Below are 56,009 nucleotides of genomic sequence, written 5' to 3'. Positions count from 1 at the left end.
CCCCGCCCGGCTGCAGACGCTGCGCAGCGCAGGTGTCGAGCCTGTGGTGATCGTCTCCGGCGTCGACGAGAGCGTCCTCGACGGCCTCGCGCCGACCGAGCTCGCCCTGGGGCTCGCCGAGCTCAAGCGCGACGCGGTCGCCGGTCGCCCGGACGTCCCCGAGGGCGCCCTCGTGCTCGGCTGCGACAGCGTCCTCGAGCTCGACGGCAAGGCACTCGGCAAGCCGCACGATCCGGAGGAGGCGACCCAGCGCTGGCGGGAGATGCGGGGGCGCAGCGGCGTACTCGTCTCCGGGCACGCGCTGGTCGACACCGCGACCGGCCGGCAGGTCTCGCAGACCGCGGCCACGACGGTGCACTTCGCCGACGTCAGCGACGAGGAGATCGCGGCGTACGTCGCGACCGGTGAGCCCCTTCACGTCGCCGGCGCGTTCACGATCGACGGGCTCGGTGGTGCGTTCGTGACCGGGATCGAGGGCGACCACCACAACGTGGTCGGCCTGAGCCTGCCGCTGCTACGCGACCTGCTCAGCCGGCTCGGTCATGCGTGGCCTGATCTGTGGAACCGGTGACCCGCTCGCGACGGTCCGGGGCCACCGCGAAGGTCCGACCGTCGGCGGCGCTGAGCGCGGCCGCCTCCTCCTCGACGCTGCCGTAGACCTGCGTGTAGCGGATCGGGCGGCCGAAGACGAACCTCCGGAACAGGAAGAACCGGGCGATCTGACCCAGCAGCACCCCGACCACGTTGGCCGAGAGGTTGTCGGCGATCGCGCTGTCCCAGCCGAACACGCTGCGGGTCAGGTAGAGACACGCCACCGGCAGCAGCATCGTCACCGCGTTGATCACGACGTAGGCCGTGAAGCCGCCGTCGGGATGGTCCGAGACCCGGTGACGGAAGGTCCAGCGACGGCTCAGGTCGTAGCTGATCAGCATGCCGACCGTGTTGGCGATGATGTAGGCCGGGATCGGCTGCCCGTTCATCGGACCGGCGCCCATGAAGAAGCCGTGGACCAGTCCGTTGAACAGCACGAAGGCGACTGCCGTCGCGATTCCGCCGACCATCATGAAGCGGACCACCTCACCGAAGAGGCGGGTGCGACGCAGCCGTCCCAGCAGCTGTCCCCCGAACACCATGGAGCCACAGTAAACGGTCATTGGTGAGATGGCTCTTGATTACTTGCCGCGGGTTGTTCAGCGCGCAGTAAGATCCGCACTCACTCGACGGGCAGGCCGAGGCCTCTTGCGATCAGCATCCGCTGCACCTCGGAGGTGCCTTCGCCGATCTCCAGGATCTTCGCGTCGCGGTAGAAGCGGGCGACCGGGTACTCCTCCATGAACCCGTAGCCGCCGAAGATCTGGGTGGCGATGCGGGTCGCGGTGACGGCCGACTCGGTGGCGTACAGCTTGGCCGCGGCGGCCGCCTGCTTGAACTCCTTCATGGTCACGGCGCCGGAGTCGAGGCCGGACTTCATCGCGGCGGCCTCGTACGTCAGCAGGCGCGAGGCCCGCAGCATGACCTCGAGGTCCGCGATCTGGAAGGCGACGCCCTGCTTGCGGCCGATCGGGCCGCCGAAGGTCTGCCGCTCCCCCGCGTACTCCAGCGCCATGTCGAGGCAGGCCTGGATGCAGCCCACCGCGAGCGCGGCGATCGCGACGCGGCCGTCGTCGAGGGTGGCGAGGAACTGGGCGAAGCCGCGGCCACGCTCGCCGAGGAGGTGGTCGGCCGGCACCCGGGCGCCGTCGAAGGAGAGCGGGTGCGTGTCGGAGGCGTGCCAGCCGAGCTTGTCGTACGCCTTCTCGGCGGTGAAGCCGGGTGTGCCCGAGGGGATCATGATGGTGCTGATCTCGGGCTTGCCGTTCTCGCGGGTGCCGGTGCGCGCGGTGACGGTGACGACCGAGGTGATCGAGGAGCCGGAGTTGGTGATGAACTGCTTGGCGCCGTCGACGACCCACTCGTCGCCGTCCAGCACGGCCTTGGTCGCGGTCGCGCCGGCGTCGGAGCCGGCCCCCGGCTCGGTCAGTCCGAACCCGGCCAGCTTCTTGCCCGCCACGAGGTCGGGCAGCCACCGCTCCTTCTGCTCGTCGGTGCCGTAGGTGAGGATCGGGTTGATCCCGAGACCGACCGCGGCCTCGAGCGTGATCCCGATCGACTGGTCGACGCGGCCGAGCTCCTCGATCGCGACGCAGAGCGCGACGAGGTCGCCGTCGCCCCCGCCGTACGCCTCGGGGGCGGTCAGGCCGAACAGGCCGAGCTCACCCATCTTGTGGACCACGTCGACGGGGAAGTGGTGGTCGCGGTCCCACTGCGAGGCATGGGGCGCGATCTCCTTCTGGGCGAAGTCACGGACGACAGCACGCAACTCTTCGTGCTCGGGCTGGAGAAAAGCGGTCACGCGCTCCAGGTTAGCGCTTATTAACCTGGAGCGCGAGACCCGCGTCACATCTGAGCCAGATCCGGGTCAGATCAGGGTCAGATCAGGGTCAGCGGAACGTGCCCGTGGAGACCGTTCCGGCGATCCGCCGCTGGAAGATCAGGTAGACGACCAGCACCGGGAGCACGGTCATCACCACGCCGGCGAAGAGCGCCCCGAAGTCGACGTTGTAGCCCGCCTGCGACGAGAACGACGCCATCCCCTGGGTGAGCACCCAGTTCTCCCGCTGGGTGTTCAGCGCCACCGGGAGCAGGAACTGGTTCCACAGCCCGAGGAAGTTGAAGATCGCCACGCCGGCCATCCCGGGCGCCGCCATAGGCAGCATGATCTGGAAGAACGTGCGCCACTCCCCCGCACCGTCCATCATCGCGGCCTCGTAGACGTCGTCGGGCAACGTCTTGAAGAAGGCGTAGAGGAAGAAGACGGTGAACGGCAGCGCATAGGCCACGTACGTCAGGATCAGTCCCGGCAGCGTGTTGAGCAGCCCGAAGCCCTGGAGCACGAAGAACAGCGGCACGATGACCAGGAAGACCGGGAAGGTCAGTCCGCCGAGCATCGAGTAGTAGATGAAGTTGCGCCCGAAGAACTCGAACCGCGCCAGCACGTAGGCGCACATCGCCCCGAGCAGCATCACCAGCACCAGCGCGGTGCCGACGACGATGACCGTGTTGAAGAAGTACGTCCCGATGCCGGCCTTCGTCCAGGCGCTGGTGTAGTTCTCGAAGCTCCACTCGGCGGGCAGCGAGAACGGCGAGGACAGGATCTCCTTGGACGTCTTGAACGAGGAGAGCACCACCCAGCAGAACGGCACGATGACGATCACCGACCACAGGATCAGCATCGTGTGCGAGGTACCGGCGACCAGCGCGTCGCCGGGCGTACGCCGCTGGCGATCGGCGCGGGCAGCGACCGGCTTGTCCAGAGTGACGGTGCTCATCGGCGTACGTCTCCCTTCTTGTCCCGCCCGCCAGCGAAGTGGAAGACGGCGAAGACCAGGGCGGCGAAGAGCAGCGTGACCAGGGCGAGGACGACGCCCATGGAGGTGGCGTAGCCGAACTGGCTCTTCTTGAAGGCGGTGTTCATCAGGTGCTGGCTCATCGTCAGCGTGCTGTTGGCAGGACCGCCGCCGGGGGCGAGCGCGGCCATGAAGACGTAGGCATCGAGGGTCAGGATGCCCAGGTAGATGTAGGCCGTCTGCACGTTGTCGCGGATCGAGGGCAGCGTGATCGAGATGGCGGTGCGGAAGCGGCCGGCGCCGTCGATGCGGGCGGCCTCGTAGATCTCCGCGGGGACGCCCTTGATGGCGGCCACGAAGAGCACCGTGTAGAACCCGATGTTGGCCCAGATCATCACGAACATCGAGGCGGGCATCGCCGCCCGCACCTCACCGAGCCAGGCGTAGTCCTTGAACCCGTCGAGGCCGATGCCGGTGAGCATGCCGTTGAGCAGGCCGGCGGCCGGGTCGTAGACCTGCGCCCAGAGCAGACCGATGACGACGGCCGGGACGGCGTAGGGGAAGAACGAGACGACCCGGTAGAAGCCGGATCCGTTCAGGCCACGGACCTGACCGGTGCTGGGACCGGCGGTGGTCACCACCACCGCGATCGCCAGCGCGGCCACGAGCGTCACCAGGGGCACCACGATCGTGAGAAGTACGTTGTTGCGCAGTGCTTTGAGGAACGTCTCGTCGTCGAGCAGCTTGGCGTAGTTGTCCAGGCCGACGAAGTTCATGACCGGGGAGAAGCCGGTCCAGTCGGTCAGCGAGTAGAAGAGGGCCTGCCCGATCGGGACCACGACGAAGATGACGAAGACCGCGACCGGGAGGCCGAGGAAGACCGTCATGAACAGTGCCCGGTCGAGGGTGAGCTTGCGTCGGCGCCGGCCGGGGGCGGCCCCCCAAGGATTCTCCTCGGAGAGGCCGCCCGCCGTCACCGCCATCGTGGTGGATGGGTCCGGCATGGTGTCAGGAAACCTTGAGCTTCTCGATCGAGGAGTCGTCCGCGACCTTGTCGAAGATGCCCTGGACGGCCTTGGTCAGGCCCTTGACGTCCAGGTCACCGGAGAGGAAGGAGTTCCACACGACCAGCTCGTCGGCGTTGGTGCCGTAGTAGTCGTAGAACTGGAAGTTGAAGGTGTTCTCGCCGGCGGCGTCGAGCATCGCGCTCTGCGACTTCAGCGCCGCGGAGCCGAAGCCGTCGGCCGGGATGGTGTCCTTGACGATGGTCGGCGCGAGCTTCGTCTTGGCGAAGTTGGTCGCGGCCTCCTTCGACAGCATGGCGCGGAGGATCTCCTTGCCGCCGGCGGGGTTCTTCGCCTTGCTCGGGACGATGAAGGCCTCACCAGCCGCGGCCCGAACGGCCTCGTACGGCAGCGCCGGGCTGTCGCTGAGCACGAACTCCGGGATGCCGGTCATCTCGAAGCCGGACTTGGTGGCGTCCTTCATCTCGTTCTCGATCCAGCCACCGCTCGGGTAGAGGAGCGCCTGCTGGTCGTTGGACCACTTGGCCTGCGCGGCGGTGAACTGGGTGCCGGCGCCGCCCGGGATGAACATGTCCTGGCTGACCATCTCGCCGAGCTTGCCGAGGATGTCCTGGATGACCTTGTGGGACCAGATGCCCTTCTCGAGGTTCTCGAGACCGAGGCGCACCTCGTCGCCGCCCTCCTTGGCCGCCGAGTCGATGACCAGGGTGCGGTAGTAGGTCGCCGCCTCCTTGCCCCAGGTCCACAGGTACTTCTTCTTGGCCTTGGCCTTGGCACCGAGGTCGAGCGCCTCGTCCCACGTCTTCGGCGGGGTCCAGCCGTTCTCCTCGAAGAGCGAGGCGGAGTACCACACGCCGTAGAGGGTCATGACGTAGTTGATCGCGACGAAGCGGTCGCTGTAGGTGCCGGGCACCTTCACGTTGGGGTAGAGGGTGTCCTCGATCTTGACGCCCTCGTAGCTGTCGGCCTCGAAGACGTCGTCGAGCTCCTCGAGCTGGGCGGCGATCGAGCTGAAGCCGATCAGGTCCGCACCCGAGTTGTCGATCAGGTCCGGGGGCGTGCCACCGACGAAGCGCGGCTGCAGCTCCGTGGCGATCTTCGTCGTGGCGCTGACCTTGATGTTGGCGTCCGCGAACTCCTTGCCGACGATGCCGGCGGCGAACTCGACATAGTCGTAGCCGTAGCCACCGTCGAAGATGACCGCGTCGACGGTGCCGTCCTTGGCCATGCCGAACGGGTTGGAGGCGGACTTGGTGCCACCACCGGAGTTGTCGGTGTCGCTACCAGGTGCGCCACACGCGGCGAGCGCTCCGGAGAACGACACGAGCGCCGCGCCGGCGAGGGTGCCGCGCAGAAGGGTCCGGCGGTCGAGCCGGTGAAGCTGCTGGGACATCGTGCTGCCTTCTTTCGGGTGGGTTCCTCTTTGCTTCTTCTTACGGGGGTTCAAGCCATGCTTCCGATGCGCTCGCCGTAGCGAGCCTTCAACGCATCGTTGTGCTCATCGCCACCCGGGATATTGGCGGAGAGATAGAGGGGCGGGGTCTCGCCCGCCTCCTGGATCCTGGCGGCGGTGCCGAGGGTCAGGAGCTGGGCGATGTAGGCCGCGGTGATGGAGGAGACGGCGCCGGCGAGGACGCCGCCGTCGCCGACGGGGACCGTCGCGTCGCCGAAGGGGGCCAGGTTGTCGATCACCACGTCGGCGATCTCGGCCAGGCGCTTGCCGCTGGGGTGCTTGGGGGTGACCGCGTTGGTGTGCTCGAGGCTGGTCACCGCGATCACCGTGTGGCCCTTCTCCTTCGCGCGCAGCGCGATGCCGACGATCGAGCCGTTGACCCCGGAGTTGGACGCGATCAGGAAGACGTCCTCGGGGTGGAACTCGTGGAGCTCCCAGAGCTCGTCGGCGATGTTGGTGTCACGCTCGAGCAGACCGCCCTTGAGATCGCTCGCCGGCCGGTCGCCCTTGAGGACGGTGTCGCGCAGAGCGATGGCGTGGCTGGGGATCAGACCACCGGCCCGTCCGGCGATCTCCATCGCGAACGCCTGCGAGTGGCCGGTGCCGAAGGCCTGCAGCACACCGCCGTTGCGGATGCTGGTGACCATCGCCTCGACAGCCTCGTCGAACCCACCGGACTGGGCGATCGACTGCAGCTCGGACAGCCGTGTGCGAACCTGCTCGTCGAAGGCTCCGAACACGTCTCTGGTCAATTAGTCCACCCACCTAGCAAACTCGCGCCGCGACTGTATGCCGAGGCCTGCGCTCGAAAACTATTTGGAGAGAGTACGCCTGGCAATGGTTTTCTGTTACGAAACGGTGTCAATGAATAACAACTACTTGGGACTCGACGCTGGAGGCACCAGCACTCGCGCCGTCGTGGTCTCCTCAGACGGACGCTGCACAGGCATCGGGAAGGCCGGCAGCGGCAACCCGACCTCCGCCGGCGTCGACGCCGCGACGGCGGCGATCAGGGACGCGGTCACCCAGGCCGTGACCTCCGCGAAGGCCGGCCCGGTCGCCGGCGCCGCCCTAGCGGTCGCGGGTGCCGGCGACCCGGGCCACCGGGCCGCGATCGTGTCCGCCCTCTCCGGGCTGGTGGCGACCGAGCCGGTCTTCGAGTTCGACGTGCTGGCTGCGTACTTCTCGGGGACAGCGGCTCCCGACGGCTATGTGCTGCTCTCCGGCACAGGGGCGTCGGCGGTGCGGGTCGAGGACGGCCGGCTCGCGGGCATCTCGGACGGCCTGGGCTGGCTGCTCGGCGACGTCGGCTCGGGCTTCTGGCTGGGCCGGGAGGTCGTACGTGCCGGACTGGCGCCGCTCGACGGGCGGGGCGCGTCCACGGCGTTGACCGGCCTGCTGCTGGACCGCCTCGGGATCGCCGTCGACGAACGTCGACAGGGCGGCCGGACCGCGACGCTGGTCGCGGCGACAGCTGCGCTCTACGCGATGCCGCCGCTGCGACTGGCCGACTTCGCGGCGCTCGTCTTCACTGCGGCGGGTGCCGGGGACCAGGTCGCCGCGGCCATCCTCGACGAGGCCGCGGCCGGGCTGGCGGAGACGCTGGCGGCAGTGCGTACGCCTGAGATCGAGGGGCCGTTGGTCGCCGCCGGGAGCGTCCTGGCCCGGCAACCCGACTTCGCCGCCAGGGTCGCTCCCGGGGCCGTCGTCGCCACCGACGGGCTGGCCGGGGCAGCGGTGCTGGCACTGCGTCACGGGGGTGTGCTCGTCAACGATGCGACCTACGCACGGGTAACCTCGTCGCTCGACCAGCTGACCAGAGTGTGACAATCGTTACTACGGCTGCCTGAAGCCAGGCCGGAAGGCCTCCCCTAGCATGTCCTTGCATTCACGATGGAGGAGTTCTCGTTGAGCAAGCCACTGACAAAGGTCCTGATCGCCAACCGCGGTGAGATCGCCGTCCGAGTGATCCGCGCGTGCAAGGACGCCGGCATCGGCTCCGTAGCGATCTACGCGGACCCCGACCGTGACGCGCTCTTCGTGCGCCTGGCCGATGAGTCCTACTCACTCGGCGGAGCCACGCCGGCGGAGTCCTACCTGTCCATCGAGAAGATCATCGATGTGGCGCGCCAGTCCGGTGCTGACTCGGTCCACCCGGGCTACGGCTTCCTCGCGGAGAACGCCGACTTCGCCCAGGCCGTGATCGACGCCGGCCTGACCTGGATCGGTCCCTCGCCCGAGGCGATCGACGCGCTCGGCGACAAGGCGAAGGCCAAGCAGATCGCGCTGAAGGCGGGCGCCCCGCTGGCCCCGGGCCTCAAGGACCCGGTCAAGGACGCCTCCGAGATCGTCTCCTTCGCCGAGGAGTACGGCCTCCCGGTCGCCATCAAGGCGGTCTTCGGTGGTGGTGGTCGCGGCCTCAAGGTCGCCCGCACCCTCGAGGAGATCCCCGAGCTCTACGAGTCGGCCGTGCGCGAGGCCGTCGGTGCCTTCGGTCGTGGCGAGTGCCTGGTCGAGAAGTTCCTCGACAAGCCGCGCCACGTCGAGACCCAGTGTCTGGCCGACAAGCACGGCAACGTGGTCGTCGTCTCCACCCGCGACTGCTCGCTGCAGCGTCGCCACCAGAAGCTGGTCGAGGAGGCCCCCGCGCCGTTCCTGACCGACGAGCAGAACAAGCGCCTCTACGAGTCCTCCAAGGCGATCCTGCGCGAGGCCGGCTACGTCGGCGCGGGCACCTGTGAGTTCCTCGTCGCCGCCGACGGCACCATCTCCTTCCTCGAGGTCAACACCCGCCTCCAGGTCGAGCACTGCGTCTCCGAGGAGGTCACCGGCATCGACCTCGTCCGCGAGATGTTCCGCATCGCCGCAGGTGAGGAGCTGGGTTACGACGACCCCGAGGTCCGCGGCCACTCCATCGAGTTCCGCATCAACGCCGAGGACGGCGGCAACAACTTCATGCCCGCCCCCGGCACCCTGACCGAGTGGGCGCCGCCTGCCGGGCCTGGTGTCCGGTTGGACGGTGGCTACGAGAAGGGCGAGACCATCCCCGGCTCGTTCGACTCGCTGATCGCCAAGCTGATCGTCTCCGGCCGCGACCGCACCCAGGCACTCGAGCGCTCGCGTCGTGCGCTCGACGAGTTCAAGGTCGACGGAATGCCGACCGTCATCCCGTTCCATCAGGCCGTCGTCACCGACCCTGCCTACACCGCCGAGAACGGCTCCTTCGACGTCTACACGACCTGGATCGAGACCGACTTCGACAACCAGATCCAGCCGTACGCCGGCGCTGCCGGTGAGGCTGAGGAAGCCGGCGAGCGCCAGACCGTCGTGGTCGAGGTCGGCGGCAAGCGCCTCTCGGTCTCGCTGCCCGCCGGGCTCGGTGGCCTCGCTGCCGGCGGTGGCACCAGCGCCGCGAAGAAGCCGAAGCGCTCGGCCAAGAAGGCCGGCGCCGCCGCATCCGGCGACTCCGTCGCCTCGCCGATGCAGGGCACCATCGTCAAGATCGCCGTCGAGGAGGGCCAAGAGGTCGCCGAGGGCGACGTCGTCGTGGTCATCGAGGCCATGAAGATGGAACAGCCCCTCAAGGCCCACAAGGCCGGCGTCATCACCGGCCTGAGCGCCACCGTGGGCGAGACCGTCACCAACGGCGCGGTCATCGCCGAGATCAAGTAGTCGGCTCGACCGACGGCGGCCGTTCACCGAGTCACCTCGGTGAACGGCCGCTGTCGTCGTGGGGCTACAACCCGAGCTCGTCCGCCAGCACGGCCAGATGGAGCTCGAAGAGACCGGCCGGGTCGCCGAAGCGGTCGGGGCCGAACTGGCCGAACACCTCGAAGCTGACGCGGCCGAAGAGGCTGGTCCAGACGAGTACGCCGCGGGTGAGCGCGGCATCGGGCAGGTCGAGGCCGAGCTGGTCGCGGATGCCCTGGAGCCCCACCGCGAGCTCGGGCGAGATCTCGTCGTCTCCCTCCGGCACGGTCAGCCGGCCGGCGGCGAGCGCGCCGGCACACACCCGCAGCATCGCGGTCGGCACGCGGGTGCCGGGCACGCTGGTGCGCTCGTCGGGCGCGGCGTAGCCGGGGACGGGCGACCCGAACAGCAGGGCGTACGTCGCCGGCTCGGCGAGCGCCCAGGTCCTGACCGCGCGGCCGAGCGCCAGGAACTGGGCGCGGTGGTCGTCCTCGGGGGCGGCGGCGACGGCCGCGTCGACGGCGTCGCCGAGCTCGTCGTAGCCGGAGACGAGGAGCAGGGTCAGCAGCTCGTCGCGGTTCTTCACGTAGCGGTAGACGGCCGAGGAGACCACCCCGAGGTCGCGGGCGACCGCGCGCAGCGAGAGCGCGGCGGCGCCGTGGACCGCCAGGTGCTCGCGGCCGATCCGGACGATCTCGTCCATGGTCTGCGCCCGCGCCCGCTCGCGTGGGGTCCCGTCTCGTGAGGTGGCTGTCATGGCGCCATCGTGTCCCGATCCAGAGAGCGCTGTCAACAAAAGTGAGCAGTGCTCTTGCTTTTGTCGCCGACTCGCGCCAGACTCATTCCGAGAGCACTGCTCTCGGAGTCTCGACAGGTGGTTCCTGAGCCTGTCGAAGGGCTCGACCACCGAAACCAAGGACACAGTCATGAACAGCACCTACCTCGTCATCGGCGCCGGCCCCGTCGGCGCGACCATCGCCCAGCAGCTCGCCGCGCGCGGCGACCGCGTACGCCTCCTCACCCGCTCCGGCAGCGGCCCGGTGCACGAGAGCATCGAGCGCCTCCGCGGCGATGCGACCGACGCCGAGACCGTCACGCAGGCGGCCACCGGCACCCGCGCCGTCTTCCACTGCATGCACGGCAGCGCCTACGCCGCCGAGACCTGGCGCGCCGAGCTCCCGCGGGCCGAGAAGGTCGTGCTCGAGGCCGCCGGTCGGGCCGGCGCCGTGGTCGTCTTCCCGGAGAGCCTCTACGCCTACGGCCACGTCACCGCGCCGATGACCGAGCAGACCCCGCGGAACGCCGACTTCGGCAAGCCCGCGGTGCGCGTCGAGCTGCTCCGCGCCCGCGACGCCTCCCCGACACCGACCGTCAGCGTCGCAGCCTCGGACTTCTACGGCCCGCTGGTGCGTACCGCCCACGCGGGCGAGCGGATGGTGCCGACGGTGCTCGCCGGCCGCACCATGAGGGTGCTGGGCGACCCGGACGCGCCGCACTCGTGGACGTACGTCCCCGACCTCGGCGCCGCGATGATCAGGGCGGCCGACGAGGAGAGCCTGTGGGACTCCTTCCTGCACGCTCCGACCGCGCCGGCGATCTCCCAGCGTGCCCTCGTCCGGCTCTACGCCGAGGTCGCCGGGGTCGAGGCGCCGCCGGTCGGCCGGATCCCCACCTGGGCGCTGAAGGCGATCGGGACGGTGCACGGCGGCACCCGGGAGCTGGCCGAGATGGTCTACCAGTTCGACAAGCCGTTCGTGCTCGACTCCTCGGCCAGCGAGTCCCGGCTCGGCCTGTCCCCCACCCCGCTCGAGACGGGGGCCAAGGCGACGGTGGACTGGTGGCGTACGCAGGCCTGAGCAGGCCAGAACCGGAACTGGGGCTAGCGCGCGCTCCAGCCGCCGTCGATGGCCCACGAGGCGCCGGAGACCATCGAGGCGTCAGGGCCGGTGAGCCAGCCGACCAGCGAGCCGACCTCGTCCGGCTCGACCAGCCGCTTCACGGCGGCGTCCTGCAGCAGCACCTTCTCCAGGACCTCGTCCTCGGGGATGTCGTGCACCCTGGCCTGGTCGGCGATCTGCTTCTCCACCAGCGGCGTACGCACGTAGCCGGGGTTGATGCAGACGCTGGTCACGCCGTGCGGGCCGCCCTCGAGGGCGGTGACCTTCGAGAGTCCCTCCAGACCGTGCTTGGCCGAGACGTAGGCGCTCTTGAAGGGGGAGGCGACCAGGCCGTGCACGGAGGAGATGTTGACGATGCGACCCCAACCGTTGGCGTACATGTGCGGCAACGCGGCCCTGACCAGCAGGAACGGCGCGACGAGCATGATCGAGTGGATCCTGCGGAAGTCGTCGGGGTCGAACTTCTCGATCGGACTCACCCGCTGGATGCCGGCGTTGTTGACCAGGACGTCGACCTCGAGGCTGAGGTCGTCGAGCTCGTGGGTCGCGGTCAGGTCGACCACCCACGCCTCGCCGCCGATCTCCTCGGCGAGGGCGTGGGCGTCGTCGCCGGCCACGTCGGCGACGACGACCCGCGCGCCGCGGGCGGCGAGCTCGCGGGCCACCGCCGCACCGATCCCCGACGCGCCGCCGGTGACCAGGGCCCGCCGGCCCTGGAGCGTACGACCGGAATCGACGGCGCCCGAGACAGCCGTAGCCGAGTTCACGCCGGGCTCACCTCGCGTGCGGCCTCACGGTCGGCGTCGGCCCGGTCCAGCGCACGCAGCGAGGTGCCCTTCGTCTCCTTGAGGGTGAGCACGACGAGCGCGGTGATGATGCCCGCCACGGCGAGGTAGATCGCGGTGTTGGTCCAGGTGCCGGTGTCCTTGAGCCAGGCGATGGCCAGCAACGGCGCGAGCGAGCCGGCGAAGATCGAGGTCACCTGGTAGGAGATCGAGATGCCGGAGTAGCGCATCCGGGTCGGGAACATCTCGGCCATGATCGCGGGCTGGGTGGAGTACATCAGCGCGTGGATCGCCAGGCCGGCGATCAGCGCCGCCACGATCGCGATGTTGCTCTTGGTGTCGAGCATCGGGAACGCCCAGAAGCCCCAGGTCGCGCCGAGCACCGCACCGACCAGGTAGACCGGCTTGCGGCCCACCCCGTCGGCGAGCCGGCCGACGGCGAGGATGAAGAAGAAGTGGCAGGCGTGCGCGATCGCGATCAGACCGAGGAGCGCGCCCTGGTCCATCTTCTGGTCCTCGACCAGGTAGACGATCGAGAACGACACCACCAGGTAGTACATGATGTTCTCCGCGAACCGCAGGCCCATGCCCTTCAGCACTCCGAGCGGGTAGCGACGCAGCACCTCGAAGACGCCGTAGCCGGCGGCAGCGGCCTCGCCCTGCTCGGCCTTCGCCTCCTCGAAGATCGGCGAGTCGGTGACCGAGCGGCGGATGAAGTAGCCGACGAGGACCACGACGGCCGAGAGCCAGAAGGCGACGCGCCAGCCCCAGGCCAGGAACGCGGCGTCGGAGAGCGTGATCGTCATCAGCGTGAGCACCAGCGTGGCGAGCAGGTTGCCCACCGGCACCGCGGCCTGCGGCCAGGCGGCCCAGGTCGCCCGCTTGTCGTCCGGGGCGTGCTCGGCGACCAGCAGGACGGCCCCGCCCCACTCACCACCCAGCGCGAGCCCCTGCACGAACCGCAGCAGCACCAGCGCGATCGGTGCGGCCAGGCCGATCTGGCCGTACGTCGGCAGGCAGCCCATCAGCACGGTGGCGACACCGATCAGCATGATGGTCAGCTGCAGCGTGTACTTGCGGCCGAGACGGTCGCCGATGTGGCCGAAGACGACGCCGCCCAGCGGGCGGGCGACGAACCCGATGGCGTAGGTGACGAAGGCCGCGATGATCGCGTCGTAGGCGTTGCCGGTGGCCGGCATGATCACCTTGGCGAAGACGAGCGCCGAGGCGGTGGCGTAGAGGAAGAAGTCGTACCACTCCACGACCGTGCCGGCCATGGAGGCCGCCACGGTCCTGCGGAGCAGGCTCTGGTCGTTGGGGGCGGCGGTGGCGCCCGACTGTGTCATGGACATGGCTGGGAGTGTGACAGTGATCATAATGTGCTTGCAACGCGCATGTTGGCACACGTGATGAATGGAAATGCACATCAGGCGTTAGGGTGGCCCGATGCCCACGACCTCGCCGACGCCGCCGTCCGCCGACCAGCTGCTGGTGCTGCTGGAGGTCGCCCGCAGCGGCCGTTTCACCACGGCCGCCCGCTCGCTCGGCCTGACCCACACGACGGTCAGCCGCAACATCTCCGCGCTCGAGCGCGCCCTCGGCGGGCGGGTCCTGGTACGCGGCTCCGACGGCTGGGCGCTGACCGCTCTGGGTGAGCGCGCGGCGCGGGCGGCCGAGGGCGTCGCCGAGTCGCTGGCCCGGCTGGCCGCGGACGAGCCCGCCGACCCGGTGGCCGGCGTGGTCAGGATGTCGACGACCGACGGGTTCGCTGCGTACATCGCCTCACCGGCGGTCGCCGCGCTCCGGCAGGACCACCCCGAGCTCGCGGTCGAGATCGTCACCGTGACCCGGCAGGCGGCGCAGCACCGCTCCGGCGTCGACATCGAGGTGGTGGTCGGCGAGCCGGCGGTCATGCGTGGCCGCGCGCTCCACCTGGGCGAGTACGAGCTCGGCCTCTACGCCTCCCCCGGCTATCTGGAGCGCCACAGCGCCCCGGCGACGATCGAGGAGGCCGTACGCCACCGACTGGTCTACTTCGTCGACTCGATGCTCCAGGTCGACGACCTGGACATCCCCCGGCGGCTGCTGCCCGGCATCCGCGACGCCGTCACCTCGACGAACGTGTTCGTCCACGTGGAGGCGACCCGCGCGGGAGCCGGCCTCGGCCTGCTCCCCTGCTTCATGGCCGACCGGCACCCCGACCTCGTCCGGATGCTCCACGAGGACATCCACCAGCGGCTGCCCTACTGGGCCGTCGTGCACCCCGAATCCTGGCGCCGGCCGGCCGTGGCCGCCGTCGTGGGCGGCCTACGCGAGCAGATGGCCGAGCAGCAGGACGCCCTGCTCGGCCGGGGGACGCGTCCACCGACTGGGCGGTAACGTTCCATAACCTGGACAAGCCGATTCTGATGGGTACCGTGGCCGCCATGTTCAAGAAGGTGTTGGTTGCCAACCGCGGCGAGATCGCGATCCGAGCTTTCCGTGCCGGCTTCGAGCTCGGGGCCAAGACGGTCGCCGTGTTCCCCTACGAGGACCGGGGCTCAGAGCACCGGCTGAAGGCCGATGAGGCCTACCAGATCGGAGAGCTCGGTCATCCGATCCGGGCCTACCTCGATCCCAACGCGATCGTCGAGGTCGCCAAGCAGAGCGGCGCGGACGCCATCTACCCCGGCTACGGCTTCCTCTCCGAGAACCCGGCGCTGGCCGAGGCCTGCGCTCGGGCGGGGATCACGTTCATCGGGCCTTCGGCGGAGGTCCTCACGCTGACCGGCAACAAGGCCACCGCCATCGCGGCGGCGAAGGCTGCCGGCGTACCGACCCTTCAGTCCGTCGAGCCGTCGACCGACGTCGACGAGCTCGTCTCCGCGGCGTCCGCCCTTCCCTACCCGCTGTTCGTGAAGGCGGTCGCCGGTGGTGGCGGTCGCGGGATGCGTCGCGTCGACGACCCCGAGAAGCTCCGCGAGGCCGTGGAGACCTGTATGCGCGAGGGCGAGGCCGCCTTCGGCGACCCGACCGTTTTCATCGAGCAGGCCGTGGTCGAGCCGCGCCACATCGAGGTGCAGATCCTCGCCGACGGCGAGGGCAACGTCATCCACCTCTTCGAGCGTGACTGCTCCGTGCAGCGCCGCCACCAGAAGGTCGTCGAGATCGCGCCCGCGCCCAACCTCGACCCCGAGCTGCGCGAGCGCATCTGTGCGGACGCGGTGCGGTTCGCCAAGGAGATCGGCTACTCGTGCGCCGGCACCGTCGAGTTCCTGCTCGACCCCGCCGGCAACTACGTCTTCATCGAGATGAACCCGCGCATCCAGGTCGAGCACACCGTGACCGAGGAGGTCACCGACGTCGACCTGGTCCGCTCGCAGATGCGGATCGCCGCCGGCGAGACGCTGGCCGACCTCGGCCTGAGCCAGGACTCCGTGCAGCTGCGCGGCGCGGCGATGCAGTGCCGGATCACCACCGAGGACCCGGCCAACAACTTCCGCCCCGACACGGGCATGATCACCACCTACCGCTCCCCCGGCGGCGCCGGGATCCGGGTCGACGGCGGCACGACGTACGCCGGCGCCGAGGTCTCGCCGCACTTCGACTCGATGCTCGCCAAGCTCACCTGCCGCGGGCGCACGTTCGAGGACGCCGTCACCCGCGCCCGCCGGGCCGTGGCGGAGTTCCGGATCCGCGGCGTCGCGACGAACATCCCGTTCCTGCAGGCGCTGCTCGACGACCCCGACTTCATCGCGGGCTCGATCACGACCTCGTTCATCGAGACCCATCCGCAGCTGCTGACCGCGCGCGCCTCCGGCGACCGGGGCACCAAGCTGCTCACCTACCTCGCCGACGTGACCGTCAACCAGCCGCACGGCGCCGCGCCGGTCTCGCTGCACCCGTCCTCGAAGCTGCCGGCGGTCGACCTGTCGGTCGCGCCTCCGGCGGGTTCGCGCGACCTGCTGCGCGAGCTCGGGCCGGAGGGCTTCGCGGCCGCGCTGCGTGCCCAGGAGGCGGTGGCGGTCACCGACACCACCTTCCGTGACGCCCACCAGTCGCTGCTCGCGACCCGGGTCCGCACCACCGACCTGCTCGGTGTCGCCGGCCACGTCGCGCGGCTGACGCCGCAGCTGTGGTCGATGGAGGCCTGGGGCGGGGCGACGTACGACGTGGCCCTGCGCTTCCTCTCCGAGGACCCGTGGGAGCGGCTGGCGCAGCTGCGCGAGGCGATCCCGAACATCAACCTGCAGATGCTGCTGCGCGGTCGCAACACGGTGGGCTACACGCCCTACCCGACCGAGGTCACCGACGCGTTCGTCTCGGAGGCCGCGGAGACCGGGATCGATGTGTTCCGGATCTTCGACGCGCTCAACGACGTCTCCCAGATGCGGCCGGCGATCGACGCGGTGCGTTCGACCGGGACCGCTGTCGCCGAGGTGGCGCTGTGCTACACCGGCGACCTCTCCTCGCCCGACGAGAAGCTCTACACGCTCGACTACTACCTGCGACTCGCCGAGGAGATCGTCTCGGCCGGGGCGCACGTGCTGGCGATCAAGGACATGGCCGGGCTGCTCCGGGCGCCTGCCGCGCGCACCCTGGTCACCGCGCTCCGCTCGCGCTTTGATCTGCCGGTCCACCTGCACACCCACGACACCGCAGGTGGCCAGCTGGCCACGCTGACGGCCGCGATCGAGGCCGGTGTCGACGCCGTCGACGCCGCGACCGCGTCCATGGCCGGCACCACCTCCCAGCCGCCGCTCTCCTCGCTGGTGGCGGCGACCGACCACACCCCGCGGGCCACCGGACTCTCGCTGGCCGCGGTCAACTCGCTCGAGCCCTACTGGGAGGCCGTACGCCGCGTCTACGCGCCCTTCGAGTCCGGGCTGCCCGCGCCGACCGGCCGGGTCTACCGCCACGAGATCCCGGGCGGCCAGCTCTCCAACCTGCGCCAGCAGGCGATCGCGCTCGGGCTCGGCGAGAAGTTCGAGCAGATCGAGGACATGTACGCCGCGGCCAACCAGATCCTCGGTCGCGTCCCCAAGGTCACCCCGTCCTCGAAGGTCATCGGCGACCTGGCGCTCTCGCTGGTCGCCGCGGGCGCCGACCCGGCCGCGTTCGAGGCGGACCCGGCTGCGTACGACATCCCGGCCTCGGTCATCGGCTTCCTCAACGGGGAGCTCGGTGACCCGCCGGGCGGCTGGCCCGAGCCGTTCCGCAGCAAGGCGATCGCCGGTCGCACCTGGAAGGAGCCGTCGCCGTCCCTGTCGGAGGAGGACGCCGCCGGGCTGAAGTCGGACCGTCGTGGCACGCTCAACCGGCTGCTCTTCCCCGGCCCGACGAAGGACTTCACCGAGGCGCGCTCGAAGTGGGGCGACGTGTCGGTGATCTCGACCCTCGACTACCTCTACGGGCTGCGCGAGGGCGAGGAGCACGTCGTCGAGATCTCCGAGGGCAAGACCGTGATCTTCGGGCTCACCGCCGTCTCCGAGCCCGACGAGCGTGGCATCCGCACCGTCATGGCGACGATCAACGGCCACCTGCGCCCGATCAGCGTGCGTGACCGCTCCGTCGCGGCCGAGGTCGCCGCCGCCGAGAAGGCCGACCCTGCCGTTCCCGGCCAGGTCGCGGCGCCGTTCCAGGGTGTCGTCACCATCTCGGTCGCGGCCGGCGAGTCGGTCAAGGCCGGCGACACCGTCGCCACCATCGAGGCGATGAAGATGGAGGCCGCCATCACCGCCCCCATCGACGGCACCGTCTCCCGCCTCGCCTTCTCCGGCACCCAGTCCGTCGACGGCGGCGACCTGGTGCTCGTGCTCGGCTGAGCCGAAGCGTCAGCCGCGCCGGCCGAGATGGCACTGCGGTGCCATCTCGGCCGATGCGAGCGACGCCTCGGCCAGCCCGGGAAAGCAAAAGGCATGTCCGCGAGGTGACCCGAAGCGCTAGGTTGAGCGCACCATCACACGACCGCTAGGACGCCTTCGTGAGCAGTACGTCTCGGCAGCCTGCACCCGAGCAGGGCCCACGCCCTACGTCTGAGAACGCAAAGAACCTCTGGAACCACGGTCCCAACTGGATCTCCGCGATCGCCGCGCTGGTCACCGCACTGGGTCTCGGCGGCGTGGTCACCCACTTGGCCGGCTCCGATGGCTCCTCCGGCGGTTCCGCGAGCACGCCGACCGCGACCACCACCGTCACCGTCACCGCGACGGTCGATCCGTCCGGCGGCACGGCGCCCAGCGACGTCGCGAACGACGCCGGCACCGACGGGGTGCGATGGAGCGGCGAGGTCACTCTCGGGAAGCTCAACTTCGACTTCTCGCCACCCAAGGTGGCCCCAGCCAACACCGTTGGCTGGCTGCAGTCCGACATGATGTCGGTCGATGACAGCTCCGAGGTGCTGATCGCGGCCTGGCTGAGCGACTCCGCGCCCACGAAGGAGGAGTGCGACACCACTGTTGTCGAGAGCGGCGACCGGGTGGTCCGAGACCTCACCCAGGGCCTCTACGTGTGCGGCAAGACGGCTGAAGGACGCATCTTCCGCCTCGAGACACTGGCCACCGGGAACGCCATCAAGGTCGACGCGACCGTCTGGAAATAGCCCGCACCGGCCGGTTGTGGGCGACGAAACCACAGTTTCGTCGCCCAGAACTGACGTCTCGGCCGCCACAACTGACGTCTCGGCCGACGTAGGTGACGCCTCGGCCGACCGGAGCGCCTATTCGACGTGGTGGAGGCGGCGGGCGGCCTCGGCGGTGGAGCCGGAGATCGACGGGTAGACGGTGAAGCTGTTGGCGATCTGGTCGACGGTCAGCCCGGTGGAGACCGCGAGGGTGATCGGGTGGATGAGCTCGGAGGCGCGGGGGCCGACCACGACACCGCCGATGACGACGCCGGTGCCGGGGCGCGAGATCAGCTTGACGAAGCCGTCGGTGATGCCCTGCATCTTGGCCCGCGGGTTGCCCTTGAGGTCGAGGCGCAGGGTGTCGGCGACGACCTCGCCGGAGTCGACCTGGGCCTGGGAGTAGCCCACGGTGGCGATCTCGGGCGAGGTGAAGACGTTGGCCGCGACCTCCTTGAGGTCCATCGGGATGACCGCGTCGCCGAGGAAGTGCCGCATCGCGATCCGGCCGGCCATGGCAGCGGTCGAGGCGAGCATGAAGCCGCCGGTGCAGTCGCCGGCTGCGTACACGCCATAGGCGGAGGTGCGCGACACCTTGTCGGTGCGGATGAACCCGCCCTCGTCGAGCTCGATGCCGGCCTCCTCCAGGCCGAGGTCCTCGGTGTTGGGGATCGACCCGAGCGCGAGGATGCAGTGGCTGCCGGTGACCTCGCGGCCGTCGGTCAGCCGGACCGTGACGACGTCGCCGTCGCGGGTCACCGACTCCATCCGCGACTTGCTGAGGATGTTCATGCCCTGACGCTCGAGTACGTCCTGGAGGACCGTCGCCGCGTCCGCGTCCTCGCCCGGGAGGACACGGTCGCGCGAGGAGACCAGGGTGACCTGCGAGCCGAGGTTGAGGTAGGCGCTGGCGAACTCCGCGCCGGTGACACCCGAGCCCACGACGATCATGTGGGAGGGCAGCTCGTCGAGGTCGTAGACCTGCTCCCAGGTCAGGATCCGCTCGCCGTCGGGCTGAGCGGTGGGCAGCACCCGCGGCCGGGCGCCGGTGGCGATCAGGACCGCATCGTTCTCGATGGCCTCCTCGCCGCCGTCCTGGGCCCGGGTCGCGATCACCTGACGCTTGTCGGCGTCGATGCGGCCGGCGCCCTTGACGATCCGGATCCCGCGACGGGACAGCCGGCTCTCGATGTCGCTCGACTGCGCGAGCGCGAGCGACTTGACCCGCTTGTTGACGATCCCGAGGTCGGCGTAGAGCTCGGTGGCCGGGTCGCCCTGGTGGTCGCGGAAGTGGATGCCCAGGTCGCGGGCGAGCGTCATGTCCGACATCAGCTCGGCGGTGGCGATCAGGGTCTTGCTCGGCACACAGTCGGTGAGCACCGCGCTGCCGCCGAGGCCGTCACGGTCGACGACCGTGACCTCCGCCCCGAGCTGCTGCGCGACCAGCGCCGCCTCGTATCCGCCTGGACCTCCACCAATGATCGTCACCCGCGCCATGGGCCGCATTCTTCCACGCGCCCCGGAGGGCAGAGTCAGCCCATCGTCTTCTGACCGTCGATGGTCTCCCGGATGATGTCGGCGTGGCCGGCGTGCTGGGCGGTCTCGGCCAGGATGTGGGCGAGGACGCGGCGGTTGGACCAGCGGGCGCCGGCCTCGAACCAGGGGGCCTCGGGAAGGGCGTGGTCCGCGTCGAGGTCGACGGTCCGGATCAGCTCGTCGGTGGCGGCGGCCACCTTCTCGTACGCCGCGAGCACGCCCTCCAGCGTCTCGTCCTCGGCGAGCACGAAGTCGGCGGCGAACTCGGCGTACTTCTCCGGGGAGAGCTCCTGCGCGACCGTCCCGCGGACGATGAAGTCGGCCCAGCCCCGCTCGACGCCGGTGACGTGCTTGACCAGACCGCCGACGCTGAGCGCGGAGGCGGTCGGGGTGAGCCGGGCCTGCTCGTCGGTGAGGTCGCGGGCGGTGAACCGCAGGAAGCCGCGGTGCTTGGCCAGCGTCTCCAGCAGGTCGGTCCGCTCGCGGCTCAGGGTGGTGGTGGCGACGGTCATCGTTCAGCTCCTTGGTCGTGTTTCCCTCTGACACCGACAACGCTAGGGGCCCTTCAGGTCAGTTTCCGTCCGCAATGAACCCGGGTCCGAAAAAGATCCGCCGGCCACTACCCTGCTGGGATGACCAGCCCTGCGAACCCGAGCCGGAGCGACGCGGTCCGCAACCGCGACCTGCTGGTCTCCGCTGCCCGCGAGGTCCTCGCCGAGCAGGGTCTCGACGCCCCGATGTCGGCGGTGGCCAAACGCGCCGGCGTCGGTCAGGGCACCCTCTACCGGCACTTCCCCGACCGGCTGACCCTGGCCACCGCGGTGCTGGAGGAGAACGTACGCGACATCGAGCAGGTCGCGGCCAGGCCCGACGCGACGCTGGCCGACGTGCTCGGCGTCGTCACCTGGCAGATGATCCGCTCGACCGCCTTCGTGGGCATCGTCCGGCTCAGCAACGAAGAGAGCTCCCAGCACCTCGCCGATCGCGTACGCACGGCCATCGACGGGCTCCCGATGGAGACCCACGACACCGACGACGTCATGCTCGCCGTCGCGATGGTCTCCGGCGCGGTGCTCGGGCCGACACCCGAGGCACGTGAGGCCACCGCCCGCCGGGCTTGGGGCCTGCTGGGGATCGAGATCGGCCCGGTCACACCCGGCGTCTAGCGGGACCGGAGAAGCGACGAGGCCCGGATCCGCGGTCGTGCGGATCCGGGCCTCGTCGGGTGAGATCAGAAGTTGATCATGTGACCCGCGATGCCGTGGACGGCCTCCTTGACCGCCTCGGAGAGCGTCGGGTGGGCGAAGATGTTGCGCGAGATCTCGTCGGCGGTCAGGTCCCACTGCTGCGCGAGGGTCAGCGCCGGGAGCTGCTCGGTGACGTCCGGGCCGATCATGTGGGCGCCGAGGAGCTCGTTGTGCTCGGCGTCGGCGACGATCTTCACGAAGCCGACCGCGTCGCCCAGGCCCTGGGCCTTGCCGTTGGCCGAGAACGGGAAGGACGCGGTCTTGACGTCGTAGCCCTTCTCCTTGGCCTGCGCCTCGGTGTAGCCGAAGGAGCCGATCTGCGGCTGACAGTAGGTCGCCCGCGGGACCATGTCGAAGTTGATCTCCATGGTCTCGGCGCCGGCGATGGTCTCGGCGGCGACGATGCCCATGGCCTCGGCCACGTGGGCGAGCATGAACTTCCCGGTGCAGTCACCGATGGCGTACACGTTCTCGACGTTGGTGCGGCCGCGGCCGTCGATCGCGATGGCCTTGCGGTCGGTGAGCTCGATGCCGACGTTCTCCAGGCCGTAGCCCTCGACGCGCGGCGCGAAGCCGAAGGCCGCGAGGAACTTGCCGGCCTCGATGACAGTCTCCTCGCCACCGGCGGCCGGCGCGACGGTCACCTTCACGCCCGAGCCGGTGTCCTCGACGCCCTTGACGGCGGTCGAGGTGAGGACCTTGACGCCCAGCTTCTTGTAGTGCTTGGCCAGCTCCTTGGACACGTCGGCGTCCTCGGTGGGCACCATCCGGTCGAGGAACTCGACGATGGTGACGTCGACGCCGAAGTTCTTCAGGACGTACGCGAACTCCACGCCGATCGCGCCGGAGCCGCCGATCACGATGGACTTCGGGAGGTTGGCGTCGAGGATCTGCTCCTCGTAGGTGACGATGTTCTGGCCGTTCGGCACGACACCCGGGACGCTGCGGACCGTGGCGCCGGTGGCGATGATCAGGTTGTCGAAGGTGTAGTCGGTGTTGGCACCGTCCTTCGCGACCGTGATCGACTTCGGACCGGTCAGCGTGCCCCAGCCGTCGATCTCGGTGATCTTGTTCTTCTTCATCAGGAAGTGGACGCCCTTGACGATCCCGGCGCTCACCTGGCGGGAGCGCGCGTGAGTCGGCCCGAAGGACATCGTGGCCTCACCCTCGATCCCGAACTTCTGCTTCTCCTTCGGGTCGTTGAGGGTGTGGGCCAGCTCCGCGTTCTTCAGCAGCGCCTTGGACGGGATACACCCGACGTTGAGGCAGACACCGCCCCAGTACTTGTCTTCGACGACGGCGACGGACTTGCCGAGCTGGGCGGCACGGATGGCGGCGACGTAGCCACCGGGGCCAGCGCCGAGGACGAGAACATCAAAGTGGGTCACGCATCCAAGGGTAGACCGCCAATAACAGATAGATCCCAAGCGGGTGAGGACTGGGCGGTAACCTCGTGACCCGTGACTCTCTACGCGGCCTATGGCGTCAATCTCGACCCGGCGCTGATGAGTGAGCGGTGTCCGCATTCGCCGTTGCGTACGACCGGGTGGCTGGACGGCTGGCGGCTCACCTTCGGGGGCGAGGACAACGTGCTCGGCGACGGTCCGACGACGACGATCGTCCCCGACCCGTTCGAGCAGGTCTTCGTCGCGGTCTACGACGTGGTGGACCAGGACATGGAGGCGCTGGAGAAGTGGGAGCTGGCCGACATCGGGCTCTACTTCAAGACCAAGGTGCGGATCGCCGCGCTCACGGGGGAGCTGCTCTGCGAGACCTACGTGCTGGACACGTACGAGGGTGGCATCCCCTACGCGCGCCACCTGGGCGCGCTGGCCGATGCCGCCGAGGCGGCCGGGGCTCCCGACGACTACGTGCATGCGCTGCGTACGCGCCCGTGCCGGTCAAACGACTGAGCGAGTCTAGGCTGCGCTCGTTTAGGATCGGCGAGTGACCACGCCTTACGAACTCGCCAAGGAAGCCGCCGCCGCGCTCGCGGAGAAGACCGGCGTCGAGACGCACGACATCGCGCTGGTGCTGGGCTCGGGCTGGCTGCCCGCCGCCGAGGCGCTCGGCGAGGACTACACCGAGATCGACACCACCGACCTGCCCGGCTTCAGCGCCGCCGCGGTCGTCGGTCACAGCGGCAAGATCCGCTCGATCCGGTCGGCGAGCGGTCGCAACCTGCTGGTCTTCCTCAGCCGCACCCACTTCTACGAGGGCAAGGGCGTCGACGCGGTCGTGCACCCGGTCCGCACCGCGGCCGCGGCCGGCTGCTCGACGATGGTGCTCACCAACGGCTGCGGCGGGCTCAACCCGTCCTGGTCGCCGGGCACCCCCGTGCTGATCCGCGACCACATCAACCTGACCGCGGCCTCCCCGCTGGTCGGCGCCAACTTCGTCGACCTCACCGACCTCTACTCCGCACGCCTGCGGGGCCTCGCCAAGGAGGTGGACGCCACCCTCGACGAGGGCGTCTACGTCCAGTTCCCCGGACCCCACTACGAGACCCCGGCCGAGGTGAAGATGGCCGGCATCATCGGCGGTGACCTGGTCGGCATGTCGACCACCCTCGAGGCGATCGCGGCCCGCGAGGCCGGCATGGAGATCCTCGGGATCTCGCTGGTCACCAACCTGGCCGCCGGCATCTCCGACCAGCCCCTCGACCACGCCGAGGTCCTCGAGGCCGGCCGCAGCGCCGCCACCCGGATGGGTGCACTTCTCGGCGACCTGTTGCCCAAGATCTGAGCCTCCGGGCACCCGATGACCTAGGGTCTGGTCCATGGTCCCCACCGATCAGTCCGCGCTCGTCGTCCAGGCCAGGGAATGGCTCGCCGACGACCCCGACGCCCACACCCGGGCGGAGCTCGAGAGCCTGCTGTCCTCCTCCGACCCGAGCGCGGTCGCCGAGCTGGCCGACAGGTTCTCCGGCATGCTCCAGTTCGGGACCGCCGGGCTGCGCGGCGCGCTCGGAGCCGGTCCCAACCGGATGAACCGGGTGGTCGTGATCAAGGCCGCCGCGGGGCTGGCCCGCTATCTGCTCGCCACCGGCGCGCAGGGGCCGGTGGTGATCGGCTACGACGCCCGGCACAACTCCGACGTCTTCGCCCAGGACACCGCCCAGGTGATGACCGGGGCGGGCCTGCAGGCGCTGGTGATGCCGCGCTCGCTGCCGACCCCGGTGCTGGCCTACGCGGTCAAGGCCCTGAACGCGAGCGCGGGTGTGATGGTCACGGCCAGCCACAACCCGCCCCAGGACAACGGCTACAAGGTCTACCTCGGTGACGGGTCGCAGATCGTGCCGCCGGCCGACGTCGAGATCGCGAAGCGGATCGCGGCGGTCGACAAGGTGAGCTCGGTGCCGCAAGGACCGGCCGGGCAGACGATCAGCGAGGACCTGGTCGACAGCTACCTCGACACGGTCGTCGGGCTCCTCGAGGAGGGTGGCCCGCGCGACCTCAAGACCGTCTACACGCCGCTGCACGGCGTCGGCGGCGACCTGGTGCAGCTGGCGATGAAGTTCGCCGGCTTTCCCGACCCGGTCGTGGTCAAGGAGCAGGAACGGCCCGACCCCGACTTCCCGACCGTCGCCTTCCCCAACCCCGAGGAGCCCGGGGCGATGGACCGGGCGATGGCGCTGGCCGGCAAGAAGGGCGCCGACCTGGTCATCGCCAACGACCCCGACGCCGACCGCTGCGCCGCCGCGATCCCGGTCGGCAAGAAGTGGCGGATGCTGACCGGTGACGAGGTCGGCGCCCTGCTGGCGACCCACCTGCTCCGCAAGGGCGTGACCGGGACGTACGCCGCCTCGATCGTCTCCTCCTCGCTGCTCGGCAAGATCGCCGCGGCCGCCGGGCAGGCCTACGCCGAGACGCTCACCGGCTTCAAGTGGATCTCCCGCGCGCCGGGGCTCGCCTTCGGCTACGAGGAGGCGCTGGGCTACTGCGTCGACCCGGGGCACGTACGCGACAAGGACGGCATCTCGGCGCTCCTGCTCCTGTGCGAGCTGGCGGCGTCGCTGAAGGCGGAGGGGCGCGGCCTGGCCGACCTGCTCGACGACCTCGCGGTCGAGCACGGCCTGCATGCCACCAGCCAGCTCTCCGTACGGCTCGAGGACCCGGCCCAGATCGCCGCCGCGATGCAGCGGCTCCGCGAACGCCCGGTGACCGCCTTGGCCGGGGCCGCCGTGCAGCAGCTCGACGACCTCACCACCGGCATCGGCGGCCTGCCGCCGACCGACGGCATCCGCTACCAGCTCGCCGGCGGGTCGCGGGTGATCGTGCGGCCCAGCGGCACCGAGCCCAAGATCAAGTGCTACCTCGAGGTCGTGCAGCCGGTCGCCGACGCCTCCGCGCTCGCCGACGCCCGTGCCGACGCCGAGATCGCGCTCGGGGCGCTCAAGGTCGACATCCGCGCCGCCCTCGGCGTCTAGCCCCTGCCGCGCCGGCCCGGACTACCCCGATCGCTCAGAGCACGAGCAGGACGACGAACACGACGGCCACCGCGAGCGTGACCGCGATCAGGGGCCAGTCCCAGCTGCGGCGTACGTCCTCGGCGAGCGCGAACTGCTCGTCGGAGTCCCGCTTGATCCGGAGCCGGTCGCGGGCGTCCTGGGCCAGCGCGTTGAGCCGGTCCTCGATGAAGTCGACGTGGTTGCTGAGCGGCTTGTGCTCGCGCTTGGAGCCCTTGACCGCCTCGCGCATCGGACGCCCGACGGCACCGCTGACGTAGGTGCGGCCGCCGGCGTAAGCACCGAGGGTGCGGCCGACCGAGACGCTCTCCAGGGCGGCCATCGGGAAGCGCACCGTGGAGTAGAGGTGGTTGAGCACGAAGTCGCCCTGGCTGACCCCGACCTTGGTGCGGATGAAGGCGGCGTACGCCACCAGCACGAAGAGCACGCCGCCGGCCGTCGTCTCGGGGTGCCAGCCGGTGACCGCGTCGACCACGATGACCACGATCGCGGCTCCTGCGGAGAGGAAACCCCATGCGGTGCTGCTGGAGTTGCGGAACCACTCCTCGGGCTGATCGTCATTCACGGCGCAAACATTAGCCCGCGACCCGCGAATGCCTATGCTGAGGCCGTGCCTACCTCCACAGAGATCGCCAAGCTGATCGACCACACCCTCCTCAAGCCCGAGGCGACGCACGCCGACGTCGAGGCGCTGATCGTGGAGGCCGCCGAGCTCGGCACCTACTCCGTGTGTGTCTCGCCCTCGATGCTGCCGGTCACCGCGCCGGCCGAGCTGAAGCTTGCCGTCGTGTGCGGCTTCCCGAGCGGCAAGCACATCTCCTCGGTCAAGGCCGCCGAGGCCGCGGCTGCCGTCGAGGCCGGCGCCGACGAGATCGACATGGTCATCGACATCGGCGCCGCCAAGGAGAAGCGCTACGCCGACGTGGAGGCCGACATCGCCGCCGTCCGCGCCGCGGTTCCGGCCCCGACGGTGCTGAAGGTGATCATCGAGTCCGCCGCGCTGGAGGACGACGAGATCATCGGCACCTGCCAGGCCGCCGTCCGCGCCGGGGCGGACTTCGTGAAGACCTCCACCGGCTTCCACCCCGCCGGCGGCGCCACCGTCCACGCGGTGGACCTGATGCGCAAGACCGTCGGCCCCGACATCGGCGTCAAGGCCTCGGGCGGCGTACGCACCATGGAGCAGGCCGAGCAGATGATCGCCGCCGGCGCCAACCGGCTCGGCGTCTCGGGTTCGCGCGCCCTGCTCGCCGGGGCGCCGGGGGCGGGTTCCGGCGCCGGCTACTGAGTCCCGGCTACTGACTTTCACGCACTCTCGGGGAGAATGCTCCGGTGCGTGCTCAGGTCATCGTCCTCGCCGGCCCCTCGGGTGCCGGCAAGTCCCGTCTGGCCGAGCGGCTGGGCCTCCCGGTCCTCCGGCTGGACGACTTCTACAAGGACGGCTCCGACCCCTCGCTCCCCCGGATCACGGAGGGCCCGAACGCGGGCCTGGTCGACTGGGACCATCCCGACTCCTGGCTGCCCGCTGACGCGGTGAAGGCGATCGCCGCGCTGTGCGAGGCGGGCACCGCCGACGTACCCGTCTACGACATCGCCCACGACGGCCGCACCGGCTGGCAGGAGCTGACCCTCGGGGACGAGCCGTTCTTCGTCGCCGAGGGGATCTTCGCCCAGGACATCGTGGCCGAGTGCCGCGACGCCGGCCTGCTGGCCGCCGCCTACTGCGTCACCCAGTCGCCGACGGTGACCTTCTGGCGCCGGCTCACCCGCGACCTCCGCGAGCGCCGCAAACCACCGTTCGTCCTGGTCAGGCGTGGCCTGGCGCTGATGCGCGCGCAGCCGCGGGTAGTCGCGGACGCGGTCGCCAAGGGCTGCACCGCGGTCTACCCGAAGCACGGCTACGTCGCGGTCCAGCAGCTCACAAGGCGGCGTACGCGTCCTTGATCTCGTGGATCAGGTCGACCCGCTCGTCGTAGGGGATGAACGCGGACTTCATCGCGTTGGTCGTCAGCCGCTGGAGCTCGGGCAGGCCCCAGCCGAAGGCCTCCACGATCCCGGCCATCTCCGCCGACATCGAGGTGCGTGACATCAGCCGGTTGTCGGTGTTGATCGTGACCCGGAAGCCGAGGTCGTAGAGCAGCCCGATGGGGTGCTCGGCGATCGACTTCACGGCCCCGGTCTGGATGTTGGAGCGCGGGCAGAGCTCGAGCGGGATCCGCCGGTCCCGGACGTAGGCAGCGAGCCGGCCGAGCCGCGGTGCCTCACCCTCCTCGACCGTGATGTCGTCCACGATGCGTACGCCGTGACCGAGCCGGTCGCAGCCGCAGGGGTGGACGGCCTCCCAGATCGAGGGCAGCCCGAAGCCCTCGCCGGCATGGATGGTGAAGCGCATGTTCTCCGCGGCCAGGTGCTCGAATGCGGCCAGGAACCGGCTCGGCGGGAAGCCCTTCTCCGGCCCGGCGATGTCGAACCCGGCGACCCCGCGGTCGCGCCACGCCACCGCGAGGTCGGCGATCTCGGTGGCATGGGCCGCCTGCCGCATGGCGGTCAGCAGCTGGCGTACGACGATCTTCTTCCCGGTCGCCGCGACGGCGGCCATGCCCTCGTCGAACCCGGCCTGGACGGCGGCGACGACCTCGTCCGGCTCGTGGCCGTTGGCCAGGTGGAGCTCGGGCGCCCAGCGGACCTCGGCGTAGACGACCCCGTCCTCGGCCAGGTCCTCGACGCACTCACGGGCCACCCGCGTCAACGCCGGCAGGGTCTGCATGACCGCGAGCGTGTGCGCGAACGTGTCGAGGTAGCGCTCCAGCGAGCCCGAGTCCGCGCTGGTCACGAACCATTCCTCCAGCGCGACCGGATCGTCCTGGGTCCCCTCGGGAAGCTCGTGGCCCACCTCGGCGGCGAGCTCGATGAGGGTCGAGGGACGTACGCCACCGTCGAGGTGGTCGTGGAGCAGCACCTTCGGCGCGGCCTTGATCTGCATGTCGGACGGTTTCATGGGCCTATTGTTCCCTATCGGACTAGATTCCGGGGGTGCGCAAATTCACCACTCTCGAAGAAGTCTCCGACGCTGCAGGCACCGAGATCGGCACCGGCGAATGGCTCCAGGTCGACCAGGACCGCGTCAACGCGTTCGCCGACGCCACCGGCGACCACCAGTGGATCCACGTCGACGAGGCGCGGGCCAAGGAGGGCCCGTTCGGGGGCACCATCGCCCACGGCTACCTGACCCTGTCGCTGATCCCCTACCTCGGCGTGAGCGTCTACTCGCTGGAGACCCCGGGCGCCAAGCTCAACTACGGCCTCAACAAGGTCCGGTTCCCCACGCCGGTCCTGGTCGGCTCCCGGATCCGTCCGGTCGTCTCGTTCGGCGAGGTCACCGAGCTCCCCACCGGACTCCAGCTCGTGGTGAAGACGACCATCGAGATCGAGGGCTCCGACAAGCCCGCATGTGTCGCGGAGTCGGTCGTGCTGCTGCTCGAGGGCTGACCTCAGGAGTAGTCCGCCCACAGCCTACGGGCACTGCCGTCGACGGTCATCTCGCCGCCGTACGGCAGGACCCACTGCGGTCGGGTGTGCCCGAACGGCGGGCCGACGACGACCACCGCGTCCGGGTTGTAGCGGGCGACGGTCTCGATCGCCGCGTCCCGCTGCTCGGCGCGCTTCGCGGCCCGCTCCTCGGCGCCGGGCTTCCGCTCGAAGTCGGAGGTCGGCGGGCGCCCGACGACCACCGCGTCGACCGCCTCCAGCAGCCCGCGCTCGCCCAGGGCACGCGTGATCCAGGCGAACTCCTGCGCGGGGATGAGCTCCTCGGAGGTCTCCAGCAGGAGTACGCCGCCCGCGAGCACGCCCGGGTCGGCCGGGAAGCGTCCGGCGGTGAGCACCCACTGGAGGATCTCGATGCAGCCGCCCCAGGTGCGGCCGGTCACGGTGCGGGCCGGGCCGGCCCAGGTCCACGGCTCGGTCGGCTCCCGCTCGCCGTACTCGGTCAGCGCCCGCGGGTCGTTCCAGTCGCGGCCGATGTCCTCGGACTCCCCCGGCTCGGTGATCTCGAGCCGCTCACCGGTGAAGAGGGCCGCCTTCAGCGAGGCCTCGTGGATCGGGTCGAGCGCCGGCCCCGGACCGAGGTGGACCTGGGTCGAGCCGCCGTGGAACGCGGCGACGCCGTTGGTCCACAGCCAGTTGAGCAGGTTGGTGTTGTCGCTGTAGCCGAGGAAGGGCTTCGGGTCCTTCCGGACCAGCTCGGGGTCGAGGTGCGGGATCACGGTGATCTGGTCCTCGCCGCCGATGGTCGCCAGCACCGCCCGGACCTCAGGGTCGGCGAACGCGGCGTTCACGTCCGCCGCCCGCTCCTGGGCCGACGCCCCGAGCTTCCGGGTGGTCGAGTACTCCACCGGCACCAGCCCGGTGACCTCGGTCAGCCGCGCCAGCGCCTGCTCGTGGATCGCCGGCGCCACCCCCGGCGCCGCGAACGAGGGTGACAGCACGGCGACCTTGTCGCCCGCGGCGGCCTTGGGTGGCTTGACGATCTCCATGCCCGAAGTCTGGCCGTCCGTCCACCCGCGAAGCGAACGGTTATCGACCGGTCGCCCTCGCTGGTCGAGCCGGATTCGTGAGGAACGAACGAATCCGTGTCGAGACCAACACGGTCCCATCTAGCGCGACAGGGGACCGTGTTGGTCTCGACACCGCTCGCTGGCGCTCGCGGGCTCGACCGACGGCGGGTCTGTCAGCCGATCCGGTCGAGGATCAGCGGCGTCGCCTCGTACGCAGCCCCGTCGCCGATCTCGTAGCCACCCTCCAGCGCAGCCAGGGCCCGGTCGAAGCGCTCCGGGGTGTCGGTGTGGAGCGTGAAGAGCGGCGCGCCGGCCGTGACCGAGTCGCCCGGGCGGGCGTGCCAGGTGACCCCGGCTCCGGCCTGGACGGCGTCCTCCTTGCGCTCGCGTCCGGCACCGAGGCGCCAGGCGGCGAGGCCGACGGCCATCGCGTCGAGCCGGGTCAGCACACCGGACGAAGGCGCGGTGACCACGTGGGTCTCGCGCGCGACCGGCAGTGGTGCGGACGGGTCGCCGCCCTGGGCCGAGATCATCGCCCGCCAGGCGTCCATCGCCTTGCCGGAGGCGAGCACCTCGGCCGGATCCGGACCGGAAACGCCCGCAGCCGACAGCATCTCCCGGGCGAGCGCGACGGTGAGCTCGACGACGTCGGCAGGACCACCGCCGGCGAGGACCTCGACGGACTCGGCGACCTCGATCGCGTTGCCCGCGGTCAGGCCGAGCGGCGTGGCCATGTCGGTCACGAGCGCGACCGTGTTGACCCCGGCGTCGGTGCCGAGGTCGACCATGGTGCGCGCCAGCTCCTGGGCGGAGTCGAGCGTCTTCATGAAGGCACCGGCGCCGACCTTGACGTCGAGCACGAGCGCCCCGGTGCCCTCGGCGATCTTCTTGGACATGATCGAGGAGGCGATCAGCGGGATCGACTCGACGGTGCCGGTGACGTCGCGCAGCGCGTAGAGCTTGCGGTCGGCCGGGGCCAGCCCCTCACCGGCCGCGCAGATCACCGCGCCGACCGACCCGAGCTGGGCCAGCATCTCCTCGTTGGACAGCGACGCGCGCCACCCGGGGATCGACTCGAGCTTGTCGAGCGTGCCGCCGGTGTGGCCGAGCCCGCGCCCGGACAGCTGCGGCACCGCCACACCGCACGCGGCGACCAGCGGCGCCAGCGGCAGCGTGATCTTGTCACCCACCCCGCCGGTGGAGTGCTTGTCGGCCGTCGGCCGGTCCAGGGAGTCGAACGACATCCGCTCCCCCGACGCGATCATCGCCGCCGTCCACCGCGCGATCTCGCGCCGCGACATCCCGTTGAGCAGGATCGCCATGTTGAGCGCCGACATCTGCTCCTCGGCCACCACCCCGCGGGTGTACGCCGCGATCATCCAGTCGATCTGCGAGTCGCTCAGCTCGCCACCGTCGCGCTTGGCGAGGATCACCTCGACCGCATCATGTTCCGCCATACGGACAGCGTAAAGCGCGACCGCCACAGGCCCCTACCGGGCGTCGCTCGCCCTCGTCACGCCAGCGCCTCCGGGCCGAAGGCGTCGGGAAGGACCTCGGACATCGGCCTCACGCCGGAGACGGTCATCAGCAGCAGCTCGGCGCCGCCGTTCTCCCACAGGAGCTGGCGGCAGCGGCCGCACGGCATGATGACCTCGCCGGAGCCGTTGACGCAGACGACGTGGGTGAGCTTGCCGCCACCGGTCATGTGCAGCGAGGAGACCAGGCCGCACTCGGCGCACAGCGTGACCCCGTAGGCCGCGTTCTCCACGTTGCACCCCTGGAGAAGGCGCCCGTCGTCGGCGATTCCGGCCACTCCGACGGAAAAGTTGGAGTAGGGCGCGTACGCATGTTTTGCGGCCTCGACCGCCTGCGCACGCAGGCCTTCCCAGTCAAAGCCCTCTGTGGCGTACGTCTGTTTCTCGGTCATGGTTCGACCTTAAAGCCTGTCCGGACAACCGGAAGACAAGCTACGAGGCTTAGGCTTCGTCGAGATCAAAAGTTGGTAACCGTTCGCGTAATCCCTGGCGTTGCTCGGTCATTGGGGAGAACGTTCGGACATGAATGTCCTTTGCGCCGTGATTTGCGGAGCAACGACCTGGAGGCACCAGTGAAGAACAACATCAAGAAGGCCGCCGCCGGCGGCGTCGCAGCGGTCCTGTCCGCTGCCGCCCTTGCCGCGTGTGGGGAAGCGCCGGCCGAGCGCGCAGGCGAAGGCAACAGCGACTACCTTCCCTGCATCGTCTCCGACTCGGGCGGGTTCGACGACAAGTCGTTCAACCAGCTCAGCTTCGAGGGCGTGAAGGAAGCTGCCGACGAGCTGGGCTCGAAGTACAAGGATGTCGAGTCCAACAGCGAGGCCGACTACGAGGCCAACCTCGAGGGCCTGACCGGCCAGGGCTGCGACACCATCGTGACCGTCGGCTTCGCCCTCTCGGCCGCGACCATCGAGTCCGCCAAGGCCAACCCGGAGACCGAGTACGTCCTGATCGACGACGCGGCCGACGCCGACTTCGACGGCAAGACCGACGCGGAGAACATCAAGCCGATCCTCTACGACACCGCCCAGGCCGCGTTCCTGGCCGGCTACGTCGCCGCCGACTACACCAAGACCGGAGTCGTCGGCACCTACGGCGGCCAGCCCTTCCCGACCGTCACGATCTTCATGGACGGCTTCAAGCAGGGCGTGGAGTACTACGCGAAGACGAAGAACAAGGACGTCAAGGTCGTCGGCTACGAGGGTGGCGAGAAGGGCTCCTTCACCGGTGAGTTCGTCGCCAACGAGAAGGCCACCAACACCGCCCGCCAGATCATCGACCAGAACGCCGACGTGATCCTGCCGGTCGGCGGTCCGATCTACCAGGGTGCGCTCACCGCGATCGAGGACTCCGGCAAGGAGGTCGCCCTGATCGGTGTCGACGCCGACTTCTACGAGACCGACCCGAACACCCAGGACGTCGTGCTCACCTCGATCCTGAAGAACATGAAGACGTCCACCAAGGACGTCATCGTCGCCGCCGGCGACGACAAGTTCGACGCGACGCCGTACGTCGGCACCCTCGAGAACGGTGGAGTCGGCCTGGCGCCGTTCCACAACTTCGAGTCCAAGGTGTCCGAGACTCTCCCCGACGAGATCGAGGAGGTCACCGCCGGCATCAAGGACGGCTCGATCAAGGTCAACTCCTACCTGGCCAAGTGATCCTGCTCTGACGAGCAACGCGAGGGGGCCGGGGACCCGGCCCCCTCGCCACGTACTTTGGAACTTCTCCACCCCTGCAAGGAATGATCCGTGCCATGAGACTCGCGCTTCGCGACATCACCAAGCGCTTCGGCTCCCTGGTCGCCAACGACCACATCTCCCTGACGATCGAGCCAGGTGAGATCCACTGCCTCCTCGGTGAGAACGGCGCGGGCAAGTCCACGCTGATGAACGTGCTCTACGGCCTCTACCAGGCCGACGAGGGCGAGATCCTCATCGATGACGAGCCGCAGCGATTCAAGGGTCCCGGCGATGCGATGGCCGCCGGCATCGGCATGGTGCACCAGCACTTCATGCTCATCCCGGTCTTCACCGTCGCCGAGAACGTCATGCTCGGCCACGAGGCCACCGGCTTCGCCGGCAAGCTCGATCTCGACGCCGCCCGCAAGCAGGTCCGGGACATCTCCGACCGCTTCGGGTTCCAGGTGGATCCCGACGCGCTCGTCGAGGACCTCCCCGTCGGCGTGCAGCAGCGGGTCGAGATCATCAAGGCGCTCTCGCGCGACGCCGAGGTGCTCGTCTTCGACGAGCCGACCGCCGTGCTGACGCCGCAGGAGACCGATGAGCTGATGGCGATCATGCGCCAGCTCAAGGAGTCCGGCACCGGCATCGTGTTCATCACCCACAAGCTGCGCGAGGTCCGTGAGGTGGCCGACCGGATCACGGTCATCCGCCGTGGCGCCGTGGTCGGCGAGGCCTCCCCGGAGGCGTCCAACGCCGAGCTCGCCGCCCTGATGGTCGGACGCCCGGTCGAGCTCAAGGTCCACAAGGACCCGGCCCAGCCGGGCGAGCGCGCGCTGGTCGTCTCCGACCTGACGGTGGCCGACGAGGACGGCTACGTCCACGTCGACGGGATCAGCTTCCACATCGATGCCGGAGAGATCCTGGCCGTCGCCGGTGTCCAGGGCAACGGCCAGACCGAGCTCACCGAGGCCATGGTCGGCCTGGCTCCGCACGTCGAGGGCTCGATCAAGCTCGACGGCCGCGAGATCGTCGGCCGCTCGGTGCGCAAGGCGCTCGAGGCCGGCATCGGGTTCATCCCCGAGGACCGGCAGGTCGACGGTCTGGTCGGCAACTTCACCATCGCCGAGAACCTCATGCTCAACCGCAGCTTCGACGAGCCCTTCGTCTCCCGCGGCTCGCTGAACCTCAAGAAGCTCGACACCTTCGCCAAGGAGAAGCTGGCGGAGTACGACGTACGCGCCCCCGGGGTCTCGACCCTGGCTGGCCAGCTGTCGGGCGGCAACCAGCAGAAGGTCGTCGTCGCTCGCGAGCTCTCTCGTGACCTGCGGCTCCTCGTCGCCGCCCAGCCGACGCGCGGCGTCGACGTCGGGTCGATCGAGTTCATCCACAAGCAGATCGTGGCGGCACGGGACTCAGGCGTCCCGGTGCTCGTCGTGTCCTCCGAGCTCGACGAGATCGCCGCTCTCGCCGACCGGATCATGGTCCTCTACCGCGGGCGGGTCGTCGGCATCGTCCCCGCCGACACCTCCCGCGACACCCTCGGCCTGATGATGGCCGGCGAGTCTCCTGAAGGGAGCGACGCGTGAGCGAGAAGGGGCCGGAGAACGAACCGGCCGAGACGACGGAGTCGACAGAGACGACTGAGCCCTCGGAGCAGACCGAGGCGGCGAAGGCGGCGTCCGACGCCGACCGGGTGCCCGAGGCCAGCCGCTGGCACGTGGCGCTGCGGGAGATCACCACGGGCAACGCGCTGGTCGCGGTGCTCTCGGTGGTGCTCGCGATGTTCTTCGGGTCGCTGATGATCCTCTTCACCGACGAGGACGTCCGCTACGGGCTCTCCTACTTCTTCGCCCGCCCCTCCGACACCTTCTACTACGCGTGGGAGGCCATCTCGGGGGCGTACGTCTCGCTGTGGCGGGGTGCGGTCTTCAACGACCTGGGCGGCACGTTCGTCCAGCAGATCAAGCCGATCACCGAGACGCTGAAGTACGCCGCGCCGCTGACCCTGGCCGGGCTCGGCATCGGCCTGACGTTCCGCGCCGGGCTGTTCAACATCGGTGGCCGTGGGCAGATGCTGCTCGGTGGCGCCGCCGCCGCGTTCGTCGCGGTCAAGTTCGACCTGCCGATGATCGTGCACCTGCCGCTGGCGGTCCTCGTCGGTGCGCTGGTCGCGGCCCTGTGGGGCGGGATCGCCGGCCTCCTGAAGGCCCTCACCGGGGCCCACGAGGTGATCGTGACGATCATGCTCAACTACGTCGGCTACTACCTGGTCTTCTACGCGCTGACCCGCAAGTCGCTGCTCCAGGCACCGGGCTCGGGCAACCCGAAGTCGTCGCCGATGCCAGAGTCGGCGATCCTGCCGGACCTGCTCGGCCCGCAGTTCAACCTGCACGCCGGGTTCCTGCTCGCGGTGCTGGCGACGTTCCTGGTCTGGTGGATCCTCAACCGCTCCTCGCTGGGCTACCGGTTCCGAGCGGTGGGTGAGAACCCGTCGGCCGCACGGGCGGCGGGCATCAACGTCGGGGTCGCCTACTTCAGCGCGTTCCTGATCTCCGGCGCCCTGGTCGGGCTGGCCGGCGTCAACCAGGTGCTCGGCTCGGTGACCGACGGTGCGACCAGCGGTCTCGACGCCGGGATCGGCTTCGACGCGATCACCGTCGCGCTGCTGGGCCGCTCGCGTCCGTTCGGCATCCTGGCCGCCGGCATCCTGTTCGGCGCGTTCAAGTCCGGCGGCTTCTTCATGCAGGCCTCCGAGGGCATCCCGGTCGACATCGTGCTGGTCATCCAGTCCCTGATCGTGCTCTTCCTCGCCGCACCGCCCCTGGTGAAGGCGATCTTCCGACTCCCCACGAAGGAGGCCTGACCGTGTCCACCGTCGATCTTCCGGTCAACTCCGAGGCACCCGCCGTCGCCGAGCGCATCCCGGGTCTGTGGAAGACGCCCGGCGTGATGGCGGCGTTCACCGTGCTGGTGGCGCTGCTCGTCCTCGTCCGCCCTCGCGCCGGTGACTCCACCTTCCGGTGGAGCCGCGACGGCGACTGGTTCGCCATCCCCGACATCACGCTGCCGGCCAACGGCATCGTCTGGACGGCCGTTGCCTTGTGCCTCATCGCCACGGCGTACGCAGCCTGGAACGCCTACTCCGGCCGCAAGACGCACCTGGTCGTGGTCGCCGTGTTCGCGGTCGTCGCGGTGTCCGGCTTCCTGGCCTGGGCGGTCGCGGGCAAGACGCTTCCCGTGGTCGGTCTGCTCGCCGGCGCGCTCGCACTGGCGGTCCCGCTGGTGTTCGGTGCGCTCGGCGGCGTACTCGGCGAGCGGGCGGGCGTGGTCAACATCGCCATCGACGGCCAGCTGCTCTTCGGTGCCTTCGGCGCGGCGATCACCGCCTCGCTGACGGGCTCGCCGTGGGCCGGTCTGATCGCGGCGATGCTCGCCGGCATGCTGATCGCGCTGCTGCTCGGCCTCTTCGCGATCACCTACTGGGTCGAGCAGGTCATCGTCGGTGTCGTCCTCAACGTGCTCGTCATCGGCTTCACCAGCTTCATGTTCTCGCAGGTGCTCTCGGAGAACGCGGCCGCGCTCAACAACCCGCCGCACTTCCCGCGCCTGCCGATCCCGCTGCTGTCCGGCATCCCGGTCATCGGGCCGATCTTCTTCCGCCAGACCGTGCTGGTCTACCTGATGTACGCCGCGGTCATCCTGGTCGCCTGGGCGCTCTACCGCTCCAAGTGGGGCCTGCGGGTCCGCGCGGTCGGCGAGCACCCGAAGGCCGCCGACACGGTCGGCATCAACGTGATCGCGACCCGCTACCGCACCGTGCTGCTGGCCGGTGCGATCGCGGGCATCGGCGGGGCGACCTACACGCTCGTCTCGGTGCCGTCGTTCGGGCGTGAGATGACCGGTGGTGCGGGCTACATCGCGCTGGCCGCGGTCATCTTCGGCAAGTGGGACCCGATCAAGGCGACGCTGGCGGCGCTGCTCTTCGGCTTCGCGTCCAACGTCGAGTCGGTGCTCTCGGTCATCGGCTCGCCGGTGCCGTCGCAGTTCATGCTGATGCTGCCCTACGTCGTCACCATCTTCGCCGTCGCCGGGCTCGTCGGGAACTCCCGTGCCCCGGCCGCCGACGGCGTGCCCTACCGAAAGGGCTGACCCGCCGAAACTGCACATGTGGGCGACGAAACTGCCGTTTCGTCGCCCACATGTGCGTTCTCGGCCGCCACTTCTACCGGTTCGGCGGGGCGAGTGTGCGGTGGGCCGCGGCGGCAAGCACCTTGGCGCCGACGCCCACCGCTCGCTCGTCGATGCGCAGGTCGCCCTGGTGGAGGTCGTAGGTGGGGCCGCCGGGGGTGCGTACACCGAGCCGGAACATCGACCCCGGCACCTGCTCCTGGTACCAGCCGAAGTCCTCGCCGCCGAGGCTCTGCGCGGAGACGACCGCGCCCCGTTCGCCGAGGACCTCCCGGACCGTGTCGACGAGGATCTGGTGGGACTCCTCGTCGTTGCTCACCGGCGGGACACCCCGGGTGTAGTCGACGGCGGCGCTCACGCCGTAGGGCGCGATGATCTCGGCGACGACCTCACGCACCACGTGCTCGACCTCGCTCCAGGCGTCGCTGTCGAGGATGCGTACGGTGCCGCCGACCGAGCCGTGGGCGGGGATCACGTTGTGGATCTGGCCGGCGGTGACCTTGCCCCAGACCACGCTCACGCCGGCGCGCGGGTCCATCCGCCGGCTCAGGATCACGGGCAGCTCGGTGGTCACCTTGGCGAGCGCGAAGACCAGGTCGCCGGTCAGGTGCGGGCGCGAGGTGTGACCGCCGGTGCCGCTGAGGTGGACGTCGATCAGGTCGGCCGCGCTGGTCAGCGCGCCGGAGCGGATCCCGACCCGGCCGACGTCCACGGTCGGGTCGCAGTGCAGCGCGAAGATCCGCTCCACGTCGTCGAGCGCACCCAGGCTCATCAGGTGCAGCGCCCCGCCCGGCATGACCTCCTCGGCGGGCTGGAACAGCAGGCGTACGCCCCCGGGCAGCGGTGACTCGCGGTGGAGGTCGGCCAGGGCGAGGCCGGCGCCGAGCAGCGCCGTGGTGTGCACGTCGTGGCCGCAGGCGTGGGCGACCCCGGGAACGGTGCTCGTCCAGATGTCGGTGGTGACGTCGTCGACGGGCAGCGCGTCCATGTCGCCGCGCAGTGCGACGACCCTCTCCCCCTCGCCCAGATCAGCGATGAGACCGGTCGCGGAGGGCCGGTCGACCTGCCAGCCCGCCTTCTCCAGTCTCTCGGCGATCAGCTCGGTGGTGCGGTGCTCCTGCCAGGAGAGCTCCGGGTGGGCATGGATGTCCCGGCGCAGGTCGATCAGCTCGGCATCGTAGGCATCGACTCGCTCGGCGAGGAAGGCAGCAGGCTCCAGCATGGTCCTGCCAGACTAATCCTTGTCGTAGGCGGCCAGGATCCTGTCCGCGGCCACGGTCGCCGGAAGCTCACCGGAAAGCACCTCGCCACGGATCTGGTCGCGGATCGCCTTGACGCCCGGGGAGTGCTTGAGCCGCTGGTCGAGCTCGTCCCGGACGAGCGCCCAGGTGAAGTCGAGCTGCTGCTCGGCGCGCTTGGTGCGCAGGCCGTCCTCGCCGAGGTGGGCGCGGTGCGCCATCACCTGCTCCCAGACCGAGTCGACGCCGTCGTCGTGGAGCGCCGAGGCGGTGATCACCGGCGGCGCCCACTCCTCACGGGAGCGCACCAGCCGGAGCGCGCCGGCGAGCTCGCGCGCGGCCGCGCGCGCCTCCTGGGCGCGGTGGGGGTCGTTGGGGTCGGCCTTGTTGACCGCGATCACGTCGGAGATCTCCAGGATGCCCTTCTTGATCCCCTGCAGCTGGTCGCCGGTGCGCGCGATGGTGAGGAACAGGAATGTGTCCACCATCCCGGCCACGGTCACCTCGGACTGCCCGACGCCGACCGTCTCGACGAGGATCACGTCGTAGCCGGCGGCCTCCAGCACCGCCATCGCCTGCACGGTCGCCCGGGCGACCCCGCCGAGCGTCCCGGCGCTCGGGGAGGGCCGGATGAAGGCGTTGGGGTCCACCGAGAGCCGCTGCATGCGCGTCTTGTCGCCCAGGACGGAGCCGCCGGTGCGTACCGACGACGGGTCGACCGCCAGCACCCCGACCTTGAGGCCGTTGGCGGTCAGCCGGCTGCCGAGCGCCTCGATGAAGGTCGACTTGCCGACCCCCGGGACGCCGGAGATCCCGACCCGCACCGTGTCGCCCGCGGGGAGCTTGGTGAGCAGCTCGCGAGCGATGTCGCGGTGCTGCGGCTTGGTCGACTCCACCAAGGTGATCGCCCGTGACACCGCCGCCCGCTTGCCGTCGCTGATGCCGTCGAGAAGGTCTTGTACGTCGGGCCCTGGCATGCCCAGCACCTTAGCCAAAACACCCGGCACCCCGTGGCCCGGCTCGACCAGCGGAGCCTGGTGAGCGCCGGTACGCTCGACCGACGTGACCGAGATGACGAGAACAGCGGTGGTGACAGGCGGCGGGACCGGACTGGGACGCGCGATCGCCGATCGACTGGCGGCGGACGGGCTCGAGGTGACCATCGTCGGTCGCCGGGCGGAGGTGCTCGAGACCGCGACCAAGGAGATCAACGCCGCCGTGGGCGCCGACCGGGTGACGTACGTCGTCGCCGACTGCGCCGACCCGGGCGACGTACGTGCCCTGGCCGATGCCTGCCCGGACCGCGTGGACGTGCTCGTCCTCAATGCCGGCGGCCTCACGCCCTCGACCGGCGACGACCTCGAGGCGCTGGCCCACGACTGGGCGGCCGACTACCGGCTCAACGTGCTCACCGCGGTGCTCCCGGTCGAAGCGCTGTTGCCCAGACTGGCTCGGCCCGGTGGCCGGATCGTCGCGATGAGCTCGATCGCGGCACTGCGCGGCCCCGGGTCGTACGGAGCCTCCAAGGGCGCGATCAACACCTGGATCACCGGGCTCGCGGCCGAGGTCGCGGCGGACGGGATCACCGCCAACGCGGTCGCTCCCGGTTTCGTCCCCGACACCGAGTTCTGGGACTCCCGCCGCAGCCCCGAGCTGATCGCGCAGCGCACCTCGCAGATCCCCGTCGGACGTCCCGGCGCCCCGGAGGAGATCGCCGCGCTGGTGGCTCACCTCACCTCGCCGGATGCCGGGTTCACCACCGGACAGGTCGTCGGCATCCACGGCGGGGCGCTCCTCGCGCGGCTGTGACCACAGCGCCGCGTCGCGGCAGGGTGTGAGACCGCAACACGAATGGCCACCCAGGACATGGGTACAGAACGACCATGACGAATCTCGGATACACCCTGTTCACCGAGCAGAGCGGACCTCGCGACCTCGTCCGCTACGCCACCTCCGCCGAGGAGGCCGGCTTCGACTTCGAGGTGATGAGCGACCACTACTCGCCGTGGCTGACCGAGCAGGGGCACGCGCCGTACGCCTGGAGCGTGCTCGGCGCGGTCGCCCATGCGACCTCGCGCGTGGGCCTGATGACGTACGTCACCTGCCCGACGCTCCGCTACCACCCCGCCGTGGTGGCGCAGAAGGCCGCGACCGTCCAGCTGCTCGCCGAGGGTCGCTTCCGGCTCGGCCTCGGCTCAGCGAGAACCTCAACGAGCGTGTCGTCGGCCAGGGCTGGCCCGCGGTCCAGGAACGGCACGCGATGCTCCGCGAGGCGGTCGGGATCATCCGCGACCTGCACACCGGCGAGCTCGTCGACCACCGCGGTGAATACTTCCAGGTCGACTCGGCCCGAATCTGGGACCTCCCCGAGGAGCCCATCGAGATCGGGCTCGCCGTGGGCGGCGAACGCGCCATCGAGGAACTCGCCCCGCTCGCCGACCACCTGATCGCCGTCGAGCCCGAGGCGTCGCTGGTCGACACCTGGAACGGTGTCGAGGGCGCCAAGCGGATCGGCTCCGAGGCCCGGGCGATCGGCCAGATCCCGATCTGCTGGGACCCCGACGAGGAGACCGCCGTACGCCGCGCGCACGAGCAGATGCGCTGGTTCAGCGGCGGCTGGGAGGTCAACGCCAACCTGCCCACGCCGGCCGGTTTCGCCGCGGCCACCCAGCTCGTCCGTCCCGAGGACGTCGCCGAGTCGGTGCCCTGCGGTCCCGACCTGGACGCGATCGTCGAGGCGGTCTCGGCCTACTGGAAGGCCGGCTTCACCGACGTCGCGCTGGTGCAGATCGGCGACGAGACCCAGGACCGGTTCCTGGCCGAGGCCGCCGGGCCGCTGCTCGAGCGGCTCCGCGCGGCCGCGCCCTGATCACCGAGCACGCCGCAGGACGTCGCGGAGGACGTCGCGGAGGGCATCAGGGAGCTGGCTCGACCGAACGTCGTCCAGGGGCGTCCACGAGACACCCACCTGCAGGACGTACCAGGCGACGCCGGCGGCGATGATCGCCAGGCCGACGACGGCGACGACCCATCGCTGGGAAGGCGACGAGGCGGCGCGGGCGACCGGCCCGACGGTGTCGCGGACCCGCTGCGAGGCGAGCCAGGCGGCGGACATGAAGGTCATCGCGGCGGCGTAGAGCACGGCGGCCGGCGGCACCCCCAGCGCCAGGAGCCCCACGCCGACGGCGGCCGCGATCACGCCGGTCAGCACGGTCAGCGCTGCCGTGCCGGGGATGGCGCGCACCAGGTCCCACGGCGAGCGGATGAGCGCCCACGGCCCGTCGTACCACTTCCGTCCGCGCGCCTCGCGGCGCTTCGTCAGGTGGTCGGAGGCGAGCGACGCGGCGCGCAGCAGCCAGACTCCGACGCCGAGGAGGGTGGCGCCCAGGAACGGGTAGGCAGCCACGATCCCGGCGAGGATCGCGGCGAGCGCGACCAGGATCAGGAAGTGCATCGGGCCCGGCCAGCGCTTGAGGTTGGCGTGCTTGCTGGGCGGGCTCCACCCGGGCTCGCGCGGCGGAGCAGACGGTGGCGGCTGCTGCGGGTCGAACCGACGCACCACCAGTGGCTCGGCCGGCGCGTCGGCGACGGTCACCGCGGTCGGCGGCACCTCCTCCACCGCCGGCGGCTCCACCTCCGTCACCGCGTCGCCGGCAGCGTCCGGGTCGACCAGCGTCGGCTTCAGCTCTGCGTCCATGGGTGCGGCGGCCAGCGGCATCGTCAGCGGCAGCACCTTCGTCACCGCCGCGGCGTCGCCCCCGGACCACGGCACCTCGGGCTCCATCAGCCACTCACGCAGCTCCTCGAGACCCGGCCGGTCCGCGGGATCGGTCGCCAGCGCGGCCGTGAGGACCTCCCGCATCGAGCCCTCGATGCCGTCGAGATCGTGCTGGCCGCGGCGTACGCGATCCAGGACGGCCATCGACGGCCCGGTCCCGAACGGCGGCCTGCCCAGCAGCGCATAGGCGGTCGTGGCCGCCCACGAGTGCACGTCGCTGGCCGGCGTCGCGGGCGTCCCCTCCAGGATCTCCGGCGCCAGGTAGCCCGGCGTGCCGACCAGCCACCCGGTCAGGGTGATCTTGGGATCGTCGGCGACCCGGGCGAGCCCGAAGTCGATGAGCACCGGCGTACGTCCCTCCATCACCACGTTGGAGGGCTTCACGTCACGGTGCAGCACGCCGGCGTCGTGGCAGGCGGCGACGCCGTCGGCGAGGCAGCGGGCCAGCCAGAACCGGTCCTCACCGAGGACCGGCCCGTCGTCCTTGATCCGGTCGTGGAGCGTCGGCCCCGGGACGTAGCGGGTCGCGACGTAGGGAAGGTCCGCGTAGGGGTCGGCGTCGACGATCTCGGCGATCCACGGGCTGCGCACCTGCCGCAGCGACCGGACCTCGCGCTCCAGCCGGGCCCGGGTCTCCTCGTCCCCCACGACATGCGTACGCAGCACCTTCAGCGCCACCCGCTCGCCGGTCTCCTCGTGGCGGGCCAGGTGGACGACGCCCATGCCGCCCTCACCGAGCTTGGTGAGGAGCTCGTAGGCCCCCACCCTCACCAGCCCGTTCCCGGATGCCCGCCCGGGGCGTAGGTCCGTCACAGCTCTGAGGCTAGACGAGCCCGACGCCCCCGGCGAGGACAAACTCCGGGTCGGTCCGACCTCAGTGGTCGAGCTGCTCCCGCAGACGACCGAGCAGGTCGAGGGCGGAGTCGGCGATGACGGTGCCCGGGAGGAAGACCGCGGCCGCGCCCATCTGCTCGAGCGTCGCCACGTCGTCGGGCGGGATGACGCCGCCGATGACGATCATGATGTCCGGGCGCCCCTGCTCCTCCAGCGCCGCCTTGAGCGCGGGGAGCAGCGTGAGGTGACCGGCAGCCAGCGACGAGACCCCGACGATGTGTACGTCGGCGTCGACCGCCTGCTGCGCGACCTCCTCGGGCGTGGAGAACAGCGGGCCTACGTCGACGTCGAAGCCGAGGTCGGCGAAGGCCGAGACAACGACCTTCTGGCCACGGTCGTGGCCGTCCTGGCCCATCTTCGCGACGAGGATGCGGGGGCGGCGGCCCTCGGCCTCCTCGAACTCCTTGGTCGCCTTCAACACCTCGGTGACCTTCGAGTCACCCGACGTCGTCGCCTCGTCCCGGTACACACCGGAGATGGTACGGATCACGGCCTGGTGCCGTCCCCATGCCTTCTCCATCGCGTCGGAGATCTCCCCGACGGTGGCCTTGGCGCGGGCCGCGTCGACGGCCAGCGCGAGCAGGTTGCCGTCGAGGTTCGCCGCGGACTTCTCGGCCCCGGCAGCGTTCGTGATGGCCTCCAGGGCCCGGCGTACGTCCTCGTCGTCGCGCTCCGCGCGCAGCCGCTCCAGCTTGGCGACCTGCTGCTTGTAGACCTGGTCGTTGTCGACCTTGAGCACGTCGAGCGGGTCCTCGGAGGGGAGCCGGAAGGTGTTGACGCCGATCAGCTTCTGGGCGCCGGAGTCGAGGCGCGCCTGGGTGCGGGCCGCGGCCTCCTCGATGCGCATCTTCGGGATGCCCTGCTCGATCGCCTTGGCCATCCCGCCGGCCGCCTCGGCCTCCTGGATGTGGGCCCAGGCGCGCTCGGCGAGGTCGTGGGTCAACCGCTCCACGTAGTAGGAGCCGCCCCACGGGTCGATGATCTCGGTGGTGCCGCTCTCCTGCTGCAGGAGCAGCTGGGTGTTGCGGGCGATGCGGGCGGAGAAGTCGGTCGGCAGCGCGATCGCCTCGTCGAGGGCGTTGGTGTGCAGCGACTGGGTGTGCCCCTGGGTCGCGGCCATCGCCTCGATCGCGGTGCGGCCGACGTTGTTGAAGACGTCCTGCGCGGTCAGCGACCAGCCGGAGGTCTGGCTGTGGGTGCGCAGGGACAGCGACTTGGGGTTCTTCGGGTCGAACTGGCTCACGAGCCGGGACCACAGCGCCCGGGCCGCGCGCATCTTGGCGACCTCCATGAAGAAGTTCATCCCGATCGCCCAGAAGAAGCTCAGGCGAGGCGCGAAGGCGTCGACGTCGAGGCCGGCAGCCAGACCGGTCCGGAGGTACTCGACGCCGTCGGCCAGCGTGTAGGCGAGCTCGAGGTCGGCCGTCGCGCCGGCCTCCTGCATGTGGTAGCCGGAGATCGAGATCGAGTTGAACCGGGGCATCTTCGCGGCGGTGTAGGAGAAGATGTCGCCGATGATCCGCATCGACGCCGCCGGCGGGTAGATGTAGGTGTTGCGGACCATGAACTCCTTGAGGATGTCGTTCTGGATGGTCCCGGCGAGCTTCTCGGGCGGAACGCCCTGCTCCTCGGCCGCCACGATGTAGAGCGCCAGCACCGGCAGCACCGCACCGTTCATCGTCATCGAGACCGACATCTGGTCCAGCGGGATGCCGTCGAACAGCGTCCTGGTGTCGTAGATCGAGTCGATCGCGACGCCCGCCATGCCGACGTCGCCGCGCACCCGCGGGTGGTCGGAGTCGTAGCCACGGTGGGTGGCCAGGTCGAAGGCGACGCTCAGGCCCTTCTGGCCGGCGGCGAGGTTGCGCCGATAGAACGCGTTGGACTCCTCCGCGGTCGAGAACCCGGCGTACTGCCGGATCGTCCACGGCTGCGTCGTGTACATCGTCGGGTAGGGACCGCGCAGGAACGGGCTCAGGCCGGGGAAGGTGTCGAGCGCGTCGAGGCCCTCGAGGTCCGCAGGCCCGTACGCCGGCTGGATCTCGATGCCCTCGGGGCTCAGCCAGCCCTCGCCCGAGGGAGCGGCGGCGGCGTACGGCGGGGTCTCGCCCTGCAGCGGAAGACCCTTGAAGGAGCTGGGGATGGTCATGCGAGCTTCTCCCTCGTAGCGGTCAGGAAGGCGAGCGCGTCGACGCCCATCGAGGCGGCGTCGTCCACCTCGGCGTCGACGGCGTCGGGCTTCCCGGCGATGATGACGTGCGTGGCGCCGGCCTCGCGGAGGGCCGCGATCGCGGCCGCGCCCCACTCGGCGTACGCCTTGTCCGAACCAGCCAGGCAGACGACCGTGGGCGCACCGGCCGCACGGTACTTCCCGGTGAGGTCCTCGGCGTCGGCGGTCGCACCCGCGACCTCGACGCCGATGCCGCCGGCGGCGAGCAGGTTGGTCGCGAAGGTTGCCCGGGCGGTGTGCTGCGCGACCGTCCCGAGGGTCGCGAGGAAGACGCGGGCGGTGGCAGGGGTGTCGCGCAGCGCCTCGAAGGAGGCGCCGTAGCGCACCACCCGCTCGTTGAGCGGGTCGACCGGTCGCTCGGGAAGCGTCTCGGCGAGGTTGGGGAACTCGGTGAGCCCGGTGATCGGGCGCTTGCGGCGCGCGATCGCCTTCTCCCGCTCGGCGGAGACCGCGGCGATCCGGTCACGGAACGGCGAGAAGTCGTGGCCACCGACGGCGTTGGCCCCGGTCCACTCCTCCTCGAGCTGGATGAACGCCTCCCAGCCGGCCTCGGCCATGTCGGCGGTCAGCCGCTCCACGGCGAAGGAGCCGCCGGCGGGGTCGGCGACGGCCGCGACGTGGGACTCGTCGATCAGCAGGTGGGACACGTTGCGGGCGATCCTGCGCCCGAACCCGTCCGGCACGCCGTTGGCGGAGTCGAAGGGCAGCACGGTGACCGCGTCCGCCCCGCCGACACCGGCGGCGAAGGCCGCGACGGTGCCGCGCAGCATGTTCACGTAGGGGTCGTACTTCGACAGCATCGGCCGCGAGCTCACCGCGTGGATGCGCATCTCGACGCCGTCGGCCGCGGAGAGCTCGAGGACTCGCGCCCACAGCTGCCGGGCGGCCCGCAGCTTGGCGATCGTCGGGAACTGCTCGTCGGTGGCGGCGTAGCGGAACTCCATGAGGCTCGCCGCCACGGCCGGCGAGAACCCGGCCTCCGTCAGCGCGCGCAGGTAGGCGACGCCGACCGCGATCGACCAGCCGAGCTCCTGCACGTCGGAGGCACCGAGGTCGTGGGCGGCGGTGGCGTCGACCACGATCGCGCGCACCCCGATCCCCTGGGCCAGGCGGGCGAGGTCGACCAGCTCGGCGAACGCCTCGTCCGGCGCCAGCGGCAGGTCGCGCAGCAGCGCACCCATCGGGTCGGCACCCAGGTTCGTCGCGGCGTGCAGCCCGGTGCCGCGCTCGGCGATCAGCGCGAGCAGGTTCTGGGCGACCTTGACCGCACCGATCGGCGCGTCGAGCACGACCGGCGCCAGGTCCAGCAGCACCTTGTCGAGCAGTACGTTCAGGTCGGTGGTCTCGTCGGCGGCCACCCATAGCGAGGAGACCCCACCGTCGAGGTCGACCAGAGCCGCCTCGTTGGCCGCCTTCGCGTCCACCCCGGACAGGCCCGAGACGAGCGAGCGGATGTCCCAGGCGCCGGCGCGCGTGGGGCGCGCCACGTCGGCGAAGGACGTGTCCGGCAGCCCGAGCGGGGCGATCCGGAGACCGTCGAGGGAGGTGCGGGTCAGCTTGTCCCAGACCAGAGAGTCGGCGTCGTCGGCGCTCAGCCGACCACTCTTGCGGAGGACAGCAGCGGTCGCCGCCTCCCACTCTGCCTGGGAATGGGCATCCGCCGGCTGGGCAAGGCGCAACGAGTCGGCGCGAGCGGCGTCGTTCATGGATCGAACCTTAGGCGGATGAAGTGGCGGTGACCACAAAGTGTGAGGTTTACAACCGCTAACTGAGACGCAGCGAACGTACGTCGGGGAGAAACCGCGGCGCGAGGGGGCGCGCGCACCCTTTCCCGCTACGGACCTCAGGAGCACGAGGCACGCCACACGTGCGTGGCACTCCTAGGCCTCTGCTCCAAGCGGGCACTGGACCGAGCAGGCGATGGGGACTCCCGCCCAGCCTCGCAACGTCAGGATCCGAGCCAGAGAAAGGGCCGTGCGACAGGGCGATTCGTAGACCTGATGCCAGCGCAGACGCGCGGTGACCGCACCGGTCGCGGCCAGGTCGTCGAGAGCACGGTCCGCGTCGCGGGCCTGATCCCGCCAGGTGTCGTGCCCCAGCGCGCCGTCGAGCTCGACCGTCCGTACGCCTCGTACTCGACATCGCGGAACTGGCTGCCGCTCGGCGTGGTGCGCGGAACCTGCCTGTCGGACTGCGGCAGGCCGTGGGCGCGCTCGACCTTGGCGAGATAGCCGTGCTCGAGGACGGAGTGGGTCCCGGATTCCAGGTCGTCGATGATCGTCGCGATCCACGCTCGCCGGCGCAGCGACGGGAAGCGTCCGAGGGCAGCGCGCAGAGAGTCCGGGTTGGCGTACGACCGTCCGACGACGTCGGCGAGACTCGCCACCGCGTCGATCTCCGAGCGTGCTTCGTGCGCCACCGCCAGGGCGTTGTCTTCGAGCCGCAGCCTCGGCGGCGTGCCGCCATAGGCATGGCTCTCGAGGTTGGTGATCCGATGGATCACGATGCCCGGCTGCGCGTTCACCCGACGACTCTGATCGATCGCGACATGGATCGGATCGGGGACGAAGCCCGGGCGCGCGAGCTGCTCGGTCCGCGGGGGCTCCGCGCTCGGGCCATACAGATAGGCGGGCGCGGCGTAGAGGACCGCCGCCCACGCTCGCTGATGCCAGTTGAGCGGACCGGTGTGATCGACATAGACCCGCGGATGTACCCGCCGCAGCTCCTTGCGCCGCTGCATCCGCGCCAGATCTGCACGCGTCAGGCCGGCCGCCACGAGCTGAGCATGGGTGAGCACCCCGTCCTGCATCCGCCGTTGACTCTCCAGCTGCAGACGCAGCCGCTCGCGCTCCCACGAGTCGTCGTCCGCACGAGACTCCCCCGAGACCCCCATGGACCAGTTATCCCACGAAGCCCGCCCGATCCCTAGGAGCGCGAGGCACGCCAGGCGTGCGCAGCACTCCTAGGGATCAGGAACTGCAGCAGTGGCAGACCGGTGTAGACGAGCACCCACACCGGCCAGAAGAAGCCTCGCCCGGTGAGGTGCCAGGCAGCGACGGCGATCGCGCCGCAGATCAGGAACACCAGAAGATCCCGTACGAAGCGGGAGCCTGCCGCGCGGGGCGGAGCGGGATCCTCTCCGAGGTCGCCGACCACCGCGGTGAGGTCGGCGGCGCGGGCCGCACCCCACACCGCCTCGGCGCGCGCCTCCAGCTCGGGCGCGTCGATCCGCCCCGCGGCGTACGCCTCGACGAGCCGCGCCCGCGCGGCCTCCCGCTCCAGGTCGCCGATCCTCATCACAGGCCCTCGAGGTCGAGGGCCTGGCCGGCGGCGTACAGATCCTTCGGGCAGGTCGAGGCGGCGCAGTCGGCATAGCGGGACGCCAGCCGGGCAAGCGCCTTGACGGTCTCCGCGGAGGCGGGGTCGGCGGCGAGGTTGTGCTGCTCGTAGGGGTCGGAGGAGCGGTCGTAGACCTCGACCTGGCCGGTGTGCACGCGGGCGTAGGTCCAGGAGCCGACGCGGATGCCGGACCACAGTTGCCGGTTCCCGTCGGCGACCCGCCAGCCGGCGATGGGGATCGCGCGGATCTGCTCGGGGGCGCGCAGCCACGGCATGATGTCGATCCCGTCGGACGCACGGGGCGGCCGAGCGCCGGCGGCCGCGAGCAGGGTCGCGGCCAGGTCCGGGTTGGTGACCGGGGTGCGCACCGTCCGGCCGCGCGGCACCCCGGGACCGCTCATCAGGACCGGGATCCGCAGGGACTCGTCGTAGTGCCACAGCTTGCCGTTGAGGTTGTGGTAGCCGTTGGAGAAGCCGTTGTCGGAGGTGAAGACGACCAGCGTCCGCTTCAGCTCCCCGCTCTTCTTCAGCGACCCGATCAACGAGGCGATGTTGCGGTCCAGGCTTCGGGTCGCCTCGAGCCGGCGCTGGTAGGCGATCCGGAGCGCGTCCTTCTTCCTCGGGTTGAACGTCCCGCGACCGGGCGACCCCTTCGCGTAGCCGGAGGTGTCCTCGGGGAAGAGGTTCGGCCGCGCCGGGATCCGCACGTTGTCGTAGAACCCGCGGTCCTGCCGGTCGGGCACGGTCACCGAGAGGGCGGCGTCGGTGCCGGGGTAGATCTTCTTCGGGTCGTCGGGCCCCGAGGGACCGCCGTGGTGCGGCGCCACGTAGTTGACCCAGGTGAACCAGGGCTTCCCCGATCCGCGCTCGGCGGCGATCCCGGCCTTCGCGTGCTCGGTGATGACGGTCGAGGAGTAGCCCTTCGACTTGATGATCTCGCCGTTGACGTTGAACTTCGGCGAGCGGAAGTTGTAGGTCGACGGGTCGACGGTCGCGCGCCACTGGTCCCAGCCGGGCGGTACGTCGCCGCGGGTCTCACCCTCGCCGTAGCCGTTGAGGTACTTCCCCGCCAGGATCGTCGCGTAGCCCGCGTCCTGCAGCGACGTCGCGACCGTCGAGGAGTCGTCGAAGGCCGCATATCCGCCGTGGGGCCCCTCGATCGTGCGCGCACCGTGGTTGTGGGCGTACTGCCCGGTCAGCAGCGACGCCCGCGCCGGCACGCAGATCGGCGTCGGCGCGATCCCCTCCGAGAAGGAGACCCCGGTCCGCTCGACCAGCTTGCGCACCTGCGGCAGGTAGTCCATGTCGAGATAGGAGAGGTCGTCGACGGTGACCAGCAGCAGGTTCGGCTTATTCACCGGCCGTTCCAGAGCAGGCGTACGCGTCGGGGCCGCCGCCATCGCGGCCGGCTCGTGCACCAGCCCGGTCACGGCGAGGGCGCTCATCGCAGCCGTCGCCACGGCTGCCCGCCTGCGGCGGGTGAACAGATTGCCGACCGACATGACCAAACACTCCCCAGTAATATGAGTTATTTAGTCTACTTTAACGCGACGACGCCTCCAGAAGAATCCGCGCTCGTCCGCCGGACGCGCGTTCAGTCGGCCTGGACCGTGCTGGTCACCAGCGAGAGGGACACGATGCCGGGCAGATAACGGTCGTCGCTGAGCTCGAAGGCGCGACCGTCGGCGAACCGCGCGGTGCGGACGACCCGCAGCAGCGGGCTCCCCCGCGAGACCCCGAGCAGGCGGCCGTCCATGGCCGAGGTCGCGAAAGCCTCGATCCGGTGCTCGGCGTGCGCGAGTCGGACACCGAGCTCGGCTTCGACCACGTCGACGATCGAGGGCGCGTCGACCGGCAGCGCCTCGATGGTCGGGGCGAGCCAGCCGGGGAACACGGTGTGCTCGACCATGGCCGGCGCCCCGTCGAGGGAGCGGACCCGCACCACCCGCAGCACCGGGTTGCCCGGCCGCTCACCGAGCTCGCGGGCCTCCAGGGTGGTGGCACGGCCACGCGCCACATCGACGAACCGGCCGCCGGGGCTCAGCCCGGACGCGACCGCCCACTGCGCGAACGACCGCACCCCCAGGCTCTGCAGCCGCGTGGCCACATGGGGGTGCCAGTGCCGGCCGTGGTGGGAGACGAGACGGCTGTCGGTCTCCAGCCGGGCGAGCGCGCGTTCCACGGTGCCGCGCGCGACCCCGAACTCCCGCGCCAGGCAGGACACCGCCGGGAGCGGCCTGCCCGGCGGGTACTCGCCGGCTCGGATCCGCCCCTCCAACGTCGCCGCGACCGCGTGGTAGCGGCGCGACGCCCTCGACTCCCGCATCGGGTCACCCCGTCCCGAGGACACGTTGGACGAACCAGAACAGCCCGACGACGGCGACCCCCGTGGCCGCGGCGACGCCGAGCCACCAGCCGATCACCGGCTGCCGACGCCGCAGGACCAGCAGCACCGGGAAGGCCAGCGCGATGATCACGAGCTGCACGGCCTCGATGCCGAGGTTGAAGACGAGGAGGGAGACCAGCAGCCGCCACGAGAACGGCTCGTCGATGCCGAGGGCACCGGCGAAGCCCAGGCCGTGGATCAGGCCGAACCCGAAGACCACCGCGAGCCGAGCCCTCTCCCCCGACATCCACGATCCTGACGTCCACGATCCCGCCGTCATCGGCGCGGTCTCGGTCGCCGTACCAACCGGCGCGACCACCGCGAGGACGCCACCGGAAGGGGCGACCGGGGCAGGACCGACACCACCCGGCTCCCCGAGCGACGGCGAACCGGAGCGCCCGGGGCGCCCACCGCGCCACGAGCCCCACACGTGCCAGGCGGCCACCGCCGCGATCGAGAGCGCGATCACGGGCTCGACGATCGCGGCCGGGACCGACACGAGACCGAGGCTCGCCAGCACGAAGGTCACCGAGTGCGCCGCCGTGAACGCGGTCGCGGCCAGCAGGATGTCGCGCGGGCGGCGGGAGCCGACGATGAGAGCGACGAGGAACAGGATGTGGTCGATGCCGAAGAGCAGGTGCTCGGCACCGAGGACGAAGAACTCCAGCAGCCTGGTCGGCGACGACTCGTCCGTGGAGAAGCTCGGGTCCTCGGCGGTGAGGACCGTGTTGCCGGAGGCGTCCGGCAGCGAGTACTCCACGATCGTCTCGGTGTTCCCGACGAAGCCCTCCGACTCGGGAAACAGCTCGCTGGAGATCTCGTACGCGACGTCGCCCGACACGTCGCGGCAGGCATGTTCGAGCGTCACCACGACGTGGGGCACGCCGTCGCGCTCGGTGGTCCGGATCTCGTCGGACATCGACGGCGCACAGTCCTGGCCGTCGACGGAGACACGGAAGCGGTCGCCGAGGTAGCCCAGCACCGCGTCCCGGTGCTCCTCGACCAGGCCGACGTCGGCGCCGGAGGTCTGGAAGGCAGCCTTCGCCTCGCTCTCCAGCCCGGGGTCGCCCTCGGCCTTCGCCACCGACCTGACCAGGAGGACGTACTCCATCTCGAGCTCGGTGCTCACGACACCGTCGGCGCGCTGGGTCGTCTCGGCGTAGACCGTGGAGGTGAAGCCATGGGCCGAGGCCGGGAGCGTCAGCAGGACGGGCGCGAGCAGCGCCAGCGCAGCAGCGGCGAGGAGACGTACGCCGGTGGGAACGGTCATGAGGATCCTCGATCCGAAAGTGGGGAAGGAGGCCCGCCCGGCACTCCGCCGGGCGGGGCCTCCGGCGGGTCAGACGATCGGCTCGGTGTCGAGTCGAACGTGGTCGATGGCCCAGTACCAGTCGTTCATGGCGTTGAAGAGCCGGAAGCTGACCTTCATCGAGGTCGCGCCGGCCGGCACGTCGACGGGCAGGTTGACGGTCTTGTTGCCCTGGCTGAGGTCGGGGGTGTTGGCCGGCGTCCAGTGGACCAGCTGCACCTTCTGGCCGGTGTCGAACTCGACGGTGACCTCGGCCTCCTGCGGCTCCTCCTCGCGGTAGTGGTTGTCCCAGGCGAGGTAGACGCGCGAGGTCCCGGCCGGGATCGGCGCGCTGGGTGTGGAGAGGGTCGAGTCGAAGCGGCCGCGGCTCTCCGGGTCGTTGACGTCGTCCCACTCGTCGGGATCGGCCACGGCCACGACGTTGCGGCCCAGCGTGAAGCCGCTGCGGTCCTGGTCGTCACCGTTCTGCCAGAACGCCTTGGTCATCAGCGACCAGCCGTTCATCTCCTTGGTGCCGGTGGGCATGTCCGGTGCGTTGGTGATCGTCCACCCCGCCGGCGTGCTCTTGGTCCACCCGAGGACGCTCGCGTTCGCCGGCATGTTGTGCTCGACGCCGTACTGGAGCTGGCCGGCCACCGACTCGAAGTCCTGGTAGACGAGGTAGTCGGCCGGGTCGACCGGAGGCGGCGGCGGAGCGGTCTTGAAGGTGGTCGAGATCGACCCACCCGCCTTGCCCCAGGTGTTGTAGGGCGTCACCCGCACCTCGTACCTGGTGTCGCCCTTCAGGTTCCGGATCGCATGGCCGCGGGAGGCCGGCAGCGGAAGGATGTAGAAGCCCGACCACTGCTTGAGTCGGCGACGGTCGCCCCGGTCGCCTTGTCGACGACCTGGTAGCGGTAGAGGTGGACGATGTCCTGGACATCGTTGGCCGCCGGCTTCGCCTGCGGGAACGACACCTGCGCGCTGTCCTCCTTGATGTCGGAGACGGTCACCGCCGATCCCGCGGGCCACTTCGGGCCGGCTGTCCTGGCCGCGCGGCGGTCGGTGTAGGGGAAGTTGCGCTGCGGGTTCTTGATCGCTTCCTCGACGTCCCACGTCCAGGTCTGGTCGATCCACCGGCCGGCCTGCAGGTCGTAGTTCTTGACCTTGACGACGCTGCCGGCGACCTCGACGACCGCGGTCTGCGCGTTGTCGCCCGCGTCGTTCGGCGTCGTGTCGTTGTCGACGCCGCTCTCCATCTCGAAGTACGCCAGCGGCGGGGCGTTCACGGTCGTGAAGCCGCCGTCCTGCCAGATCGAGGTGGAGATGTTGTTGGGCGTGTGGATGTGCCCGCCCCAGACGACGGCCTGGGGGAAGTTGTCGAAGACGGACTTGAAGGTGTCGCCGCAGCCCTCGGAGAGGCCGGCGCCGTACCACTCGTTCGAGACGTAGTGCGTGCACTTGAGGGGGTGGTGCACGAGCACGAACACCGGGCGGTCCGGGTGCTCGGCGGTGTCGGCGGCCAGGCGGGTGTGGAGCCAGTCGCGGGCATAGGCGTAGTTGCCGGTGCTGCGCTCGGTCGGCCGGCCGGTCTCCTCGTCGAGCTCGCCGGCGCCCGGCGAGACGGTGATGAAGTGGTAGCCGTTGATCAGGTAGTCGGCGTTGGGCCGCTGGCCACCCGTCGACTGGGTGAAGAGGTCGTAGCCCGTCATGCCCGAGCCGATGTCGTGGTTGCCCAGCGCGGCGACGAGGGAGATGTCGTCCTTGCCGTCACCGTTCTCGTCCAGGCGGCGGTCGAGCACCTCCTTCAGGCCGGCGTACTCGCCCGCGGTGGCGTTGTTCGTCAGGTCGCCGACGAACAGCGTCGCGTCGAGGTCCTGGGCGTGGTAGAGGTCGAAGGCCTTGTCGAGGTCGCGCCACTCGTTGTGGATGTCGCCGATCGAGCCGAAGGTCACCTGCGGCTGGTGGGTGTCGGCGGTGCGTCGCGCGGCCTCGGCACGGGCCTTCTCGACCTCGGCGCCGTTGCCGGCGACGACCTCGAAGTCCTCGAAGTCGACGGTGCCGTTCTCGCCGACGGCCGAGTAGCTGATCCGGTAGTCGCCGGGGGTCTGCGGGGTGAACTCGTAGACCGGGTCGCTCGCGGAGCCCGTCGGAGAGATCTCCGCCGTGACGCCGTCGGGCGAGGTCACCGAGACGACGTAGTCGCCGGTCCGGAAGGAGCTGCTCTCCTCGGTCGGGACGGGCTCCGGGATGCGGAAGGTCTCACCGACCGCGGCCTTGGGCCTGGGGGCGTCCTGCAGCCGCACCTGCTCGTCGAGCAGCGCGAAGGCCGGGCCGTCGGCCTCGGCGCGCTCCTGGGCGACGACAGTGCCGCCACCCGCGATCGCGACAGTCACGAGGGCGCCAGCGGCAAGCCGCGCGCCCCACGATCGTCTGATGGGAATCATCGGTCTCCTCGTCTCGGTCACGGTGCTCGGGCACCGGGAACTTGTCTGGACAAGTCCATCCGAACGAGGTGGCGCGTGATTGTCCGTCTGCAGCCCGAAACCACGGCAGACAGATGAAATATCCGTGACGCGATGCGGCAATCCGGCGTGGTTGCCACATCGGGATCAGCCGGGGAGCGTCTAGAGGCCCTCGAGGTCGAGCGGCCGGTCGGCGGCGTACATCCCCTTGGGGCAGTCGTCGCCGGCGCAGTCGCGATACTTCTCGGTCAGGTCGGCCAGCTGCGAGACCGTCTCGGCATGGTCCGGGTCGTCGGCGAGGTTCTTCATCTCGTAGGGGTCGGTGGTGCGGTCGTAGA

General features: G+C 70.2%; 50 protein-coding genes and 1 pseudogene (2 of these 51 only partly in view). 21 read left to right on the top strand and 30 right to left on the bottom strand.

From position 1 onward, the window contains the following. Positions 1–571 carry the 3' portion of a Maf family protein gene (locus ACWZJV_RS19445; RefSeq protein WP_008363361.1) on the top strand. Its footprint begins 29 nt before the window's first position, so only the last 571 of its 600 coding nucleotides appear in the window; its start codon lies off the left edge, out of view; it ends in the stop codon at positions 569–571. On the opposite strand, the gene ACWZJV_RS19440 is transcribed toward ACWZJV_RS19445, so the two are convergent. The 6 genes from ACWZJV_RS19440 to ACWZJV_RS19415 form a co-directional block, all read right to left on the bottom strand. Continuing rightward, positions 528–1,133 carry a GtrA family protein gene (locus ACWZJV_RS19440; protein ID WP_008363360.1) on the bottom strand — a complete coding sequence of 202 codons (606 nt, stop codon included), beginning with the start codon at positions 1,131–1,133 and terminating at the stop codon, positions 528–530. The genes ACWZJV_RS19445 and ACWZJV_RS19440 overlap by 44 nt on opposite strands. 80 nt (positions 1,134–1,213) lie before the next feature. Further along, positions 1,214–2,392 (bottom strand): acyl-CoA dehydrogenase family protein, encoded by a 1,179-nt coding sequence (locus ACWZJV_RS19435; RefSeq protein ID WP_457177968.1) that lies wholly within the window; start codon positions 2,390–2,392, stop codon positions 1,214–1,216. An 88-nt stretch (positions 2,393–2,480) separates the two neighbouring features. Further along, the gene (locus ACWZJV_RS19430) at positions 2,481–3,368 is read right to left on the bottom strand and encodes a carbohydrate ABC transporter permease (RefSeq protein WP_008363358.1); all 888 of its coding nucleotides are present in this window, start codon (positions 3,366–3,368) and stop codon (positions 2,481–2,483) included. After that, a complete protein-coding gene (locus ACWZJV_RS19425) occupies positions 3,365–4,390 on the bottom strand; it encodes a carbohydrate ABC transporter permease (RefSeq protein WP_196875429.1) in 1,026 nt (341 codons plus the stop codon). Before ACWZJV_RS19425 ends, ACWZJV_RS19430 begins: the two co-directional genes overlap by 4 nt. Before the next feature lie 4 nt (positions 4,391–4,394). Next, a complete protein-coding gene (gene ngcE, locus ACWZJV_RS19420) occupies positions 4,395–5,804 on the bottom strand; it encodes an N-acetylglucosamine/diacetylchitobiose ABC transporter substrate-binding protein (RefSeq protein ID WP_457177965.1) in 1,410 nt (469 codons plus the stop codon). Between the two features lie 50 nt (positions 5,805–5,854). Further along, entirely contained in the window at positions 5,855–6,616 is a 762-nt protein-coding gene (locus ACWZJV_RS19415; protein WP_196875430.1) for a sugar isomerase domain-containing protein, read from the bottom strand. Positions 6,617–6,728: 112 nt separating this feature from the next. Here ACWZJV_RS19415 and ACWZJV_RS19410 point away from each other — a divergent pair, with 112 nt between their 5' ends. Both ACWZJV_RS19410 and ACWZJV_RS19405 read left to right on the top strand, forming a co-directional pair. Next, positions 6,729–7,691: an N-acetylglucosamine kinase gene (locus tag ACWZJV_RS19410; RefSeq protein WP_457177963.1), complete on the top strand. Its 963-nt coding sequence runs from the start codon at positions 6,729–6,731 to the stop codon at positions 7,689–7,691. 66 nt (positions 7,692–7,757) lie between these two features. After that, positions 7,758–9,536 (top strand): acetyl/propionyl/methylcrotonyl-CoA carboxylase subunit alpha, encoded by a 1,779-nt coding sequence (locus tag ACWZJV_RS19405; protein WP_457177962.1) that lies wholly within the window; start codon positions 7,758–7,760, stop codon positions 9,534–9,536. 64 nt (positions 9,537–9,600) lie between these two features. Here the strand turns inward: ACWZJV_RS19405 and ACWZJV_RS19400 are convergent, their stop codons facing one another. Further along, positions 9,601–10,311, bottom strand: a complete 711-nt coding sequence (locus ACWZJV_RS19400; protein WP_457177960.1) for a TetR/AcrR family transcriptional regulator — start codon at positions 10,309–10,311, stop codon at positions 9,601–9,603. 169 nt (positions 10,312–10,480) lie between these two features. Here ACWZJV_RS19400 and ACWZJV_RS19395 point away from each other — a divergent pair, with 169 nt between their 5' ends. Next, positions 10,481–11,410 (top strand): NAD-dependent epimerase/dehydratase family protein, encoded by a 930-nt coding sequence (locus tag ACWZJV_RS19395; RefSeq protein ID WP_457177958.1) that lies wholly within the window; start codon positions 10,481–10,483, stop codon positions 11,408–11,410. A 23-nt stretch (positions 11,411–11,433) separates the two neighbouring features. Here the strand turns inward: ACWZJV_RS19395 and ACWZJV_RS19390 are convergent, their stop codons facing one another. Beyond that, the gene (locus ACWZJV_RS19390; RefSeq protein WP_457177956.1) at positions 11,434–12,219 is read right to left on the bottom strand and encodes a 3-hydroxybutyrate dehydrogenase; all 786 of its coding nucleotides are present in this window, start codon (positions 12,217–12,219) and stop codon (positions 11,434–11,436) included. Then, positions 12,216–13,589: an MFS transporter gene (locus tag ACWZJV_RS19385; protein WP_457177954.1), complete on the bottom strand. Its 1,374-nt coding sequence runs from the start codon at positions 13,587–13,589 to the stop codon at positions 12,216–12,218. The genes ACWZJV_RS19390 and ACWZJV_RS19385 overlap by 4 nt, the downstream gene beginning before the upstream one ends. A 94-nt stretch (positions 13,590–13,683) precedes the next feature. Here ACWZJV_RS19385 and ACWZJV_RS19380 point away from each other — a divergent pair, with 94 nt between their 5' ends. The 3 genes from ACWZJV_RS19380 (at position 13,684) to ACWZJV_RS19370 (ending at position 18,817) form a co-directional block, all read left to right on the top strand. Beyond that, a complete protein-coding gene (locus ACWZJV_RS19380; protein ID WP_457177952.1) occupies positions 13,684–14,616 on the top strand; it encodes a LysR family transcriptional regulator in 933 nt (310 codons plus the stop codon). Positions 14,617–14,663: 47 nt separating this feature from the next. Further along, positions 14,664–18,041 (top strand): pyruvate carboxylase, encoded by a 3,378-nt coding sequence (locus ACWZJV_RS19375; RefSeq protein ID WP_196875436.1) that lies wholly within the window; start codon positions 14,664–14,666, stop codon positions 18,039–18,041. Between the two features lie 158 nt (positions 18,042–18,199). Then, positions 18,200–18,817 carry a hypothetical protein gene (locus tag ACWZJV_RS19370; RefSeq protein ID WP_457177950.1) on the top strand — a complete coding sequence of 206 codons (618 nt, stop codon included), beginning with the start codon at positions 18,200–18,202 and terminating at the stop codon, positions 18,815–18,817. A 117-nt stretch (positions 18,818–18,934) separates the two neighbouring features. On the opposite strand, the gene ACWZJV_RS19365 is transcribed toward ACWZJV_RS19370, so the two are convergent. Next, entirely contained in the window at positions 18,935–20,335 is a 1,401-nt protein-coding gene (locus tag ACWZJV_RS19365; protein ID WP_457177948.1) for an NAD(P)H-quinone dehydrogenase, read from the bottom strand. A 35-nt stretch (positions 20,336–20,370) separates the two neighbouring features. Beyond that, positions 20,371–20,886: a DinB family protein gene (locus ACWZJV_RS19360; protein WP_457177946.1), complete on the bottom strand. Its 516-nt coding sequence runs from the start codon at positions 20,884–20,886 to the stop codon at positions 20,371–20,373. A 120-nt stretch (positions 20,887–21,006) separates the two neighbouring features. Between ACWZJV_RS19360 and ACWZJV_RS19355 the strand changes: the two genes are divergently transcribed. Then, complete coding sequence (locus ACWZJV_RS19355; protein WP_457177944.1) at positions 21,007–21,540, top strand: TetR/AcrR family transcriptional regulator; 534 nt, start codon at positions 21,007–21,009, stop codon at positions 21,538–21,540. Between the two features lie 65 nt (positions 21,541–21,605). Here ACWZJV_RS19355 and lpdA read toward each other — a convergent pair whose 3' ends face one another. Beyond that, positions 21,606–23,009: a dihydrolipoyl dehydrogenase gene (lpdA, locus tag ACWZJV_RS19350; RefSeq protein ID WP_457177942.1), complete on the bottom strand. Its 1,404-nt coding sequence runs from the start codon at positions 23,007–23,009 to the stop codon at positions 21,606–21,608. A gap of 72 nt (positions 23,010–23,081) precedes the next feature. Between lpdA and ACWZJV_RS19345 the strand changes: the two genes are divergently transcribed. From ACWZJV_RS19345 to ACWZJV_RS19335, 3 genes are read left to right on the top strand one after another with little or no spacing between them, the layout of a single operon-like run. Then, positions 23,082–23,534: a gamma-glutamylcyclotransferase family protein gene (locus ACWZJV_RS19345; protein ID WP_008363961.1), complete on the top strand. Its 453-nt coding sequence runs from the start codon at positions 23,082–23,084 to the stop codon at positions 23,532–23,534. 34 nt (positions 23,535–23,568) lie between these two features. Beyond that, positions 23,569–24,366, top strand: coding sequence for a purine-nucleoside phosphorylase (locus ACWZJV_RS19340; RefSeq protein WP_457177940.1), 798 nt, complete (start codon positions 23,569–23,571; stop codon positions 24,364–24,366). Positions 24,367–24,400: 34 nt separating this feature from the next. Beyond that, positions 24,401–26,050: a phospho-sugar mutase gene (locus tag ACWZJV_RS19335; RefSeq protein ID WP_457177938.1), complete on the top strand. Its 1,650-nt coding sequence runs from the start codon at positions 24,401–24,403 to the stop codon at positions 26,048–26,050. A gap of 34 nt (positions 26,051–26,084) precedes the next feature. Here the strand turns inward: ACWZJV_RS19335 and ACWZJV_RS19330 are convergent, their stop codons facing one another. Beyond that, positions 26,085–26,654, bottom strand: coding sequence for a hypothetical protein (locus ACWZJV_RS19330; protein ID WP_008363966.1), 570 nt, complete (start codon positions 26,652–26,654; stop codon positions 26,085–26,087). 45 nt (positions 26,655–26,699) lie between these two features. On the opposite strand from ACWZJV_RS19330, the gene deoC reads away from it, so the two are divergent. Together deoC and ACWZJV_RS19320 are read left to right on the top strand one after the other, a co-directional pair. Beyond that, positions 26,700–27,377 carry a deoxyribose-phosphate aldolase gene (deoC, locus tag ACWZJV_RS19325; protein WP_457177936.1) on the top strand — a complete coding sequence of 226 codons (678 nt, stop codon included), beginning with the start codon at positions 26,700–26,702 and terminating at the stop codon, positions 27,375–27,377. 44 nt (positions 27,378–27,421) lie between these two features. Then, on the top strand, positions 27,422–28,033 hold the full coding sequence (locus ACWZJV_RS19320; RefSeq protein ID WP_008363971.1) for a uridine kinase family protein: 612 nt from the start codon (positions 27,422–27,424) through the stop codon (positions 28,031–28,033). On the opposite strand, the gene ACWZJV_RS19315 is transcribed toward ACWZJV_RS19320, so the two are convergent. Next, the gene (locus ACWZJV_RS19315) at positions 28,008–29,087 is read right to left on the bottom strand and encodes an adenosine deaminase (RefSeq protein WP_008363973.1); all 1,080 of its coding nucleotides are present in this window, start codon (positions 29,085–29,087) and stop codon (positions 28,008–28,010) included. The two genes, ACWZJV_RS19320 and ACWZJV_RS19315, sit on opposite strands and share 26 nt — an antisense overlap. Positions 29,088–29,122: 35 nt before the next feature. Here ACWZJV_RS19315 and ACWZJV_RS19310 point away from each other — a divergent pair, with 35 nt between their 5' ends. Then, the gene (locus ACWZJV_RS19310; protein ID WP_008363975.1) at positions 29,123–29,578 is read left to right on the top strand and encodes a MaoC family dehydratase; all 456 of its coding nucleotides are present in this window, start codon (positions 29,123–29,125) and stop codon (positions 29,576–29,578) included. A gap of 2 nt (positions 29,579–29,580) precedes the next feature. Here the strand turns inward: ACWZJV_RS19310 and ACWZJV_RS19305 are convergent, their stop codons facing one another. From ACWZJV_RS19305 to ACWZJV_RS19295, 3 genes are all read right to left on the bottom strand, one after another. Continuing rightward, positions 29,581–30,624, bottom strand: coding sequence for a S66 family peptidase (locus ACWZJV_RS19305; protein ID WP_457177933.1), 1,044 nt, complete (start codon positions 30,622–30,624; stop codon positions 29,581–29,583). 194 nt (positions 30,625–30,818) lie between these two features. Next, entirely contained in the window at positions 30,819–32,102 is a 1,284-nt protein-coding gene (locus tag ACWZJV_RS19300; protein WP_008363978.1) for a thymidine phosphorylase, read from the bottom strand. A gap of 56 nt (positions 32,103–32,158) precedes the next feature. Then, positions 32,159–32,572, bottom strand: a complete 414-nt coding sequence (locus ACWZJV_RS19295; RefSeq protein WP_457177931.1) for a cytidine deaminase — start codon at positions 32,570–32,572, stop codon at positions 32,159–32,161. 180 nt (positions 32,573–32,752) lie between these two features. Here ACWZJV_RS19295 and ACWZJV_RS19290 point away from each other — a divergent pair, with 180 nt between their 5' ends. From ACWZJV_RS19290 to ACWZJV_RS19275, 4 genes are all read left to right on the top strand, one after another. After that, a complete protein-coding gene (locus ACWZJV_RS19290) occupies positions 32,753–33,841 on the top strand; it encodes a BMP family lipoprotein (RefSeq protein ID WP_008363982.1) in 1,089 nt (362 codons plus the stop codon). A gap of 95 nt (positions 33,842–33,936) precedes the next feature. Continuing rightward, a complete protein-coding gene (locus ACWZJV_RS19285; RefSeq protein WP_457177929.1) occupies positions 33,937–35,451 on the top strand; it encodes an ABC transporter ATP-binding protein in 1,515 nt (504 codons plus the stop codon). After that, positions 35,448–36,728 carry an ABC transporter permease gene (locus ACWZJV_RS19280; protein WP_457177927.1) on the top strand — a complete coding sequence of 427 codons (1,281 nt, stop codon included), beginning with the start codon at positions 35,448–35,450 and terminating at the stop codon, positions 36,726–36,728. The genes ACWZJV_RS19285 and ACWZJV_RS19280 overlap by 4 nt, the downstream gene beginning before the upstream one ends. Positions 36,729–36,730: 2 nt before the next feature. Further along, on the top strand, positions 36,731–38,014 hold the full coding sequence (locus ACWZJV_RS19275) for an ABC transporter permease (RefSeq protein WP_457177925.1): 1,284 nt from the start codon (positions 36,731–36,733) through the stop codon (positions 38,012–38,014). A 73-nt stretch (positions 38,015–38,087) separates the two neighbouring features. Here ACWZJV_RS19275 and ACWZJV_RS19270 read toward each other — a convergent pair whose 3' ends face one another. Further along, positions 38,088–39,275 carry an amidohydrolase gene (locus ACWZJV_RS19270; protein WP_008363990.1) on the bottom strand — a complete coding sequence of 396 codons (1,188 nt, stop codon included), beginning with the start codon at positions 39,273–39,275 and terminating at the stop codon, positions 38,088–38,090. Between the two features lie 12 nt (positions 39,276–39,287). Further along, positions 39,288–40,268 (bottom strand): methylmalonyl Co-A mutase-associated GTPase MeaB, encoded by a 981-nt coding sequence (meaB, locus tag ACWZJV_RS19265; protein ID WP_328527212.1) that lies wholly within the window; start codon positions 40,266–40,268, stop codon positions 39,288–39,290. 94 nt (positions 40,269–40,362) lie between these two features. On the opposite strand from meaB, the gene ACWZJV_RS19260 reads away from it, so the two are divergent. The 3 genes and pseudogenes from ACWZJV_RS19260 to ACWZJV_RS19250 all read left to right on the top strand — a co-directional run bounded on the left by ACWZJV_RS19260 (position 40,363) and on the right by ACWZJV_RS19250 (position 42,160). Next, positions 40,363–41,100, top strand: a complete 738-nt coding sequence (locus tag ACWZJV_RS19260) for an SDR family NAD(P)-dependent oxidoreductase (RefSeq protein WP_231381479.1) — start codon at positions 40,363–40,365, stop codon at positions 41,098–41,100. Between the two features lie 74 nt (positions 41,101–41,174). After that, positions 41,175–41,432, top strand: a pseudogene (locus ACWZJV_RS19255) (LLM class flavin-dependent oxidoreductase); the annotation flags it as partial. A gap of 119 nt (positions 41,433–41,551) precedes the next feature. Continuing rightward, positions 41,552–42,160, top strand: a complete 609-nt coding sequence (locus tag ACWZJV_RS19250; RefSeq protein ID WP_457177922.1) for a TIGR03557 family F420-dependent LLM class oxidoreductase — start codon at positions 41,552–41,554, stop codon at positions 42,158–42,160. On the opposite strand, the gene ACWZJV_RS19245 is transcribed toward ACWZJV_RS19250, so the two are convergent. From ACWZJV_RS19245 to ACWZJV_RS19195, 11 genes are all read right to left on the bottom strand, one after another. Then, a complete protein-coding gene (locus ACWZJV_RS19245; RefSeq protein ID WP_457177920.1) occupies positions 42,161–43,882 on the bottom strand; it encodes a protein kinase domain-containing protein in 1,722 nt (573 codons plus the stop codon). Between the two features lie 61 nt (positions 43,883–43,943). Next, positions 43,944–46,112, bottom strand: coding sequence for a methylmalonyl-CoA mutase (gene scpA, locus ACWZJV_RS19240; protein WP_196875448.1), 2,169 nt, complete (start codon positions 46,110–46,112; stop codon positions 43,944–43,946). Further along, positions 46,109–47,899 carry a methylmalonyl-CoA mutase family protein gene (locus ACWZJV_RS19235; RefSeq protein WP_457177918.1) on the bottom strand — a complete coding sequence of 597 codons (1,791 nt, stop codon included), beginning with the start codon at positions 47,897–47,899 and terminating at the stop codon, positions 46,109–46,111. Before ACWZJV_RS19235 ends, scpA begins: the two co-directional genes overlap by 4 nt. Positions 47,900–48,141: 242 nt before the next feature. Further along, complete coding sequence (locus tag ACWZJV_RS19230) at positions 48,142–49,002, bottom strand: hypothetical protein (RefSeq protein ID WP_457177916.1); 861 nt, start codon at positions 49,000–49,002, stop codon at positions 48,142–48,144. A 116-nt stretch (positions 49,003–49,118) separates the two neighbouring features. Continuing rightward, complete coding sequence (locus tag ACWZJV_RS19225) at positions 49,119–49,490, bottom strand: DUF1707 domain-containing protein (RefSeq protein WP_457177914.1); 372 nt, start codon at positions 49,488–49,490, stop codon at positions 49,119–49,121. Beyond that, on the bottom strand, positions 49,490–51,034 hold the full coding sequence (locus ACWZJV_RS19220) for a sulfatase-like hydrolase/transferase (protein ID WP_457177912.1): 1,545 nt from the start codon (positions 51,032–51,034) through the stop codon (positions 49,490–49,492). Before ACWZJV_RS19220 ends, ACWZJV_RS19225 begins: the two co-directional genes overlap by 1 nt. 92 nt (positions 51,035–51,126) lie before the next feature. Further along, complete coding sequence (locus ACWZJV_RS19215) at positions 51,127–51,858, bottom strand: GntR family transcriptional regulator (RefSeq protein WP_196875453.1); 732 nt, start codon at positions 51,856–51,858, stop codon at positions 51,127–51,129. Positions 51,859–51,862: 4 nt separating this feature from the next. Further along, positions 51,863–53,188 carry a HupE/UreJ family protein gene (locus ACWZJV_RS19210; RefSeq protein ID WP_457177910.1) on the bottom strand — a complete coding sequence of 442 codons (1,326 nt, stop codon included), beginning with the start codon at positions 53,186–53,188 and terminating at the stop codon, positions 51,863–51,865. Positions 53,189–53,257: 69 nt separating this feature from the next. Beyond that, positions 53,258–53,983 (bottom strand): hypothetical protein, encoded by a 726-nt coding sequence (locus ACWZJV_RS19205; protein ID WP_457177908.1) that lies wholly within the window; start codon positions 53,981–53,983, stop codon positions 53,258–53,260. Positions 53,984–54,009: 26 nt separating this feature from the next. Next, positions 54,010–55,602 carry a metallophosphoesterase family protein gene (locus ACWZJV_RS19200; RefSeq protein WP_457177906.1) on the bottom strand — a complete coding sequence of 531 codons (1,593 nt, stop codon included), beginning with the start codon at positions 55,600–55,602 and terminating at the stop codon, positions 54,010–54,012. 231 nt (positions 55,603–55,833) lie between these two features. Further along, on the bottom strand, positions 55,834–56,009 hold the 3' end of the coding sequence (locus ACWZJV_RS19195; RefSeq protein ID WP_457177904.1) for a sulfatase-like hydrolase/transferase. Its footprint extends 1,387 nt past the window's final position; the window shows 176 of its 1,563 coding nt (coding positions 1,388–1,563); its start codon lies off the right edge, out of view; its stop codon occupies positions 55,834–55,836.

This window comes from Nocardioides sp. WG-D5 (genome assembly GCF_054031175.1).
Note: the sequence above shows the minus strand (reverse complement) of the source record. Positions and strands in the feature narration are given on the sequence as shown.

Excerpts from the sequence above, each read along its gene's own strand:
- ACWZJV_RS19305 (WP_457177933.1), bottom strand. The coding sequence starts at position 30,624 with ATGGAGATCGTCAAGCCACCCAAGGCCGCCGCGGGCGACAAGGTCGCC.
- ACWZJV_RS19425 (WP_196875429.1), bottom strand. The coding sequence starts at position 4,390 with ATGCCGGACCCATCCACCACGATGGCGGTGACGGCGGGCGGCCTCTCC.
- ACWZJV_RS19215 (WP_196875453.1), bottom strand. The coding sequence starts at position 51,858 with ATGCGGGAGTCGAGGGCGTCGCGCCGCTACCACGCGGTCGCGGCGACG.
- ACWZJV_RS19360 (WP_457177946.1), bottom strand. The coding sequence starts at position 20,886 with ATGACCGTCGCCACCACCACCCTGAGCCGCGAGCGGACCGACCTGCTG.
- ACWZJV_RS19300 (WP_008363978.1), bottom strand. The coding sequence starts at position 32,102 with ATGGCGGAACATGATGCGGTCGAGGTGATCCTCGCCAAGCGCGACGGT.
- ACWZJV_RS19395 (WP_457177958.1), top strand. The coding sequence starts at position 10,481 with ATGAACAGCACCTACCTCGTCATCGGCGCCGGCCCCGTCGGCGCGACC.
- ACWZJV_RS19220 (WP_457177912.1), bottom strand. The coding sequence starts at position 51,034 with ATGTCGGTCGGCAATCTGTTCACCCGCCGCAGGCGGGCAGCCGTGGCG.
- ACWZJV_RS19210 (WP_457177910.1), bottom strand. The coding sequence starts at position 53,188 with ATGACCGTTCCCACCGGCGTACGTCTCCTCGCCGCTGCTGCGCTGGCG.
- ACWZJV_RS19380 (WP_457177952.1), top strand. The coding sequence starts at position 13,684 with ATGCCCACGACCTCGCCGACGCCGCCGTCCGCCGACCAGCTGCTGGTG.
- ACWZJV_RS19315 (WP_008363973.1), bottom strand. The coding sequence starts at position 29,087 with ATGAAACCGTCCGACATGCAGATCAAGGCCGCGCCGAAGGTGCTGCTC.
- ACWZJV_RS19430 (WP_008363358.1), bottom strand. The coding sequence starts at position 3,368 with ATGAGCACCGTCACTCTGGACAAGCCGGTCGCTGCCCGCGCCGATCGC.
- scpA (WP_196875448.1), bottom strand. The coding sequence starts at position 46,112 with ATGACCATCCCCAGCTCCTTCAAGGGTCTTCCGCTGCAGGGCGAGACC.
- ACWZJV_RS19440 (WP_008363360.1), bottom strand. The coding sequence starts at position 1,133 with ATGGTGTTCGGGGGACAGCTGCTGGGACGGCTGCGTCGCACCCGCCTC.
- ACWZJV_RS19230 (WP_457177916.1), bottom strand. The coding sequence starts at position 49,002 with ATGCAGGACGGGGTGCTCACCCATGCTCAGCTCGTGGCGGCCGGCCTG.
- ACWZJV_RS19355 (WP_457177944.1), top strand. The coding sequence starts at position 21,007 with ATGACCAGCCCTGCGAACCCGAGCCGGAGCGACGCGGTCCGCAACCGC.
- ACWZJV_RS19400 (WP_457177960.1), bottom strand. The coding sequence starts at position 10,311 with ATGACAGCCACCTCACGAGACGGGACCCCACGCGAGCGGGCGCGGGCG.
- ACWZJV_RS19235 (WP_457177918.1), bottom strand. The coding sequence starts at position 47,899 with ATGAACGACGCCGCTCGCGCCGACTCGTTGCGCCTTGCCCAGCCGGCG.
- ACWZJV_RS19385 (WP_457177954.1), bottom strand. The coding sequence starts at position 13,589 with ATGTCCATGACACAGTCGGGCGCCACCGCCGCCCCCAACGACCAGAGC.
- ACWZJV_RS19295 (WP_457177931.1), bottom strand. The coding sequence starts at position 32,572 with ATGACCGAGAAACAGACGTACGCCACAGAGGGCTTTGACTGGGAAGGC.
- ACWZJV_RS19375 (WP_196875436.1), top strand. The coding sequence starts at position 14,664 with ATGTTCAAGAAGGTGTTGGTTGCCAACCGCGGCGAGATCGCGATCCGA.
- meaB (WP_328527212.1), bottom strand. The coding sequence starts at position 40,268 with ATGCCAGGGCCCGACGTACAAGACCTTCTCGACGGCATCAGCGACGGC.
- ACWZJV_RS19260 (WP_231381479.1), top strand. The coding sequence starts at position 40,363 with ATGACGAGAACAGCGGTGGTGACAGGCGGCGGGACCGGACTGGGACGC.
- ngcE (WP_457177965.1), bottom strand. The coding sequence starts at position 5,804 with ATGTCCCAGCAGCTTCACCGGCTCGACCGCCGGACCCTTCTGCGCGGC.
- ACWZJV_RS19250 (WP_457177922.1), top strand. The coding sequence starts at position 41,552 with ATGCTCCGCGAGGCGGTCGGGATCATCCGCGACCTGCACACCGGCGAG.
- ACWZJV_RS19270 (WP_008363990.1), bottom strand. The coding sequence starts at position 39,275 with ATGCTGGAGCCTGCTGCCTTCCTCGCCGAGCGAGTCGATGCCTACGAT.
- ACWZJV_RS19225 (WP_457177914.1), bottom strand. The coding sequence starts at position 49,490 with ATGAGGATCGGCGACCTGGAGCGGGAGGCCGCGCGGGCGCGGCTCGTC.
- ACWZJV_RS19335 (WP_457177938.1), top strand. The coding sequence starts at position 24,401 with ATGGTCCCCACCGATCAGTCCGCGCTCGTCGTCCAGGCCAGGGAATGG.
- ACWZJV_RS19405 (WP_457177962.1), top strand. The coding sequence starts at position 7,758 with ATGGAGGAGTTCTCGTTGAGCAAGCCACTGACAAAGGTCCTGATCGCC.
- ACWZJV_RS19410 (WP_457177963.1), top strand. The coding sequence starts at position 6,729 with ATGAATAACAACTACTTGGGACTCGACGCTGGAGGCACCAGCACTCGC.
- ACWZJV_RS19285 (WP_457177929.1), top strand. The coding sequence starts at position 33,937 with ATGAGACTCGCGCTTCGCGACATCACCAAGCGCTTCGGCTCCCTGGTC.
- ACWZJV_RS19365 (WP_457177948.1), bottom strand. The coding sequence starts at position 20,335 with ATGGCGCGGGTGACGATCATTGGTGGAGGTCCAGGCGGATACGAGGCG.